At 66.4% G+C, this 56,096-nt stretch carries 55 protein-coding genes (2 of these 55 only partly in view); 29 read left to right on the top strand and 26 right to left on the bottom strand.

Annotation, left to right across the window (positions count from 1 at the left end; genetic code table 11):
* Positions 1-1,414, bottom strand: partial view of an alpha-N-acetylglucosaminidase gene (locus BDW41_RS04070; RefSeq protein ID WP_074546770.1) — the 5' portion only. The gene continues 785 nt to the left of window position 1, outside the view; the window shows 1,414 of its 2,199 coding nt (coding positions 1-1,414); it begins with the start codon at positions 1,412-1,414; the stop codon falls past the left edge of the window.
* Positions 1,415-1,541: 127 nt separating this feature from the next.
* On the opposite strand from BDW41_RS04070, the gene BDW41_RS04065 reads away from it, so the two are divergent.
* The 3 genes from BDW41_RS04065 to BDW41_RS04055 all read left to right on the top strand — a co-directional run bounded on the left by BDW41_RS04065 (position 1,542) and on the right by BDW41_RS04055 (position 3,278).
* Positions 1,542-2,351, top strand: a complete 810-nt coding sequence (locus tag BDW41_RS04065; RefSeq protein WP_074546769.1) for a class I SAM-dependent methyltransferase — start codon at positions 1,542-1,544, stop codon at positions 2,349-2,351.
* Positions 2,352-2,561: 210 nt separating this feature from the next.
* Positions 2,562-2,786 carry a hypothetical protein gene (locus BDW41_RS04060; protein ID WP_074546768.1) on the top strand — a complete coding sequence of 75 codons (225 nt, stop codon included), beginning with the start codon at positions 2,562-2,564 and terminating at the stop codon, positions 2,784-2,786.
* A gap of 75 nt (positions 2,787-2,861) precedes the next feature.
* Entirely contained in the window at positions 2,862-3,278 is a 417-nt protein-coding gene (locus tag BDW41_RS04055; protein WP_233496766.1) for a GFA family protein, read from the top strand.
* Positions 3,279-3,312: 34 nt separating this feature from the next.
* Here the strand turns inward: BDW41_RS04055 and BDW41_RS23320 are convergent, their stop codons facing one another.
* The gene (locus BDW41_RS23320) at positions 3,313-3,486 is read right to left on the bottom strand and encodes a hypothetical protein (RefSeq protein ID WP_158536974.1); all 174 of its coding nucleotides are present in this window, start codon (positions 3,484-3,486) and stop codon (positions 3,313-3,315) included.
* A gap of 215 nt (positions 3,487-3,701) precedes the next feature.
* Here BDW41_RS23320 and BDW41_RS04050 point away from each other — a divergent pair, with 215 nt between their 5' ends.
* The 16 genes from BDW41_RS04050 (at position 3,702) to BDW41_RS03980 (ending at position 21,195) form a co-directional block, all read left to right on the top strand.
* Complete coding sequence (locus tag BDW41_RS04050; RefSeq protein WP_343125748.1) at positions 3,702-4,025, top strand: 2-hydroxyacyl-CoA dehydratase; 324 nt, start codon at positions 3,702-3,704, stop codon at positions 4,023-4,025.
* A 400-nt stretch (positions 4,026-4,425) separates the two neighbouring features.
* Positions 4,426-5,340, top strand: coding sequence for a hypothetical protein (locus BDW41_RS04045; RefSeq protein ID WP_233496765.1), 915 nt, complete (start codon positions 4,426-4,428; stop codon positions 5,338-5,340).
* 82 nt (positions 5,341-5,422) lie between these two features.
* On the top strand, positions 5,423-5,815 hold the full coding sequence (locus tag BDW41_RS04040) for an STAS/SEC14 domain-containing protein (protein WP_074546764.1): 393 nt from the start codon (positions 5,423-5,425) through the stop codon (positions 5,813-5,815).
* A gap of 51 nt (positions 5,816-5,866) precedes the next feature.
* Entirely contained in the window at positions 5,867-5,995 is a 129-nt protein-coding gene (locus tag BDW41_RS23830; RefSeq protein ID WP_255412956.1) for a hypothetical protein, read from the top strand.
* A gap of 91 nt (positions 5,996-6,086) precedes the next feature.
* Entirely contained in the window at positions 6,087-7,760 is a 1,674-nt protein-coding gene (gene asnB, locus BDW41_RS04035; protein WP_074546763.1) for an asparagine synthase B, read from the top strand.
* Between the two features lie 152 nt (positions 7,761-7,912).
* Positions 7,913-9,038 (top strand): peptide chain release factor 2 gene (gene prfB / locus BDW41_RS04030; RefSeq protein ID WP_110301528.1). Its coding sequence is split into 2 segments (ribosomal slippage): positions 7,913-7,987 and positions 7,989-9,038, totalling 1,125 coding nucleotides; the frame shifts between segments, so codons are not numbered across the junction.
* A gap of 39 nt (positions 9,039-9,077) precedes the next feature.
* Entirely contained in the window at positions 9,078-9,407 is a 330-nt protein-coding gene (locus tag BDW41_RS04025; protein ID WP_074546761.1) for a hypothetical protein, read from the top strand.
* Between the two features lie 97 nt (positions 9,408-9,504).
* Entirely contained in the window at positions 9,505-11,025 is a 1,521-nt protein-coding gene (gene lysS / locus BDW41_RS04020; protein WP_074546760.1) for a lysine--tRNA ligase, read from the top strand.
* Positions 11,026-11,029: 4 nt separating this feature from the next.
* Positions 11,030-11,497, top strand: a complete 468-nt coding sequence (locus BDW41_RS04015) for a hypothetical protein (protein WP_110301527.1) — start codon at positions 11,030-11,032, stop codon at positions 11,495-11,497.
* Positions 11,498-11,589: 92 nt separating this feature from the next.
* Positions 11,590-11,895: a YciI family protein gene (locus tag BDW41_RS04010; RefSeq protein WP_074546759.1), complete on the top strand. Its 306-nt coding sequence runs from the start codon at positions 11,590-11,592 to the stop codon at positions 11,893-11,895.
* On the top strand, positions 11,892-12,155 hold the full coding sequence (locus BDW41_RS04005) for a BolA family protein (protein ID WP_074546758.1): 264 nt from the start codon (positions 11,892-11,894) through the stop codon (positions 12,153-12,155). Before BDW41_RS04010 ends, BDW41_RS04005 begins: the two co-directional genes overlap by 4 nt.
* 255 nt (positions 12,156-12,410) lie before the next feature.
* Positions 12,411-15,920: a chromosome segregation protein SMC gene (gene smc / locus BDW41_RS04000; RefSeq protein ID WP_074546757.1), complete on the top strand. Its 3,510-nt coding sequence runs from the start codon at positions 12,411-12,413 to the stop codon at positions 15,918-15,920.
* 9 nt (positions 15,921-15,929) lie between these two features.
* Positions 15,930-16,958 (top strand): cell division protein ZipA, encoded by a 1,029-nt coding sequence (gene zipA / locus BDW41_RS03995; RefSeq protein ID WP_074546756.1) that lies wholly within the window; start codon positions 15,930-15,932, stop codon positions 16,956-16,958.
* Between the two features lie 294 nt (positions 16,959-17,252).
* Entirely contained in the window at positions 17,253-18,821 is a 1,569-nt protein-coding gene (locus BDW41_RS03990) for a phospholipase D family protein (RefSeq protein ID WP_074546755.1), read from the top strand.
* 122 nt (positions 18,822-18,943) lie between these two features.
* A complete protein-coding gene (locus BDW41_RS03985; RefSeq protein WP_074546754.1) occupies positions 18,944-20,605 on the top strand; it encodes a hypothetical protein in 1,662 nt (553 codons plus the stop codon).
* Positions 20,606-20,877: 272 nt separating this feature from the next.
* Entirely contained in the window at positions 20,878-21,195 is a 318-nt protein-coding gene (locus BDW41_RS03980; RefSeq protein WP_233496764.1) for an antitoxin Xre/MbcA/ParS toxin-binding domain-containing protein, read from the top strand.
* 19 nt (positions 21,196-21,214) lie between these two features.
* Here the strand turns inward: BDW41_RS03980 and BDW41_RS03975 are convergent, their stop codons facing one another.
* From BDW41_RS03975 to BDW41_RS03960, 4 genes are all read right to left on the bottom strand, one after another.
* Positions 21,215-22,786 (bottom strand): PepSY-associated TM helix domain-containing protein, encoded by a 1,572-nt coding sequence (locus BDW41_RS03975; RefSeq protein WP_074546753.1) that lies wholly within the window; start codon positions 22,784-22,786, stop codon positions 21,215-21,217.
* A gap of 16 nt (positions 22,787-22,802) precedes the next feature.
* Positions 22,803-23,057: a hypothetical protein gene (locus tag BDW41_RS03970; protein ID WP_074546752.1), complete on the bottom strand. Its 255-nt coding sequence runs from the start codon at positions 23,055-23,057 to the stop codon at positions 22,803-22,805.
* Entirely contained in the window at positions 23,054-23,323 is a 270-nt protein-coding gene (locus BDW41_RS03965) for a hypothetical protein (protein WP_074546751.1), read from the bottom strand. Before BDW41_RS03965 ends, BDW41_RS03970 begins: the two co-directional genes overlap by 4 nt.
* A 112-nt stretch (positions 23,324-23,435) precedes the next feature.
* Positions 23,436-24,746, bottom strand: a complete 1,311-nt coding sequence (locus BDW41_RS03960) for a porin (protein ID WP_083337498.1) — start codon at positions 24,744-24,746, stop codon at positions 23,436-23,438.
* Between the two features lie 248 nt (positions 24,747-24,994).
* Between BDW41_RS03960 and fabV the strand changes: the two genes are divergently transcribed.
* Together fabV and BDW41_RS03950 are read left to right on the top strand one after the other, a co-directional pair.
* Entirely contained in the window at positions 24,995-26,200 is a 1,206-nt protein-coding gene (gene fabV, locus BDW41_RS03955) for an enoyl-ACP reductase FabV (protein ID WP_074546749.1), read from the top strand.
* Between the two features lie 91 nt (positions 26,201-26,291).
* Positions 26,292-27,704, top strand: coding sequence for a deoxyribodipyrimidine photo-lyase (locus tag BDW41_RS03950; RefSeq protein ID WP_074546748.1), 1,413 nt, complete (start codon positions 26,292-26,294; stop codon positions 27,702-27,704).
* A gap of 1 nt (position 27,705) precedes the next feature.
* On the opposite strand, the gene BDW41_RS03945 is transcribed toward BDW41_RS03950, so the two are convergent.
* Together BDW41_RS03945 and BDW41_RS03940 are read right to left on the bottom strand one after the other, a co-directional pair.
* Complete coding sequence (locus BDW41_RS03945; RefSeq protein ID WP_074546747.1) at positions 27,706-28,896, bottom strand: cation:proton antiporter; 1,191 nt, start codon at positions 28,894-28,896, stop codon at positions 27,706-27,708.
* A 62-nt stretch (positions 28,897-28,958) separates the two neighbouring features.
* Complete coding sequence (locus BDW41_RS03940) at positions 28,959-30,434, bottom strand: MFS transporter (RefSeq protein ID WP_074546972.1); 1,476 nt, start codon at positions 30,432-30,434, stop codon at positions 28,959-28,961.
* A gap of 240 nt (positions 30,435-30,674) precedes the next feature.
* Here BDW41_RS03940 and rnk point away from each other — a divergent pair, with 240 nt between their 5' ends.
* The 4 genes from rnk to BDW41_RS03920 all read left to right on the top strand — a co-directional run bounded on the left by rnk (position 30,675) and on the right by BDW41_RS03920 (position 34,922).
* Complete coding sequence (rnk, locus tag BDW41_RS03935; protein ID WP_074546746.1) at positions 30,675-31,085, top strand: nucleoside diphosphate kinase regulator; 411 nt, start codon at positions 30,675-30,677, stop codon at positions 31,083-31,085.
* A gap of 96 nt (positions 31,086-31,181) precedes the next feature.
* On the top strand, positions 31,182-33,572 hold the full coding sequence (gene ligA, locus BDW41_RS03930; RefSeq protein WP_074546745.1) for an NAD-dependent DNA ligase LigA: 2,391 nt from the start codon (positions 31,182-31,184) through the stop codon (positions 33,570-33,572).
* On the top strand, positions 33,569-34,525 hold the full coding sequence (gene epmA, locus BDW41_RS03925) for an EF-P lysine aminoacylase EpmA (protein WP_074546744.1): 957 nt from the start codon (positions 33,569-33,571) through the stop codon (positions 34,523-34,525). The genes ligA and epmA overlap by 4 nt, the downstream gene beginning before the upstream one ends.
* A 4-nt stretch (positions 34,526-34,529) precedes the next feature.
* Entirely contained in the window at positions 34,530-34,922 is a 393-nt protein-coding gene (locus tag BDW41_RS03920) for a VOC family protein (RefSeq protein WP_074546743.1), read from the top strand.
* Positions 34,923-35,001: 79 nt separating this feature from the next.
* On the opposite strand, the gene aqpZ is transcribed toward BDW41_RS03920, so the two are convergent.
* Positions 35,002-35,703, bottom strand: a complete 702-nt coding sequence (gene aqpZ, locus BDW41_RS03915; RefSeq protein ID WP_199535270.1) for an aquaporin Z — start codon at positions 35,701-35,703, stop codon at positions 35,002-35,004.
* A gap of 239 nt (positions 35,704-35,942) precedes the next feature.
* Here aqpZ and BDW41_RS03910 point away from each other — a divergent pair, with 239 nt between their 5' ends.
* A complete protein-coding gene (locus BDW41_RS03910) occupies positions 35,943-37,262 on the top strand; it encodes an MFS transporter (RefSeq protein ID WP_074546742.1) in 1,320 nt (439 codons plus the stop codon).
* A gap of 15 nt (positions 37,263-37,277) precedes the next feature.
* Here the strand turns inward: BDW41_RS03910 and hflD are convergent, their stop codons facing one another.
* The 3 genes from hflD to BDW41_RS03895 are packed head-to-tail and all read right to left on the bottom strand — an operon-like array spanning position 37,278 to position 39,554.
* On the bottom strand, positions 37,278-37,901 hold the full coding sequence (gene hflD / locus BDW41_RS03905; protein WP_074546741.1) for a high frequency lysogenization protein HflD: 624 nt from the start codon (positions 37,899-37,901) through the stop codon (positions 37,278-37,280).
* Positions 37,902-37,911: 10 nt separating this feature from the next.
* On the bottom strand, positions 37,912-39,054 hold the full coding sequence (mnmA, locus tag BDW41_RS03900; RefSeq protein ID WP_074546740.1) for a tRNA 2-thiouridine(34) synthase MnmA: 1,143 nt from the start codon (positions 39,052-39,054) through the stop codon (positions 37,912-37,914).
* Positions 39,051-39,554, bottom strand: a complete 504-nt coding sequence (locus BDW41_RS03895; protein ID WP_074546970.1) for an NUDIX hydrolase — start codon at positions 39,552-39,554, stop codon at positions 39,051-39,053. The genes mnmA and BDW41_RS03895 overlap by 4 nt, the downstream gene beginning before the upstream one ends.
* A gap of 132 nt (positions 39,555-39,686) precedes the next feature.
* Between BDW41_RS03895 and clpS the strand changes: the two genes are divergently transcribed.
* From clpS to BDW41_RS03880, 3 genes are all read left to right on the top strand, one after another.
* The gene (gene clpS, locus BDW41_RS03890) at positions 39,687-40,013 is read left to right on the top strand and encodes an ATP-dependent Clp protease adapter ClpS (protein ID WP_074546739.1); all 327 of its coding nucleotides are present in this window, start codon (positions 39,687-39,689) and stop codon (positions 40,011-40,013) included.
* A gap of 121 nt (positions 40,014-40,134) precedes the next feature.
* On the top strand, positions 40,135-42,402 hold the full coding sequence (clpA, locus tag BDW41_RS03885) for an ATP-dependent Clp protease ATP-binding subunit ClpA (protein ID WP_074546738.1): 2,268 nt from the start codon (positions 40,135-40,137) through the stop codon (positions 42,400-42,402).
* 226 nt (positions 42,403-42,628) lie between these two features.
* Entirely contained in the window at positions 42,629-43,252 is a 624-nt protein-coding gene (locus BDW41_RS03880; RefSeq protein ID WP_146217295.1) for a hypothetical protein, read from the top strand.
* Between the two features lie 315 nt (positions 43,253-43,567).
* Here the strand turns inward: BDW41_RS03880 and BDW41_RS03875 are convergent, their stop codons facing one another.
* The 14 genes from BDW41_RS03875 to BDW41_RS03810 all read right to left on the bottom strand — a co-directional run.
* On the bottom strand, positions 43,568-43,828 hold the full coding sequence (locus BDW41_RS03875; RefSeq protein ID WP_074546736.1) for a DUF2274 domain-containing protein: 261 nt from the start codon (positions 43,826-43,828) through the stop codon (positions 43,568-43,570).
* On the bottom strand, positions 43,825-45,108 hold the full coding sequence (locus BDW41_RS03870; RefSeq protein WP_074546735.1) for a TrbI/VirB10 family protein: 1,284 nt from the start codon (positions 45,106-45,108) through the stop codon (positions 43,825-43,827). The genes BDW41_RS03875 and BDW41_RS03870 overlap by 4 nt, the downstream gene beginning before the upstream one ends.
* A 2-nt stretch (positions 45,109-45,110) precedes the next feature.
* A complete protein-coding gene (gene trbG / locus BDW41_RS03865) occupies positions 45,111-46,097 on the bottom strand; it encodes a P-type conjugative transfer protein TrbG (RefSeq protein WP_074546734.1) in 987 nt (328 codons plus the stop codon).
* On the bottom strand, positions 46,094-46,798 hold the full coding sequence (gene trbF / locus BDW41_RS03860) for a conjugal transfer protein TrbF (protein ID WP_062737838.1): 705 nt from the start codon (positions 46,796-46,798) through the stop codon (positions 46,094-46,096). Before trbF ends, trbG begins: the two co-directional genes overlap by 4 nt.
* A 12-nt stretch (positions 46,799-46,810) precedes the next feature.
* Positions 46,811-48,169, bottom strand: coding sequence for a P-type conjugative transfer protein TrbL (trbL, locus tag BDW41_RS03855; protein ID WP_074546733.1), 1,359 nt, complete (start codon positions 48,167-48,169; stop codon positions 46,811-46,813).
* Positions 48,166-48,459 (bottom strand): hypothetical protein, encoded by a 294-nt coding sequence (locus BDW41_RS03850; RefSeq protein WP_074546732.1) that lies wholly within the window; start codon positions 48,457-48,459, stop codon positions 48,166-48,168. The genes trbL and BDW41_RS03850 overlap by 4 nt, the downstream gene beginning before the upstream one ends.
* Positions 48,460-48,470: 11 nt before the next feature.
* Positions 48,471-49,199: a P-type conjugative transfer protein TrbJ gene (trbJ, locus tag BDW41_RS03845; protein WP_074546731.1), complete on the bottom strand. Its 729-nt coding sequence runs from the start codon at positions 49,197-49,199 to the stop codon at positions 48,471-48,473.
* Positions 49,196-51,646, bottom strand: coding sequence for a conjugal transfer protein TrbE (gene trbE / locus BDW41_RS03840; protein ID WP_074546730.1), 2,451 nt, complete (start codon positions 51,644-51,646; stop codon positions 49,196-49,198). Before trbE ends, trbJ begins: the two co-directional genes overlap by 4 nt.
* A 12-nt stretch (positions 51,647-51,658) precedes the next feature.
* Positions 51,659-51,928 (bottom strand): VirB3 family type IV secretion system protein, encoded by a 270-nt coding sequence (locus BDW41_RS03835; RefSeq protein ID WP_074546729.1) that lies wholly within the window; start codon positions 51,926-51,928, stop codon positions 51,659-51,661.
* Positions 51,925-52,308 (bottom strand): TrbC/VirB2 family protein, encoded by a 384-nt coding sequence (locus BDW41_RS03830; RefSeq protein WP_074546728.1) that lies wholly within the window; start codon positions 52,306-52,308, stop codon positions 51,925-51,927. Before BDW41_RS03830 ends, BDW41_RS03835 begins: the two co-directional genes overlap by 4 nt.
* Entirely contained in the window at positions 52,305-53,330 is a 1,026-nt protein-coding gene (gene trbB / locus BDW41_RS03825; protein WP_074546727.1) for a P-type conjugative transfer ATPase TrbB, read from the bottom strand. The genes BDW41_RS03830 and trbB overlap by 4 nt, the downstream gene beginning before the upstream one ends.
* The gene (locus BDW41_RS03820; protein WP_074546726.1) at positions 53,327-53,791 is read right to left on the bottom strand and encodes a ribbon-helix-helix protein, CopG family; all 465 of its coding nucleotides are present in this window, start codon (positions 53,789-53,791) and stop codon (positions 53,327-53,329) included. Before BDW41_RS03820 ends, trbB begins: the two co-directional genes overlap by 4 nt.
* The gene (locus tag BDW41_RS03815) at positions 53,788-55,791 is read right to left on the bottom strand and encodes a conjugal transfer protein TraG (protein ID WP_074546725.1); all 2,004 of its coding nucleotides are present in this window, start codon (positions 55,789-55,791) and stop codon (positions 53,788-53,790) included. Before BDW41_RS03815 ends, BDW41_RS03820 begins: the two co-directional genes overlap by 4 nt.
* Before the next feature lie 221 nt (positions 55,792-56,012).
* Positions 56,013-56,096, bottom strand: the final stretch of a protein-coding gene (locus BDW41_RS03810) for an EexN family lipoprotein (protein ID WP_074546724.1). The gene runs 192 nt beyond the window's last position; 84 of the gene's 276 nt are visible here — the last part of the coding sequence; the start codon falls outside the window, past its right edge; it ends in the stop codon at positions 56,013-56,015.

The following is a 56,096-nucleotide window of genomic DNA, read 5'->3' as shown; positions in this document are numbered from 1 at the left end:
CGAGCGCGTGGGGATCGGCCGCGCCGTAGCGACGTCGCACGTAATCGGCGGTCCATGCGCTGGTCTCGACCGGCTCGCTACGCCAGGCCATTTCCGTGAACAGGTCGAAGGCGAAGGAATTGGTGTCCATGCCCTCGGTGAAGATGGCGGTGCCGGCCATGTTGGCGTTGGCGCGACCCATGCGCTGCAGGCGTTCGGTGATGTTGCGGGTGTTGGCGCCCAGCGTGGTGCGGCCGCCGAACTCCCAGATGCCGCCGAAGAGAAAGGGCGCATCCTGGAAATCCTTCTGGCGATCGTCGCGCGGCACGCGGTCGTGATCGATGTCGATGATCAGCAGGTGTCGCCGGTCAACACCGGACAGCAACTCCTGGCGCGGGTTGCCTTGCCAGGCCAGCATCATCCAGCGTGCATCGGGGTGCGCGTCGAGCAGTGCACGCTGCACGGCACGGGCGGCATCCGCCACCGGTACGTCGCCGGATTCGCCGCCTTCCTGGAATACCTCCATGTCGTAGATGCCGCTGTCGCCAAACAGTTCGCGCTGATGCTTGTAGAACGAGGCGGCCAGCCTGGCGAACATCGGATCGCGTGGATCCAGCCAACCTGGCCGGGTGAAACCCGCCCATTCGCCCTGGGGCACCACGTGCGCCTGCGGGAATTTCTTCGCGAAGTCGGCGGGCACGATGCCGTAGAAGCCAGGCATGACGGGCGTGATGCCCAGTTCGCGCAGGCGCGCGATGATTTGCTGCGCCGACGCCGCGCGCTTCTGCATCAGGCTCTGGCTGATGGGGCCATTGAAGCAGCAGAGGTTGCCCATGAGCTGCCAGTTCTGGTGGGCCGGGAGTGTGATCCAGCGGCGGATGTCCTCATCCGCATAGCCCGCGTCACGAAACGTCTGGTACAGCACGCTGTCCATCCCGCGTTCGATCAGGATGGCGTTGACGCCCGACAGTGCGAGCACATCGATCTCGCGTTCCCAGCGCGGCCAGTCCCAGTAGGGCGTGGTATAGCCGTCCACGTTTTCGTTCAGCGCATAGCGCTGCGCGTAGACCGCCTTGCCCTCGATGGGCTTGTCGGGCAAGGGGAAGGCAGCGGAGCCGATGCGGTCTTCATTGGGCGAGATCTGCACGTGCGCCACGTACTTCAGGTACCAGTTCACGCCGAACAGCAATGCGCTGGGCGTGCTTCCTTCCACCTTGATGTGGCCATTCGCGGCGTTGATGCGGAAGTGTTCGTCATCTCCATCGGCGGGCAGGGCGCTGAGCTCGAACTGCGCGGCCTGCCGCGGAAGAAGCCGCTGGAGTACCGCCTGTTCCGGCGCGGTATCGAAGCCTGGCCGATCCGATGCGGGGGCAGCGGCGTTCCAGCAAAGACATCCGGCGAGGACCATGCCGGTCCATAAGGCATGCAGGCGCATGGGCTATTCCGTGTGTGTGCGGACGGCCGCATCGTATACCGTCGCGAACGCCAGCGATGCAGCACACCAACAAGGTGCCTGCCATTCGGCGTAGGCTTGTGAGCCTCACCGTCAGGAGGGTCGAGCAATGCTTCGTCGTACCTGTAGACCGTTCGTGTGCTTCTTCGCCTTGCTCTCGTTCGCCGTGATGGCTAAAGCGGCGGATACCACGCCACCCTCTAGCGACGTGTCGTTGCAGCAGGCGGTCAATGGCAGCTGGCGTTCGGAGGCCAACCGGGCGCGCGACGTCTATCGGCATCCCGTGGAGACGCTGCAGTTTTTCGGCATCCGCCCGGACATGACCGTGATCGAACTGTCGCCGGGCGGCGGCTGGTACACCGAGATACTGGCGCCGTATCTTGCCGCGCACGGGCAGCTGATCGAAGCGGCGCCGCCGAAGGCCGAGAAGTTCCATGCCAAGCTCAAGGGCAATCCGGCGGTATTCGGCCATATCGCCAAGGTCATTCCGTTTGCGCCGCCCGACGAGGTGAAGCTCGGGCCCAGCCAGTCGGCGGACATGGTGCTGACGTTCCGCAATACGCACGACTGGTTGATCAACAGCCCCGACACGCTCGCCGCGGTGTTCAAGTCGGCCTACGACGTGCTCAAGCCCGGCGGCGTGCTGGGCATCGAGGAGCATCGCGCCAGGCCTTTCTCCGATGGGCAGGCCGTGGCCGCGGCGCTGCATCGCATTTCCGAGGACTACATGATCGCGCAGGCCACCAAGGCGGGCTTTCGCCTGGCCGATGTATCGCAGGTCAATGCCAACCCGAACGATCCGGAGGACATCAACGTGCATCGTTTGCCGCCCGACCTGTCGGGGCCGGAAAGCGAGCACGCCAAGATGAAGGCGGTGGGTGAGTCCGACCGGATGACGCTGAAGTTCGTCAAGCCGTAGTGCTCCTGCTCGATCCGCGTTGCGGCTGACAGCCGCGCCGAGTGCAAGGCCAGCGGGTGCTCAGGTTACCGGCGCCCGCTGGCACGATCCTTGATTCTCCCTATCGCAGAGAACAACAACATCCCCCGCATGGAGTCTCCACGCACCGGATGCCGCCATTCCCGGCGGTGATGGGGCGGCTGTGCCTGAATCGTGGTTGCTGCGATGGAAATGAATTTCACCCTAGTCGATGAATTCGGCCAGCCTATCGAGGTGTTCTGCGAGGTATTCGAGCGCGGAGAATCGGTGTATTGGCGCGCCTGGCTCTACGGATTCGCCACCTTGCTGGAAACCCTGGACGGCCACGCGCCCGACGATACGGTCATCGCGGGACAGATCCAGGCAGAGATCATGCTGCGCGGCATCCGCGCACATGCTGACCCTCAGGGGCACTAACTGACCCTTCGCCTCGGCCGCCGTGGAGGCTCGATCTGGCTATGATCGAGGCTTCGCATGGTCAGGAGAAGCAGGGTGGCGACTTCAGCGAGCCGCAAGGTGCTGGAAGGAAAGTGCTACTGCGGCGACGTGGGCTATCAGGTCGAGGATGCGTTTCTCTACGCGGCCTATTGCCATTGCTCGCAATGCAGGCGCACCACCGGCTCGGCCTTCAAGCCATTCGCCGGCATCGAGCGGTCGAAACTGCGCTTGCGGGAGGATGCGGGAAAGCTGCTCATCGTGGGTGAGGACAACGGGCACGACGCGCATTGCGCGCGCTGCGGCTCGCTGCTCTATTCGGTGGTGCGCGAAGGCGCGTATGTCCACGTCGCGCTGGGAACGCTGGTGGATGCGCCGTCCATCCGCCCGGACAAGCACATCTTCGTCGCCTCGAAGGCACCCTGGTTCGAGATCACGGACGGGCTTCCGCAGTACCCTGAATTTCCCGACTGACATGAAAAACCCCGCATCATGCGGGGTTTTCGTATCAGGCGGTCAGGCCGGCCAGCGACTGGAGGCGACTCTGGTAGGCCGTATCCGTTTCCCGATAGAGGCCGGACCACGGATCCAGCACATAGCCCTCGGCCGGGTCGGGTGAAACGCGCCGGGCGTGGGGGTGTTCCGCGCTGGCAATCGGCGCATCAAGGGTCGTCGGATCCATATGCACTCCTGGTGGTTGTCGCGTGGGAAGTTCAGCCTAGCGAGCCGATCGTTGGCCGGCGGTTAAGCTGCGCGGCCGTTTCCGCGAACGCATTTCTTATGAAATTCCTAGGAATCCAGCGGTTTTTGACGATCCGATGACCGTGCGATGGCAAAGCATGCTGCGGTAGCGCGGGCGCGTGCGGTATCCACGCGTTTTTCCGGTGATGCCGAGGCGTGCGAGAATGGTCGTCCCTCCGCGTCGCGACGCCTGTTTCGATGGCTATCAACAAAGATGCTTACCGGCAGTTTCAGGAAGAACTGGCCGCACTCGACAAGGAGAAGGAAAAGCGCCGCCAGGACGCCGGTAAAACGCCGATGGAGCGCGCGCGTAGCGAGTTCCTCGCATTGCGCGAGCGCTACCACCTGAGCGTTGCCGACGTCGTGGCGTTTTTTCCCGAAGAGGAAGGCATCACCTATCTGCAGGGCCTGATCGCGGCGTCGTCCGACAAGCCGCCGCGCAAGCGCCGCGTCAGCCGCAAGGCGGAGCAGGGCGACTGAGCGCACTTTGCCGACGGCGGCGGGAACGCTAGGGCCTGTTAGCACTATTTGCGTGGCCCGCGCTGAGATCTTTTTGCCCGCCAGACAAGGAAGAACGAGGGCACGCGGGGAGTGGCCATGGATGGCCACGGTGTTGAGGAGCGAGGAGTGTACGTCCGTACACGACTGAGTGATGACGCGGTATGGTGGGCAAAAAGACCCAGCCCGAAGGGTTGCTTGTCCGTGGCCACCCGGCGGCAGCGCGCGGCTTGACCTGGCAGCCAGCCAGGTCAGCGCCACGCACCACCACCAGCTGGCCACGGACAAGCAACGCGGGCTACGCAAATAGTGCTAACAGGCCCTAACATCCGCCATCCCCAGCGAAGATGGTGCCCGGATGTTGCGTCGCGCGTTCGTTGCCATGGTTGCCCTGATGTGCGTCGATGCGCGGGCGCAGGAGGCCGTGCCCACGGTGTTTGCGCCGGGCGTGATTTCAGGGCCATTGCACGACAGCGCGCCGGCCTTCACGCCGGATGGGCGCACCGTGTATTTCACGCGCAGCGATGGCCCCGATTCCCGCATCCTGGTCAGCCATCTCGACAACGGCCACTGGTCCGCGCCGGTCACCGCGCCATTCTCGGGACAATGGAGCGACATGGAGCCGGCCATGTCGCCGGACGGCCGCTTCCTCGTGTTCGTGTCCAATCGCCCTCGCAGCGTGGGCGGCAAGCCGCTGGATGGCTTCTTCATGGGGCGCAGTTTTCCCGGGCATGGCGGCAACCTGTGGAAGGTCGCCTGGGAGAACGGCAAGTGGGGCGAGCCCGTGCGACTGCCGGACGTGGTCAACCGCAGCGATTCGACCTTCGCGCCTGCGGTGGCGGGCGACGGCAGCCTGTATTTCATGCGGCCTGCCGCGGATCCCAGGCATTTCCAGCTGTTTCGGGCGGGCTGGCATCGCGGTGGCTATGAAGAACCGCAAGCGGTGCCTTTCAGCGACGGGCACGTCACCGACGTCGACCCGGCGGTGGCTCCGGACGAATCCTTCGTGGTGTTCGGCTCCAGCCGTTCGCCGGCGCGGCAGATCGATCTGTTCATCGTGTTCCGCGACCAGGGCGAGTGGGGCACGCCCATTCACCTGGGCAACGGCGTGAACAGCGCCGGCTCCGATGCCGAGGCGCGCCTGAGTCCCGACCACCAGACGCTGTATTTCGCCAGCGATCGCCTAGCGGGCATCGAGCCCGGCACGGTGCGGGCGGACTGGGACAACGGCAAGTACAACATCTGGCAGATTCCACTGACGCCGTGGCTGGAGGCGCACGCGAAAGCGCCGCACTGAACGGCGCCCCTTGCTGTCGCCATGACACCCCGATAACAGGCGTTTTGCGATACAGACGTCCAAAGCCAACGGGATGTTGACCATGATCGAACAGATCCCCGGATTGCCGGCCGGCGCACTGGGCTTTCGCGCGAGCGGGCAGGTCTCGGCCACCGATTATTCCAACGTGCTGGTGCCGGACATCGAGGCGGCCTTTGCGGTGAACCGCAAGCTGCGCCTGCTCTATCACATCGGCCCCGAGTTCACCGGTTTCGACGCGGGCGCCATGTGGGAAGACGCGCAACTGGGCTTTCGCCATTTCAGCGGCTGGGATCGCGTGGCGCTGGTGACCGACGTTAACTGGCTGCGCCTTACCGCGTCGGCGATGGGGTTTGCGGTGCCGGCGGAATTTCGGCTGTTCCACAACGCCCAGTACGACGAGGCGTTCGCCTGGATCAGCGAGCCGCGGCCGGCCGAGGACGATGGGAACAAATGAAACTTTTGGCGGCGCTTGTCAGCCGTCCAGACATGTGGTGAAGTCCACGCCATGTCCAGCATCCACGCCCAACTCGTCGCCATGACCGTCGCTTCCGCGTCGGCGGCTGCTTGCCTGCGCGCGCTGAACAATAACAACGCCAATAACAATACCCGCATCGACGGGTGGGCCGGCGTGTAAGCAAGGGAAACACATACACACGCAAAAAGGCCCGCTCCCAGCGGGCCTTTTTGTTTTTACGCCACGCGAAAAACCATCAGGAAACCCAGTCATGTGTTCGATCTTCGGCATGTTCGACCTGCAACCCGGCGATGATCTGGCGGGCTTGCGCCAGCAGGCGCTGGAACTGTCCCAACGGCAGCGCCATCGCGGCCCGGATTGGAGCGGCGTGTTCGTGGATGCGGGGGTGATCCTCGTGCACGAGCGCCTTGCCATCGTCGATCCGGCCAGTGGTGCGCAGCCGCTGCGTTCGCGCGACGGTGCGCTGGCGCTGGCGGTCAACGGCGAGATCTACAACCACCGCGAACTACGCGCCGCCAGTGGTTACGACTTCACCACGGGTTCCGATTGCGAGGTCATCAACGCCTTGCATCGCGAAGGCGCGACACCCGCCGAGTGGGTATCCCGGCTCAATGGCATTTTTGCGTTTGCGTTGTGGGACAGCGCCGAATCGCGTTACGTGATCGCGCGCGATCCCATCGGCGTGTGCCCGCTGTACTGGGGACACGATGGCGAGGGACGCCTGTGCGTCGCGTCCGAGATGAAATCGCTGGTCGGCCTATGCCATGACGTCGCGTCGTTCCCGCCGGGACATGTCTACGACAGCGCCGACGGCGAATTGCGCCGCTATTACCACAAGCCCTGGCGCGACTACGCGGTGACGCAAGGGCATGAGGTTGCTCCCGCGCAGCTGCGTGCCGCTTTCGAGCAGGCGGTGCACCGGCAACTGATGACCGACGTGCCGTATGGCGTGCTGCTGTCCGGCGGGCTGGATTCCTCGCTGGTGGCGGCGTGCGCCGCGCGTTTCGCGCGCCATCGCGTGGAGGACGACGACCGCGCGGAAGCCTGGTGGCCACGCCTGCATTCGTTCGCGATCGGCCTGGAGGGTTCGCCCGACCTGGCCGCCGCACAGGTGGCGGCGGATGCGCTCGGCACGGTGCACCACGGCTTCGTCTACACCTTCTGGGAAGGCCTGGACGCCTTGCCCGAAGTGATCCGCCATATCGAAACCTATGACGTGACCACCATCCGCGCGTCGACGCCGATGTACCTGCTCGCGCGGCGCATCAAGGCCATGGGCGTGAAGATGGTGCTGTCGGGCGAGGGCTCGGACGAGATCTTCGGCGGCTACCTGTACTTCCACAAGGCGCCTTCGGCGCAAGCCTTCCATGAGGAAACCGTGCGCAAGCTCGATGCGTTGCACAGCTACGACTGCCTGCGCGCCAACAAGTCGATGATGGCCTGGGGCGTGGAAGCGCGCGTGCCGTTCCTGGACCTGGACTTCCTCGACGTTGCGATGGGCATGGATGCGCGCCACAAGATGGCCGGTGGCGGGCGGATCGAAAAAGCCGTGCTGCGCGAGGCCTTCCAGGGCGCCTTGCCCGACGCGATCCTGTGGCGGCAGAAGGAGCAGTTCAGCGATGGCGTGGGCTACGGCTGGATCGATGGCCTCAAGGCGCATGCCGAGCAGGCGGTGAGCGACCGCGAATTCGCCGCAGCGGCGGCACGTTTTCCGCACAACACGCCGGCCACCAAGGAGGCGTACCTGTACCGGCGTATCTTCGAGCGCTTCTATCCGGGGCAGGCCTGTGCGGAAACGGTGCCGGGCGGCAAATCCATCGCCTGCTCGTCGCCTGCGGCGCTGGCGTGGGATCCGGCGTTCGCGGCGGCGGCCGACCCCTCGGGCCGGGCCGTGCGCGATGTGCACCAGCAGGCGTTGGCGTAGGGCGGCTTCGGGCGCGGCGGCAGCAGGCTGCCGCTCCGTTGGTTTCCGTTGGCCGATGATGCTCGAAGGTGCGGCGCAGGCCACGGTCGGCCGGTCCCGAGCCGCGTGGCCTCTGCTACCATAGACGACCGTTTTCCCATGATTTCCCATCCATGATCGAAACCAATCCGATCCTTGCGCAGATCGCGGACCTCAAGGGCCGCGTCGAGTCGCTTAGGGGGTATCTTTGACTACGCCACCAAGCGTGAGCGTCTGGAAGAAGTAAGCCGCGAACTGGAAAGCCCCACCGTGTGGGACGACCCGCCGCGCGCGCAGGAACTGGGCCGCGAACGCGCCCGCCTGGACACCATCGTCAGCGGCATCGACGCGCTGACTTCCGGCCTTGCCGACGCCGGCGAACTGCTGGAGATGGCCGCCGCCGACAACGACGAGGGCACGGTGCAATCCGTGGTCGACGACCTGAAGGGTCTGGAAGCCAAGGTGGGCAAGCTGGAATTCCAGCGCATGTTCTCCGGCAAGATGGACGCCAACAACGCCTTCGTGGATATCCAGGCCGGCGCCGGCGGCACCGAGGCGCAGGACTGGGCCGAAATCCTGCTGCGCATGTACCTGCGCTGGGCCGAGTCGCGCGGCTGGAAGACCGAGCTGCTGGAAGTTTCCGGCGGCGAAGTGGCCGGCATCAAGTCCGCCACCTTCCGCGTGGAAGGCGATTACGCCTACGGCTGGCTCAAGACCGAGATCGGCGTGCATCGCCTGGTGCGCAAGAGCCCGTTCGATTCGGACAACCGCCGCCACACCAGCTTCACCTCGGTGTTCGTGTCGCCGGAAGTGGATGACGACATCGACATCGACATCAACCCGGCCGACCTCAAGACCGACGTGTACCGTTCGTCGGGCGCCGGTGGCCAGCACGTGAACAAGACCGAATCGGCCGTGCGCATCACGCACATCCCGAGCGGCGTGGTGGTGGCCTGCCAGACCGAGCGCAGCCAACACGCCAACCGCGATCGCGCCATGAAGATGCTGGCCGCCAAGCTCTATGAGCTGGAGATCCAGAAGCGCAACGCCGAGAAGGACGCCCTGGAAGCCTCCAAGTCCGACATCGGCTGGGGCAGCCAGATCCGCAACTACGTGCTGGACCAGAGCCGCATCAAGGACCTGCGCACCGGCATCGAGCGCTCGGACACGCAGAAGGTGCTGGACGGCGACCTGGACGAATTCGTCGAGGCCAGCCTGAAATCCGGCCTGGACGCGGGCGCCAAGCGCGTGGATGCCTGATCGCGAGCCACTGGATATGCCGACGGAGGCGTTGCCCACATGAACAGCAGGAAGACGTTCCCGATTCTGGTCGTGTGGGCTGCCCTGGCGGCATGCCACGGCGTGGCCCATGCGCAGGACAACGGTTCTGCCAGCCAGGGCATCAAGCAAGATGCACGCACCGCCGGCCAGAAGGTGGGCGATGCCGGGCGCGATGTCGGGCATGCCACGCGGGATGCTGCCGTGTCCGTGGGGCACGGCGCACGCGATATGGGCGTGGCGGTGGGGCATGGCACGCGGGATGCCGCCGTGACCGTGGGCCACGGCGCGCGCGACGGATGGAATGCCACCAGGCACGCGGTAAAACACGCGTTCGGCAAGGACGATTGAGCGTCGAGGGCGCGCAAAGCCGCCGCCCCGACGATGCGATGACCAACAAGAGATGCGTCCGCCATACGGCGCGGGCGCCGGAAGCTACGGAAACCCCATGACTGAACCGACCGATATCCAGCCCATCGACGAGAACAAGCTGATCGCCGAGCGCCGCGAGAAACTCAAGGCGTTGCGCGGGCAGGGCGTGGCGTTTCCGAACGACTTCAAGATGGACGCCTTCGCGGGCGACCTGCAGGCCGAGTTCGCCGACGTGGAGAAGTGGACCGCCGAGGCCATCGAGGCCCTGAACCGCAAGGTGAAGGTGGCGGGCCGCGTTATCCTCAAGCGCGACCAGGGCAAGGTCGCCTTCGTGCAGATGCAGGACTTCAACGGCCGCATCCAGCTGTTCATCCACCAGGGCACGGTGGGCGAGGACACCTACAAGGCGTTCAAGGGCTGGGACATGGGCGACATCGTGGGCGCCGAAGGCACCCTGATGCGCACGCGCACCGGCGAGCTGTCGGTGAAGGTCGAGAAGCTGCGCCTGCTCACCAAGAGCCTGCGCCCGCTGCCGGACAAGCACCACGGCATGGCCGACGTGGAGCAGCGCTATCGCCAGCGCTATGTCGACCTGATCGTCACCGAGGAAGCGCGCCGCACCTTCGCGTTGCGCTCGAAGATCATCGGCTTCATCCGCAAGTGGCTCGAGGCTGAGCCGCGCCGCTTCATGGAAGTGGAAACGCCGATGATGCACGTGATCCCGGGCGGCGCCACCGCGCGTCCGTTCGTCACGCACCACAACGCGCTGGACATGGACCTCTACCTGCGCGTGGCGCCGGAGCTGTACCTCAAGCGCCTGGTGGTCGGCGGCTTCGACCGCGTGTACGAGATCAACCGCAACTTCCGCAACGAGGGCGTGTCCACGCGACACAACCCCGAGTTCACCATGCTCGAGCTGTACCAGGCCTACGCCACGTACACCGAGATCATGGACCTCACGGAGGAAGTGATCCGCGAGGCGGCGAAGAACGTCATCGGCACCACCAGGCTGGTGTGGGAAGGCAACGAGATCGACGTGGGCCCGGCGTTCCGTCGCTGGAGCATGGAAGACGCCGTGCTCGAGCTGAATCCGGAGATCAAGCGCGAGGAGCTGCGCGACCGCGAAGCCATGGCCGCGCACGCCAAGCGACTGGGCTGCCAGGTGAAGGCCGATTTCGGCTGGGGCCGCCTGTTGCTGGAGATCTTCGAGAAGACGGTGGAGCACACACTGATCCAGCCGACCTTCATCACCGACCATCCGGTGGAAGTCTCGCCGCTGGCGCGCGAAAGCGACACCAACCCGGGCATCACCGACCGCTTCGAATTGTTCATCAACGCCAAGGAGCTGGCCAACGGCTTCTCCGAGTTGAACGACCCGGAAGACCAGGCGGCCCGCTTCCAGAAGCAGGTGGAGGCCAAGGCCTCCGGCGACGACGAGGCCATGCATTTCGATGCAGACTACATCCGCGCGCTCGAAGTGGGCCTGCCGCCCACCGGCGGCCTGGGCATCGGCATCGACCGCTTGGTGATGCTGCTGACCGGTTCCGCGTCGATCCGCGACGTGCTGCTGTTCCCGTACATGCGCCCGGAGGCCTAAGCCGATGCAGAACCGTTCCCTGCGACAGAACACGATGCCCGGCCTGTTCGCCGCCGGGCTGGCCATTCTGGTGCTGGGGGCGTGTTCGCCGTCGTCCTCGCAGTCGCAGGACGAACATGCCGCGGGCGCGGCAGCGCCCGCGCCCGCCGCCACGGTGGCCGCGCCGGCGCCTGCCTCCACCGCGGGAACGGATGCGGATGCCGATGCCGACGACGCGGTGATCGAAAAGGTCAGCGCGGTGATCCGCAAGCACAAGCTCACCTCGCTGAGCGACGAGTGCCTCGATTACATGGTCGATGACTCCGACGGCGCCACCATCGACATCGACGTGCATGAGAAGCACGACGCCAAGTGCGGTGGCGACCCGAACACCTCGCCGCGCCTGTTCTCGTTCAAGCTCGATCGCGCCAGCGGCCAGCTGACCACCGACGCGCTGGACCTGGCGGACGGCGATTTCCAGCCCATCCAGTAAGCCACGCCGGCTGCCGTCCTTCGCGCCGGATCGCGTGATCGTGCGTCCACTCCGCTAAACTTGCCGGTTTCGACCTTCGCGGGAGCTTCGCCATGTGGTTTGCCATCGTCGGCACCGACGTCCCTGATTCGCTGGAAAAGCGCAAAGGTGCGCGTCCGGCCCATATCGAGCGCCTGCAGAAGCTGCTGGACGAAGGGCGCCTGTTCGTGGCCGGCGCGTTTCCGGCCATCGAGTCGGAAGACCCGGGCCCGGCGGGTTTCACCGGCAGCCTGATCCTGGCGCAGTTCCCATCGCAGGCCGAGGCGGAAGCCTGGGCCAAGGACGATCCGTACGTCGCCGCCGGCGTCTACGCCAGCGTCAGCGTCAAGCCGTTCCGCAAGGCGTTGCCGCCGGCATGAGCGCGGCCATGGTCGAACAGATCCGCGAGCGCCTGCAGCAGGCGCTCGATCCCGTGGTTCTCGAGGTGCTGGACGAGGGCCACAAGCACGCCGGGCATGCCAACGAGGGGAAGGGGCATTTCCACGTGCACATCGTCAGCGCGGCCTTCGCCGGCCAGCTATCGATCAAGCGGCACCGCCTGGTATATGCGGCCCTGCAGGGGCTGATGGACAACGGCATCCACGCGCTTTCCATCGACGCGAAGGCGCCGGGCGAATAAGCGTCCCGGCCGCCGCCTTAGGCGATCTGGCTGGTTATTTCCTGACCAGAGGATGGTGCCAGGGCCGGTGATTCGCTGCTCCTGCCGCGCCGGTCGGGAAACGCTTCCCGAGAAACGCTTCCATAACATTGGTTTACACGCCAGTGTTAAAGTGAAACATAGTCGCCGAACGCATTGCGGCAGGGGCCTGCGTTTGGCACAGTGACCCATCGCCCGGCGTTCCCGGGCTTCACCTATTTGGCTGCTGACGCCCGCATGCGCCTGACCACGATCAAACTCGCCGGTTTCAAGTCCTTCGTGGACCCGACCACGCTCCACCTGCCGACCAACATGACCGGCGTGGTGGGGCCCAATGGCTGCGGCAAGTCCAACATCATCGACGCCATCCGCTGGGTGATGGGCGAGAGCGCGGCCAGCCGCCTGCGCGGCGATTCGCTCACCGACGTGATCTTTTCTGGTTCCAACGCGCGCAAGCCGGTGGGGCAGGCGACGGTGGAGCTGATCTTCGACAACGCCGACGGCACCATCCAGGGCGAGTACGGCCAGTACGCCGAGATTTCGGTGAAGCGCCAGGTGACGCGCGACGGCCAGTCCGCGTATTTCCTCAATGGCGCGCGCTGCCGCCGCCGCGACATCACCGACCTGTTCCTGGGCACGGGCCTGGGGCCGCGCAGCTACTCGATCATCGAGCAGGGCATGATCAGCCAGATCGTCGAGGCCGCGCCCGACGAGCTGCGCACGCATCTGGAAGAAGCCGCCGGCATCTCCAAGTACAAGGAGCGCCGCAAGGAAACCGAGAGCCGCATCAAGTCCACCCGCGAAAACCTCGACCGCGTGCGCGACGTGCGCGACGAAGTGGACAAGCAGCTCGAGCACCTCAACCGCCAGGCCCGCGCCGCCGAGCGCTGGAAGGCGCTGAAGGAGGAGCAGACGCGCAAGGAAGCCGAGCTGCGCGCGCTCGAATACCGCGGTCTCAAGAGCCAGCACGACCAGGAAGGCTCGGGCCTCAACGCGGCCGAGGTGGAGATCGAGAAGCACATCGCCCAGCAGCGCCATCATGAGGCGCAGATGGAGACGGTGCGCGAGCGCCACACCGAAGCCACCGAGCATCTGAACAAGGTGCAGGCCGAGGTGTACAAGGTCGGCGCCGAGATCGCGCGCGTGGAGCAGCAGGTGCGCTTCAACCGCGAAACGGCGGAGCGCCTGCAGCGCGCGCAGGGCGAGACCGAGCGCGAACACGCCGAGCTCGCCGAGCACATCGCCAACGACCGCGCACAGGTGGAAACGCTGCGCATGGCACTGGCCGAGGGCGAACCCAAGCTCGAAGCCCTGCAGCAGATGCAGGACGACACCGCCGAATCGCTGCGCGACACCGAAGCCAAGCTCGCCGACTGGCAGCAACGCTGGGATGCGCACACGCGCACCGCCGGCGAATCCAGCCGCGCCGCGGAAGTGGAACGCACCAAGCTCAACTACCTCGACCGCCAGGCGATGGACCTGTCGCGTCGCCGCGAAACGCTGGAAGCCGAGCAGAAGGCGACCGACATCGCCGCGCTCGATGCCGCCGCCGAACAGCTGCACACCGAGCACGACACGCAGCGCGAGCGCGTGGAATCGCTGGGCAGCCTGCTCGATCAGCACAAGCTGGCGCACGAAAAGGTGCTGGACGAAGAGCGCCAGGTGCAGTCCGCGCTCAACGAGGCGCGCCAGCAGCTGCAGACCGCGCGCGGCCGCCAGGCCTCGCTGGAAGCCTTGCAGCACGCGGCCCTGGGCCAGGAAGAGAGCGCCGCTAGCGGCTGGCTTGCGCGTCTAGGCCTGGACAAGTCACGCCGTCTCGGCGAATCGCTGCAGGTGGAAGCGGGCTGGGAAACAGCCGTCGAAACCGCACTGGCCGGCTTCCTGGATGCCGTGCTGGTCGATGAATCGCATACGCTCGCCGCGGAATTCGGCGCGCTGGAAAACGCCGACGTGGCCCTGGTCAACGGGGCGGAAGGCGGCGCCAACACGGCAGGCACGCTGGCCGCGCACGTGCGCGGCCCGGCGGCGGCGCTGTCGATACTCAATCACGTGCTCACGGCCGATTCCATCGAGCACGCGCACCAGATCGTCGCCGGGCTTTCCGCGCTGGCGCCGTACCAGTCGGTGATGACGCGCAACGGCGAATGGCTGGGGCCGGGCTGGGCGCGCGTGCGCCGCGCGCAGGGCAACCAGGTGGGCGTGCTGGCGCGCGAGCGCGAGATGCGCACGCTGGCCGAGCAGATCCTCGCGCTGGAAGATCGCATCGAAGAAGCCACCCACACGCTGGACGACCTGCGTACGCGAAAGTTCGAGGCCGAGCGTGCGCGCGACGACGCGCAGCGCGAGCTGTACAACGCGCACCGCCGCCAGTCGGAACTGGCCGGCCAGGTGCAGAGCCATCGCGGCAAGATGGAAACCGCCCGCGCCCGCGCCGAAAAGGTGGCCGGCGAAATCAGCGACCTGATCACCCAGCTGGATGAACTGCAGACGCAGACGGGCGAAGCGCGTGCGCGCCTGGAAGAGTCCGTCGGCTACATGGGCGATCTGGAAGACCAGCGCCGCGAGCTGGAAAACGAACGCCGAGCCTTGCTCGAGGCACGTGAGGAAGCGCGCATGAACGCGCGCGAGGCCGCCGACCAGGCGCACGCGCTGGCGCTGTCGATGGAGTCCAAGCGCTCCTCGCTCACCTCGCTGGAGCAGTCGCTGGCGCGCATGGAAACGCAGCTGCGCCAGATCGAGGCGCGCCGCACCGAAATCGCCGAGCAGCTTGCCGCCGGTTCCGACCCCATCGCCGAACTGGAAGCCGAGCGCCAGACCTATCTCGACCAGCGCCTGCTGGTCGACAAGCAACTGGTGGAGGCGCGCCGCGCGCTGGAAGACTGCGACGGCGAGTTCCGACGCCTGGAGCAGGAACGCCAGCGCATCGAGCACTTGCTCAATGGGCTGCGCGAAAACCTTTCGCAGAAGCGCCTTGCCGCGCAGGCACTGCAGTTGCGCGCGGAGCAGCTTGCCGAAGCCATCGCCGCTTCCGGTCTCGAACTGGAACCGCTGCTGGCTGAACTGGCCGAGGATGCCGACGCCAGCCAGTGGCGCACGCAGCTGGCCGATATCGGCCAGAAGATCGTCCGCCTGGAGCCGGTGAACCTTGCCGCGATCCAGGAACATGCCGAGCAGAGCGAGCGCAAGACCTATCTCGACAACCAGCTCACCGACTTGGCCAATGCCATGGAAACGCTGGAGTCGGCGATCAAGAAGATCGACCGCGAAACGCGCCAGCGCTTCAAGGAAACCTTCGACCGCGTCAACGCCGGCGTGCAGGAACTGTTCCCGCGCCTGTTCGGCGGCGGCCATGCGTACCTGGAACTGACCGGCGACGACCTGCTCGACACCGGCGTGGCGATCATGGCGCGTCCGCCGGGCAAGCGCGTGTCCAACATCACGCTGCTCTCGGGCGGCGAGAAGGCGCTCACCGCGGTGTCGCTGGTGTTCGCCATCTTCGGCCTCAATCCCGCGCCGTTCTGCCTGCTGGACGAGGTGGACGCGCCGCTGGACGAGGCCAACGTGGGCCGCTTCTCCAATATGGTGAAGGAGATGAGCGAGAAGGTGCAGTTCATTTTCGTCAGCCACAACAAGGCCACCATGGAAGCGGCCTCTCAGCTGTGCGGCGTGACCATGCGCGAGCCGGGCGTATCGCGACTGGTGCAGGTGGATCTTGCCGAAGCAGCTAAACTTGCGGGCGCAGCTTGAGGACTTGATATGACCGCGCAACCCGTACTCGCTTTCGCCTGGAATGCCGCCGTTGGCGTTCCCATGCTCATCGTTGGCCTGATCGTCCTGGCGGCGATGTGGTTGTTCGGCCAGCCGAAGAAGGAGCAGGGCAAGCGACGCGTGGCGCCCAGCACGACGGGCGACCGCCGCGAGCCGACCTTCGGCGCGGATGGCGAGGTGCTCGATGAGCCGTCCTTCAACGCGCGCGACGATTTCCATGCCGACCCGTTCGACCAGCCGCACCAGGGCGAGCTGGACGTCGGCCTGCGCGAGGAGCTGGAGCGCCTCGGCGCCACGCTCGCCGGCGACAAGGGGCGCGTGGAACCGGCGCCGATCAGCAAGCCGCACGGCATTGCCGCCTCCATCGTCGACGCCCTGCGCGCGCCGCCGGAGCAGTTCGAGCAAAGCCTGGCGCAGGCCACGGGGGCGGATCACGTGTCGCGTGCGCCGGAACCCGAGCCGGTCGCCGCGCCCGCGCCGGCACCTGTCGCGGCACCGGCTCCCGCGCCCGCACCGGAAGCGCCGCGTGTGCCGCCGCGTTCCGAGGTCGGTCGCCGCCCGGAGCGCGTGCCGGTGGAACGCATCGTCACGTTGTTCGTGGTCGCTCGCGAAGGCAACGTCTTCAACGGTGCCGACCTGATCGTCGCCGCCGAGAAGGCGGGCCTGGAGTTCGGCGACATGGGTATCTATCACCGCCTGGTGGATGGCAAGCGCGAACTGGGGCCGGTGTTCAGCGTGGCCAACATGGTCAAGCCCGGCAATTTCGATGTGACCCGCGTGGATGCCATGCGCACCCCGGGCCTGAGCTTCTTCATGACGCTGCCTGCGCCCATCCCGGCGCTGGACGCGTGGGACGCCATGCTGCCCACGGCCCAGCGCCTCGCGGAACTGCTGGACGGCCAGGTGCTGGACGAGGAACGCAACGCCCTGGGCCGCCAGCGCGTGGCGCATATCCGCGACGAACTGCGCGGCTGGGACCGCGACCACGAAGGCAAGGAAATCACGTTCGGGCGGTGAGTTTCCGGCCGGTCGCTTGCAAAGCGCCTCGGTTTTACCCGCTCGTCATTCCGGCGCAGGCCGGAATCCAGTGGCGGGAACGACAGGTTTTCGCGACTGTAAAACAAGCCCGAGCGGTGTCCCGACAACCCAGCACTATCGCTACTGGATGACCAGCTTCGCTGTTGAAAGGCGCCTCCGGCCTGCGCCGGAATGACGAGCGGGTGAGGTTGCTGCTCGTCTGGTGGCCTCCGTAGCCCGGCCACTCTTGCGTCCGACTCGCACCTCCGACAGAGTCGATTCCAAGGAGGGAACATGGCCTGCACCTTGCGTCGCCTTGCCTGTCTCTGGTTGCTGGCGTTGGCCGGCTGCACCCATTCGGATCTGCGCCCCGATTATCCACGCGTACCCAGCACCGTCCTGCCGGCCAAACCGGATGCGCCGCTGGTGGCCTACGCCTCGCGCATCAGCGCGGGCCACGGCGGCGACAGCGGCCTGCGCCTGATCAGCGATTCCAACGACGCCCTGCTGGCGCGCATCGCGCTCGCCGACCGCGCGGTGCATTCGCTGGACCTGCAGTACTACATGTTCCATAGCGACGCGACCGGCGGCCTGCTGGCGCAGCGTCTACTGGCGGCGGCGGATCGCGGCGTGCGCGTGCGCCTGCTGCTGGACGACCTGCACGTGGCCGGCGACGACAAGGTGCTGCGCATCCTGGATGGACATCCAAATATCCAGATCCGCCTGTTCAATCCCTTCCTGGAGCGGAACTCGTCGTGGTGGGGCATGGGCAAGCAGTTCGCCGGCGACTTCTCGCGGCTCAATCGCCGCATGCACAACAAGGCCTTCATTGCGGACGAGGCCATGGCCATCGTCGGCGGAAGGAATATCGGCGACGAGTATTTCGATGCCAACGACACGATCAATTTCCGCGATCTGGACGTGCTCGCCGTCGGCCCGGTCGTCGCGGACGTGGGGCAGATGTTCGACCGTTACTGGAACAGCGACCAGGCGTACCCGATCGGCGCCTTCCATCGCCGCACGCCCGGCCCGGAGGAACTGGCCGACCTGCGCAAGACCATGGCGGCCCATGCGCGGCAGTTCAACCAGAGCAGTTATGCGCAGAGCCTGGTGGCGCGCGTGGGCGACCTGGCGCACGAGGTGCCGGGAACCGATTGGGCCTGGGGTCCCGCGACCTACCTTGCCGACGACCCGGACAAGGGCAACCCGGCGGCGGACAGCAAGGACCTGCACATGGCGCCGCAGCTGCGCGGATGGCTGGACGGTGCGCAGCATCGGCTCACCCTGATCTCGCCGTACTTCATTCCCGGCACCAAGGGCGTGGCCTATCTGCAGGGCGTGCGCGAGCGCGGCGTGGCGGTGGAGGTGCTGACCAACTCGCTGGCGTCCACCGATGCCGGTGACGTGTATCAGGCCTATGCGTCCTACCGGGTGCCCATGCTCAAGGCGGGCATTGAGCTGTACGAGCTCAAGCCCGATGCGCGGCGCGGCCGGCACAGCAGCCATTTCTTCGGCTCCTCCACGGGCAGCAACAGCCTGCATGCCAAGGCCATGGTGGTGGACGAGCAGCATGCGTTCGTCGGTTCGATGAATCTCGATCCGCGTTCCGCGCATCTGAACACCGAGGACGGCGTGATCGTCGATTCCCCGGCACTCGCCCGCGCGTTGCTGGCCATCTTTGCCGACGCCACCAAACCCATCCACAGCTATCGGGTCTTGCTGGACGACAAGGGGCGGGTGGTGTGGGAAGGCAAGGAGCCGAAGCAGCCGGTGGTCCGCTACGACCATGCGCCGGACACCAGCTGGTGGCGGCGTTTCAAGGTGAACATGGGCGGCCTGCTGCCCATCGAAAGCCTGCTCTGACGAAGCGCCGCGGCAGGTGCACGGCGCGTGCGAATGGCGTAGCGTGTGGCGCGTTTCATCGGCGGCGGACCGACGTAGCCGGCTCCGCGGGGTCAGTCATCTGGACGACAGCGAGCGCCTGCATGCGTGGTTTGCGTGACACCGTCAAAGCGCATGCGCACCGTCGATGGCGGCTGGGATGGCTGGCCTGCATGGCCTTGCTGGCGGCCTGCACCAGCGCGCTCAAGCCGGGCGCCCCGCCGAAAGAAGATCCCTTGATGGTCGCCCGCCACCTGTGGCTGGGCACGGCCGGCGCGCAGCGCAAGGACGTGGCCGCGCGCGACTGGATCCGCTGCGCCGTGGCAGCCTATCGCGCCTCGGACACCGACGACGCGGCGCGCCAGGCCGAAGCCCAATCCATCGCCGATGGCTGCACCCATGAACTGCTGGGCTATCTGCTGGACCAGGAACCCGGCGCCTGGCGTCCCCATACCATTCGCGTGCTGGATGTGCCGGTGCGCGTGGTGTTTCGTGATCTGCCGCAGAGCCTGGACGACGGCCCCGTGGCCCTGGCGCGTGCGGACGAAGTGACGGTTCCCACCGTCATGGGCCAACGCTACACCTCGCCGGGTTACGGCGTTCCGCTGGTGGGCTGGCAGGCGCCGTGCCACGACCGTCCCATCTGCAGGCTGGATCCGCCCGACGGCATCACGCGCGCGCTCACGGCGTGGGTGGAGCCGGGCGACGACGGCATGGCGCAGCTGGTGGTTACCGGCACGCGCAAGCATCCGGCCATCACCGTCGGCCAGCGCAGCGTGCCGCTGGCGACGGATTTCTCGGCGGCCTACGCCGCGTTGTTCGATCGTTCGCACATCAATCGCGCGGCGGTGTGGAGCCTGATCGGCGGCCGCGAGCTGGCGCAGCGCCAGGGGCTCTATCTGCTGGAGGACTACGACCCGGCCAAGACACCGGTGATCATGGTGCACGGCCTCGGGCGCAGCCCGATGATCTGGGCCAAGCTGACCAACCTTATCGACGGTTCGCCCGAACTGCGCAGCCGGTATCAGATCTGGCACATCGTCTATCCGACCAATACGCCCGTGCTGCTCGATCGCCTGTACGTGCAGCGCATGATGGACCAGGCGTGGCACATCCTCGATCCCGATGGCACCGCGCCGGCGCACCGGGACATGGTGTTGATTGGCCACAGCATGGGCGGCGTGATCTCGCGCCTGCTGGTGTCCAACAGCAACGACGTGGTGTGGAACGCGGTGTTCGATATTCCACCCGAGCAATTGCACGGCGCGCGGGAGGATATCGCCACGCTGGAATCGGTCGTGCGCTTCCAGGCCTATCCCGGAGTGACGCGGGCGTTCTTCCTGGCCGCGCCGCACCTGGGCAGTCCTTACGTCGACAGCTTCGTCGGGTGGATCGCGCAGCGCGTCATCCATGCGCATACGCCGGAGCTCGATGCCTTGCTGCGCGTGGTGGCGGAGAACCGCGCCCACGAAAACCCGGCCCTGGCGCAGGACTACGAACGCTACGGGCTGAGCAGCATCAGCACGCTGCGCGCCACGCAGCCGGTGAGCCGGGCGGCCCAATCGCTGATGCCCGTGCCGGGCGTGCGCTACTACACGTTCGCCGGCCACCTGCCGGGCACGCATCCGCCGGGCGACGGCTTCGTGCCGCTGGCGAGCGCGACCATTCCCGGGGCCGTATCCACGACCGTGGTCAAGGACGGCCACCAGCTCTACCTCAACGACGAGGTGCTGCAGAAGATCGCCGACATCCTCCGTCAGCCCTGAACGTGGAATACGAAAGATTACGGTGACCGGCTACGGCCTTCCGGCCACACTCCAAAAGTCGTAGATGCATGGGCGCTCGAATTCACGCGAATTCAGCATTTGCTTGAGCATGATCGGGCCGCAAGGCGACCGTTCGCGGGGGTGGGTGGTTGCCGTGCATCGAGCACTGCGAGGCTCAGGGAAGAGCGATAGGAGCCCAGGCGTTGCTTCAGCGCAAACGGAGTGGCGACTGGGCGACGTGAGCCGTCGGCGTGGGGAGAGGGAGTGAACGCATGCGCAAGGTTACGATCAGGTTTCAGGATGTCGCCACCGAGCTGGCCCAGATCAACGCGTTGCGCGACGACGTGATGGAGCGCGCGTTCGTGGTGCTCGAGCAGCGACACGCCACGCTGGCGTCGATGCTGGTGCAGAGCCTGGGCGAACGTCAGCGCGCGGTGCGCTGGATGTGCCGGCACCAAAATGCCTTCGGCGGACGCACCGCCTATGAGTTGCTGGCCGATGGCGAGGAGGATGCCGTCTGGGACGAGATTTCATTGCTGGGCGACGCCCCCGTGTCGGCCCGGATGAACTCGGCGCGCATGGCTTACTGAGCCCGCGCGGCCCGTGCCTTTACGGCTGGGCGTGCGCCGCATCCCGCAGCGCCCACACGCTGTTGGCGTCGCCGCTGCGTGCGCGCCGGTCGGCGGCGCGCGCAAACAGCGCGAACACGACGCCCAGCGCCAGGCCGGTCAGGTCCACACCCAGCACTCGCCATGCAAGCGGCGACCACGCCTGCGCCATGGACGATGCGTTGGTCGCCAGATCCACCATGGCCATCGCCATGGTCAGCGCGGACGTTGCCCAGAGCAGTTCGATGGTGGCCCTGGCGACAGGACGCAGGCAGGCATAGGCGCACGCGGCGAGAAAGAGCCCGTAGCAGGCGGCGCGTTGCGGCACACCCGCATCGATGCCCAGGCGCACGGCGATCCATGTCGCCACGAAGGCGCCGGTGATGGCCAGGCAGGTGCCAATGCACACGCCCACAGTGGCCCGCGCCATCACCTGTGTCTTGAACGGCTGGTCGAGATGCCGTCGCTTGCGGCGCGATTCGATCCACAGGAGGTTGCCGGAATAGAACAGGAAGGCGCCGGCCAGGCCAAGGATGAAATACAGCCACTGCACCGTGCGGCCGCCGAAGCTGCCGAAATGCAGGCCGAACAGCGAGGCGTAGCTGATGCCGTTGAGGCTGTAGCGGTCGCCGACGTACGTGGCGAGCACGGTGCCATCGTGCGCGGACATGGCCACCGTGCCGTAGGAGCCCAGCGTGTGCTGCGACAGGCCGCGTACCTCGGCCACGGCGTTGCGGTCGCCGTAGTGCACGAAGTGCATGTAGTCGGGCTCGAAGGTGGTCACGCCGTTCTTCAGGGCTTCGGTGCGCGCGCGTTCGATCAGGGCATCGGTGGAAAGCATGGTGGCCGGCGTGCCGCTGGCGGTGACCGTTGGCGTGGTTTGCGTCGCCCTGGCAAAGGCCTCGAACAGCTTGCCGTCGAAGGCGACCGTGTTGAGCGCGGCGAGCGTCAGCGTGAACAGGCAGAACAGCGCGCCGGTGACCGCGAAGATCACATGGAAGGGCAGGCTGATGACGCCGATGGCGTTGTGCGCATCCTGCCAGAGCCGCTTGATGTTGCGGCCCACGCGCATGGCGAAGAGATCCTTCACCAGCTGCGGCAGATGGATCAGGAGGCCCGACAGCAAGGCCAGCCCGTACAGCACGCTGACGATGCCCATCAGATACAGCCCGACCACCGGCAAGCCGAGCGAGTCGTGCAGCGCGTAGACGAAATCGGCGAGCTCGTTCTCGCCGGCGTCCGCGCGTGGCGCCTCCACCTCGCTGGCGGTGGCGAAGCGGCTGCCATCCTTGGCCTGCCAGTAGGCGTAGGCGGCGTGGGAGCTGTCGCGCGGCAACACGATGCCGAAGTCGTCGCGTGCATCCGGATGATGCGCGAGCAGCCGCTCGATCAGCGTGTCCATCGGAACGTCGGCATCGGCGACGGCGCGCCACGGCGGGTTTTGCCATGCCGCGATGTCGTCGTGGAATACCGTCAGCGCGCCCGCATAGAACGCGACGAACAGCGCGAAGCCGGCGAGCAGGCCGGTCCAGGTGTGCACGGTCTGGAACGTACGGAGAGTGGTCGCTTTCATCGGGAACGTCCCTGTATCAGCCGTGCAGGCGCAGCAGCCACAGCACGGCGAACACCGTGACATTGGCCCCGCCCAGCACCAGCCAGGCGCGAAGCCCGTTGCGGAACAGGTAGGCGCCGGCCATGAGCGCCGTCCACAACGGGAAGAACAGGATCAGCGCCGGAATCAGGAAGGCCTCGCCATGGCCCGGCAGCAGGTGCAGCAGCAGGGCGAGCACCAGGGCCGCGAGCGGAAAACCGAGCAGGGTTCCCGCGAGGCAGCGCGCGATCATTCCCCCGTTTCCGCGGCGGCGGTGCGCCACCATGCCGCGTACGGCAGGGCCACCCAGGTGAGCATGAGCATGGTCAGTGCCGCCGAGATGCCCGGCCCCATGCCGGCGTCGTACCACCAGATGGCCGTGCCGCCGATCACCAGCAGCCAGCCCGCACGTCGGGCCACCGCCGGCAGGGCGGACGCGCGTAGCCGCTGCTGCGCACTGGCGAGGTAAATCAGCACGCCGCCCGAGAGGGTCGACAGCAGGGCAAGCAGGGTGATCACTTCGGAACCTTCAGGCCGGATCGCGGTTTCATAATATTGAGAATTATTCGCATTTGATGGTCGAGCGTCAACCGCGTTCCCGACCGGCTCGCGGTCTGCGCAAATGCTGGTCTCAGAACTGGTACTGAAGGCGGCCGACAATGGCCGAAGGATGCTTGCCGCTGTTGGGATCGCCGGGCTTGTTCAGGTCGATGGTATGCACGAGGTTGGCGGAGAGGCGGACGGACTTGTCCAGATACCAGTTCACGCCGATGGTGAGGTTGGTTTCCTTGCCGCCGAGGACATCGCGGTCGTTGAGGTCGGTCATGCTCAGCCGCGCGCCCACTTCCAGCGCACCGCCGCCGTGCCCGTTCCACGAGGCATGCGGCACCACCGCGCCGAAGGTGGCGTTGCTTTCGCGGTACTCGCGGCTTTCGCCGGTGATCATCCAGCTCGCATAGCCGTACCAGCCGCGAAATCGCAGCGGCGGCAGGCCGTCGTTGCGTTGCAGGTGCGCTTCCATGTATTCGGCCTGCCACGAGAAAGGACCATTCACGTGGGCGGCTTCCAGCCCATAGCGCTGCACCTTGTTCGAGTCGGGGATGGTGTGCGTGTTGAGGAAGTCGTCGCCGGATGAAAGCGCCACTTCCGGCGCGGACTTGAAGCTTTGGTCATTGCTGGGCCCGGCGCGGCGCGTGGAGTAATCGAGCGCAAGGTGGTAGAGCCCTGCGTCCGTTTTCAGCAGGTAGGCAACGCGGCCGGTCAGGGCCACGCCGCGCTGCGTGCGGTCTTCGTCGCGCGTGCCGGCGGTGAAGAAGCCGTAGCTCCAGATCCATGGCCCGTGAAAATCGCTGGAGGTGATGCCCACGCTTCGGCTGGGGGCGAGCGCATTGGTGGTGGCGCGCTCCAGGAAGGTGGTGGTGCGGAAACTGCCGTACTGCTCCAGCCCGAACGGCTCCTGCTGGTTGCCGATGGTGACCACGCCGAAGGTGGAGGTCTGTTTGCGGAAATAGACGTCCTTGAACTCGAGGCTCCCATCGACGATCTGCGCATCGGCGTAGAACAGCCAGCCCAATCCCACGTCGTGCAGCAGGCTGAGGTCGGCTCGGCGGATGGAGAACTGCGTGCTGCCCAGGCTCCGGTCGGTGTAGTTGGCGGCGTCCGCCATCACGTAGCCGTGGATCTGGTTGTGGATCAACGGCGTGTCGATGCCGCCGGCGAAGGGACGCAGCAGGGACAGCTTGCGCAAGGTGTCCACCGCAGCATTGCTGCTGCCCGCCGCGGTGGCGGGTGGCGTAGAGACTGCCGCGGCGTCGGCCGTTGCGGTGGATGCGGAAGCCCGCGATGGTTGATGGACGCAACCGGTGGCGGCCGCGCAGGCAAGGGCGAGGGCTGGCCAGACCACGGCACGATCAGCCAGCGACTTGCGCCTGATATCAGCCATGGTGCCCGACGACCTCCCGCCACATCCTGCCGTTGATGCCGCGCGCCGGGGCTCCGAGCGCGGCTGAACACGTCCATAGTGCCGGGATCGTAAAGCTTTGGTCTGTAGGATCGAACCGCAAAATTACTGGCCTATGGGAGCCCGGCTTGGCCGACGGAACGGTCGGGCTGGCCACTCCCTACGGAAGCGCATGGCAAGGCCCGCGGGTTACTATGGCGGTTTGCAATGCCCTTCCCAGGAGTCCTCGAGTGATCATCAACCCCAAGGTGCGTGGTTTTATCTGCGTGACGGCCCATCCGGTCGGGTGCGAGCGCAACGTGCTCGAACAGATCAACATCACCAAGGCGCAGGGCGACCTGGGCGAGGGCCCCAAGCGCGTGCTGGTGATCGGCGCCTCCACTGGCTACGGCCTGGCTTCGCGCATCACGGCGGCCTTCGGCTACGGCGCGGCCACCCTGGGCGTGTTCTTCGAGAAGCCCAGCAGCGACAGCAAGACGGGCACGGCGGGCTGGTACAACTCCGCCGCCTTCGACAAGTTCGCCAAGGAAGCGGGCCTGTACAGCCGATCCATCAATGGCGATGCGTTCGCCAACGAAACCCGCGAGCGCGCCATTGAGATGATCAAGAACGAGATGGGCGGCAAGATCGACCTGGTGGTCTACTCGCTCGCCTCGCCGGTGCGCAAGCTGCCGGACACGGGCGAGGTGGTGCGCTCGTCGCTCAAGACCATCGGCGAAACCTTCACCGCCAACTCGATCGACACCAACCGCGACACCGTGGTGCAGGCCTCGGTGGAGCCGGCGACCGAACAGGAGATCAAGGACACCGTCACCGTGATGGGCGGTGAGGACTGGAAGCTCTGGATCGACGCGCTGAGCAAGGCCGGCGTGCTGGCCGACCATGCCAAGACGGTGGCCTATAGCTACATCGGCACCGAGATCACCTGGCCGATGTACTGGCACGGCACGCTGGGCCAGGCCAAGCAGCACCTGGACAACACCGCCAAGCAGCTGGTCGCCGAGCACAAGGCCGAGCATCTGGACGCCTACGTGGGCGTGATGAAGTCGGTGGTGACGCAGGCCAGCGCGGCCATTCCGGTGCTGCCGCTGTACATCGCCATCTCCTTCCGCGTGATGAAGGAAAAGGGCATCCACGAAGGCACCATCGAACAGATCAACCGCCTGTTCCGCGACCGCATGTACCGCAAGGATCACCAGGCGCCGGAAACCGACAGCGAAGGCCGCCTGCGCCTGGACGACTGGGAGCTGCGCGAGGACGTGCAGCAGGAGTGCAAGGCGCTGTGGCCGACGGTCACCACCGAGACGCTCAACGAGCTCACCGACTACGCCGGCTACAAGAGCGACTTCCTGCAACTGTTCGGCTTCGGCCGCAGCGACGTGAACTACGAGGAAGACGTCAACCCGGATCGCCGCTTCGACGTCGTCGAGCTCTGATCGATATGGCCGGATGCCGCCCGCTCGGCGGCATCCGGCACGATTCCGCGGCAAGGCATACAAGGCGGCGCGCTCCCGCTAAGCTGCCGCGATGAGCACCGCCATCGTCTGGTTCCGCCGCGACCTTCGCCTGGCGGATCACCCCGCACTCAGCGCCGCCTGCCAGGCCTTCGAGCGCATCATCCCGCTGTACATCCACGCGCCCGACGAAGAGGCCGCATGGCCCGCGGGCGCCGCCAGCCGCTGGTGGCTGCATCACTCCCTTGCCAGCCTCGATGCGCAGTTGCGCGGGCAGGGCGCTGCCTTGCATCTGGCGCAGGGCGAGAGCCTGCACGTGCTTCGCCGGCTGATCGAGCGCACCGGCGCCTCCGCCGTGTACTGGAACCGGTGCTACGAGCCGGCCGCCATCGCGCGCGACAGCACGATCAAGGCCGCCCTGCGCGAGCTTGGCATCGAGGTGCGTAGCTTCAACGCCTCGCTGTGGTGCGAGCCCTGGCAGATAGAGACGAAGCAGGGCGAGCCCTACCGGGTGTTTACGCCGTACTGGAAGAACCTGCGGCCGCGTCTCGATGCTGCACAACCCTTGCCGCCGGTCCTGTCATTGCGTGCGGCGGATATCGACGAAGGCCTGCCGCTCGACGCACTCGGGCTGTTTCCCTTGATTTCCTGGGATGACGGACTGAAAGCCACATGGCAGCCGGGCGAGGCGGGGGCGCAGGAATTGCTGGACATCTTCCTGGACGACGCTTTGGCCGACTATGCGAACGCGCGTGATCTGCCCGCCCGGCATGGCACGTCGAGGCTGTCGCCCTACCTGCATTTTGGGGAGATATCGCCGCGGCAGATTCATCACCGGCTGGCGGAGCGGGTCGCGGCCACCGATGCGCGGCGGCGACCGGACATCGAACCGTATCTGCGCGAACTGGGCTGGCGCGAGTTCGCGCACCATCTGCTCTACCACTTTCCCGGCACGCCCACGGAAAACTTCAACACGCAGTTCGACCGCTTCGCCTGGGTCGACGATGCCGCCGCGCGAGAGCGCTGGCAGCAGGGACGCACCGGCATTCCGCTGGTGGACGCCGGCATGCGCGAGCTGTGGCACACCGGCTGGATGCACAACCGCGTGCGCATGATCGTCGCCAGCTTCCTCACCAAGAATCTCCGGCAACACTGGCACCATGGCGCGCGCTGGTTCTGGGACACGCTGGTCGACGCCGATCTCGCCAACAACACGCTCGGCTGGCAGTGGGTGGCGGGCAGCGGTGCGGATGCCGCGCCGTATTTCCGCGTGTTCAATCCGGTGACGCAGGCGCAGAAGTTCGATCCGGAGGGGCACTACTTGCGCCGCTGGCTGCCCGAACTGTCCTCGGCGCCGCTGCCGCTCCTGCACGAGCCATGGAAGGACGCCGCGCTGTTGAAACGCAGCGGCTATCCGGCGCCGATGGTCGATCTTGGCGAAACGCGCCAACAGGCGCTGGACGCCTATCGCGGCATGAGGGGTTAAGTCATTCCGCCTTGCCGGCTGCCGCGCCGTTGCGGCGTAGCATCCATGCGAGCACGGGCGGCGTCACCATCGCGGTCAGCAGGGACATGGCGACGATGATGGCGTAGATGCGGTCGCTGAAGACGCCGGCGGTCAGGCCGAGGCTGGCGATCACCACGCCGACCTCGCCGCGCGGCACCATGCCGAAGCCCACCATGGTCGCGCCGCGCGCGCCCAGCGACAGCGAACCTAGAAAGCCGCCGATCAGCTTGGAGGCGATGGCGATCAGGGTGACCACCAGCAGCATCAGGCCCGCGTCGGCATTCATGAGTTCGCGTAGGTCGATCTTGCTGCCGGTGATGACGAAGAAGAACGGCGTGAGCAGGGCGAGCAGGGGCTGGGTCTGTTTTTCCAGCGTGTGCTGCTGGCGCGTTTCCGAGGCGATCATGCCGGCGAGGAAGGCGCCGATGATGGCGGCCAGGCCGAACAGCGTGGACACATACGCCAGGCCCAGGCACAGCGCCAGCACGATGGCGAGCGCCGAATGCGGGCTCTGCGGCCGGTCCAGCCAGCTGGAATTCCAGCGCATTACGCGCGCGCCGCCGATGCCGATGATCGCGATGAAGCCGATGGCGCCGGCAAGCACCGCGATCAGATGCACCAGGTCGATGCCCTGGCCGCCTTGCACCGACACGACCACGCCGAGCAGGAGCATGGCGAGGATGTCATCGATGACGGCGGCGCCCAGGATCACCTTGCTTTCGATGCGTTGCAGTGCGCCCAGCTCCTGCAGCACGCGCGCCGTGATACCGGCGGAGGTGGCGACGAAGGCGGCGGCGATGAACAGCGACCGGCTCCATTCGAAGCCGTTCGCATGCGCCCACACGCCGCCCATGCCGAACGGCACCAGCACGCCCAGCACGCCAACGAGGAAGGCCACCTTGCCGACTTTCTTGAGGTCCTCCAGGCGTGTTTCCAGGCCCACCGAGAACAGCAGCAGCACCACGCCGATTTCCGAGAGCACATCCAGCGGCGTGCCCGAGGCGATCTGCTCCGGGGTGATCCAGCCGAGCAGGGACGGGCCCACCACGCAACCGGCGGCGATCTCGCCCACCACGCCCGGAAGCTTCAGGCGTTGCGCGATCTCGCTGCCGATCTGCGCAGCAAGGAAGACGATGAAGAGCGTGAGCAGAATGTCGCTGGCGTGATGCATGAACAGGAGCGGCCCCGTGATCCAGTCCGGTGCATGCTACATGTTTAGCGCACAGCGCGTGCCTAGTCGGAGGAATGCCCCGCGCGCGTGGGGCTCTCGTTCTTCAGGCGGCTGAACACCCAGCTGGCCGTGGCCGTCACGATGGCCAGCAGCAGCACGGTCCAGCGGAACGCGGGGATGTAGTCGTCATGGGCGCGGCCCTGCAGTAGCGCTTCCATCAGCAGCGAGGCCAGCGCAATGCCGAAACTCATGGACAGGTACTGCGCGGTCGACGCCATCGACGAGGCCTGCGAGGCGAACTTCACATCCAGGTCGTTGTAGATCAGGGTGTTCATGGCGGTGTACTGCATGCCCATGAAGCCGCCGTAGACATACACCATGGACGCGGTCAGCCACATGGGCGAGCCCTTGCCGAGCAGCGCGAACGATGCCAGCAGCACCGCGACCATCAGCGTATTGGCGAACAGCAGGCGGCGATAGCCGAAGCGCTGCAGCAAGCGGTTGATGCCCCACTTGGCGGTGATCGAACCCAGCGCCTGCGGCACCATCATCAGGCCCGCCATGAGCGGCGACCAGCCGCAGCCCACCTGCAGGAACAGCACCAGCAGCAGGAACATGCCCGATACGCCCAGGCGGGTGAACAGGTTGCCGGCGAGCGACACCCACACGCTGCGCACGCGCAGCAGGTTGAGATCCGCCACGGGATGATCGGTGCGCCGGCTGTGCCACACATAGACGGTGCCGAACACGATGGCGAGCACGCCGTAGACGGCGATGCGCACCCACTGTCCGCCACCGCCGCTGGCGACTTCCGAGGCCGTCAGCAACATCGCGGAGGCCGCGGCGAACAACAGGAAACCCATCAGATCGAACGGATGGACATCGTCCAGCCGGTAATCGGGCATGTCGCGGCGGTTCATCCACATGCCCACCACGCCCACCGGCACATTGATCAGGAAGATCAGTCGCCACGAGGTGTACTGCGCCAGCGCGCCGCCGAGCAGCGGTCCCAGCACGGAACCGAGCAGGCCCACGGTGGCGACCGTGCTCATCGCGCGGACGAACTCGCGCTTGTCGATACTGCGCACGAGCACGTAGCGCCCCACCGGCATCAGCGCCGCGCCGCCCAGGCCCTGCAGCACGCGCGCCGCCACCAGCTGCGGCAGCGTCTGCGCGATGCCGCACAGGAGCGAGCCGATGGTGAAGGTGGCGATGGCCGCCGCGAAGATGCGCCGCGTGCCGAAGCGATCGCACAGCCACGGGCTGGCGGGAATGAAGATGGCCAGGGTCAGCACGTAACTGGTGAGCGCGGTGCGCATGCCCAGCGGCGTGACGTTCAGCGCGTCGGCCATGGCCGGCACTGCCGTGTTGACGATGGTCGAGTCCAGCGCCTGCATGAAGAACGCGGCCGCCACCAGCCAGATGAGTCCGCGATAGCGCTCCCGCGACGATTCCGCGGGCGGTACGGGATTCGGTGGCTCTTCGCCGGGCGGCGCGACGGGGAGCGGGGTCTCGGTGGCGGCTAGGTTCTCGGGCATCTCTATGAATGATAACTGCTGCGGCAGCTTGCTTTTGTGGATGGGTGCGTCCAAAGTCGGCTGCGTTTCATCTTTGATGGTCGCCCGTGCGAAAGGCGTCAACCGCATGGCAACGGCAGCGGCAGGGATGAAAGGCAAACAGCGAAGGAATGAGCGCGCCGGGGCGGCACCGTCCCGGCGCGTCGTCTTTTGCGAACACACGCGGTCGAAGCATCACCCGTCCGAACGACAGGAGTCCCCATGAGCAGCAAGCCCCCCATCGTCATTTCCTCGCTGGACCTGGAGCGCATCGAAGCGCTGCTGGAGCGCATGCCGCCCACGCAGGCCGCGCAGTATCAGGCGCTGCGCGGCGAGTTGGACCGGGCGGACGTGCTGGAACCGGCGGCCATTCCTGCGGATGTGGTGACCATGAACTCCGTCGTCACGTTCAAGGACGACGACTCCGGCGACGAGCTGACGATCAGCCTGGTCTATCCCTCCGGAGCCGGCGTGCCGGGCACGGTGTCGATCCTGGCGCCCGTGGGCAGCGCGCTGCTGGGCCTCAAGGTGGGACAGCACATCGAATGGCCAACGCCGGACGGACGCCGCCGCCAGCTGCGCGTGCTGGAGATCGAGTACCAGCCCGAAGCCTCCGGCGACCTGCATCGTTGAGGATGGCGCCGTAGCGTCCACGCGTTCTTCACGCGCGGACGCCATGGGCCGAAATCGGCCGGGACTCGGTAAACTTCCGCTCATGAGGATACCCGCATGAGTCAGAGCCCGGCCCAAGACTGGCGCGCCAAGGCCGCCGAACTGCGCGACATCATCGAGCGCGCGAATTACCGCTACCACGTACTGGACGATCCGGAGATCACGGACGCCGAGTACGACCGCGCCATGCGCGAGCTGGAAGCGCTGGAACAGGCTCATCCGGAGCTGGCGACGGCCGATTCGCCGACGCGTCGCGTGGGCGCGCGGGCGCACGGTGGTTTCGCCGAAGTGCGGCACGCCATTCCCATGCTCTCGCTCAACAATGCGTTCGAGCAGGCGGGTGACGATGATCGCGAGCGCTTCCGCGAGGTCGCCGAGTTCGAGCGCCGCATCGAGCAGACGCTGGATCGCCGCGCGCCGGTGTTCTCGGTGGAACCCAAGCTCGACGGGCTGGCCATCAGTCTGCGCTATGAAGATGGCGTGTTCATGCAGGGAGCCACGCGCGGCGATGGCGAAACCGGCGAGGACGTCACCTCCAACCTGCGCACCGTGCGTGCCATTCCCTTGCGCCTGCGCGGCGAAGGCTGGCCGCGCGTGCTCGAAGTGCGTGGCGAAGTGATTATGCTGCACAAGGATTTCGAAGCCTTCAACGCGCATGCCCGCGCACATGGCGAGAAGCCGCTCGCCAACCCGCGCAACGGCGCGGCCGGCTCGCTGCGCCAGCTCGATCCCGCCATCACGGCGCGGCGCAAGCTGAGCTTCTTCGCCTACGCCGTGGGCGACGTGCAAGGCGGCGAGCTGCCGCCCTCGCATTCGAAGACGCTGGCGAAACTGCGCGACTGGGGTTTTCCGGTGTCGCCGGAAGTGGATACCGCCAAGGGCTTCGAGGGGCTGATCGCCTATTACCGCCGCATCGGCGCCAAGCGCGACAAGCTTCCGTACGACATCGACGGCGTGGTCTACAAGCTGGACGATTACGAAGGGCAGCGCGCGATGGGTTTCGTGTCGCGCGCGCCACGCTGGGCCATCGCACACAAGTTTCCCGCGCAGGAACAGACCACCACGGTCGAGGCTATCGAGATCCAGATCGGACGCACGGGCGCGGCCACCCCGGTGGCGCGCCTGAAGCCTGTGCAGGTGGCTGGCGTCACCGTCACCAACGCGACGCTGCACAACGCCGACCAGGTGGCGCGCCTGGATGTTCGCGTGGGCGACACGGTGATCGTGCGCCGCGCGGGCGACGTGATTCCCGAAGTGGTGCGCGTGATGCCGGACCTGCGCCCGCCGCATACGCATCCCTGGCATATGCCCACGCATTGTCCCGTGTGCGGCTCGGCCTTGCTGCGCGAAGAAGGCGAGGCCGCCTGGCGCTGCTCTGGCGGCCTGGTCTGTCCGGCGCAGCGCAAGGAGGCATTGATCCATTTCGCGGCCAGGCGTGCCATGGATATCGAAGGCATCGGCGAGCGTTTCGTCGATGCGCTGGTGGATTTCGGTTACGTGCATACGCCGGCCGACCTCTACAAGCTCACGCTCGACGACTTCCTGGAAATGAAGCGCCGCGCGGACGAACGCGACGGAACCACGCCCGAGACGGTGAAGCAGGGCAAGGTGGCGACCAAATGGGCCGAGAACCTGATCGAAGCCATCGAGGCGAGCAAGCACACCACCTTGCCGCGCTTCCTGTTTGGCCTGGGCATCATGCACATCGGCGAAAGCACGGCGAAGACGCTCGCCGCGTGGCTGGGCAGCCTGGCGATGATTCGCCGCATGCCGGCGGCCGTATTGCGCGTGCTGCCGGACATCGGTGACGAAGTGGCGCGCTCCATCGCTGGTTTCTTCGCGCAGCAGGGCAACCAGAAGGTGGTGGATGCGCTGCTCGCGTCCGGCATCGTGTTCTCCGATGAAACCCATCCTTCGGCCAAGCTGCGCCAGCGCCTCGACCTTGCGGTGCTGCTGGACATGGCCGGCGTCAGCAAGCTGGGCCCCAAGAGCACGAAACTGCTCGCCGAGCATTTCCCCTCGCTGGACAAGCTGATGGCCGCCGGCCCTGCGCATTGGGTAACGGCGGGCCTGCCGTCGGCGGCGTCGGCCAACCTGGAGGCCTTCCTGCACGACAAGGCCAACCTCCGGCAGCTGCAAGCGGCGGATGCGGCGATGTGGGAATTGCTCGAGGCGATTCCCAAGTCGAGCAAAACCGTCGCCGCGCCGCTGGAAGGGCAGACCGTGGTGCTCACCGGCACGCTGGGCTCGCTCAGTCGCGACGAGGCCAAGGAGCGATTGGAAGCCCTGGGCGCCAAGGTGGCCGGTTCGGTTTCCAAGAAGACCAGCTTCGTGGTGGCTGGCGAAGCGGCGGGCTCCAAGCTCGACAAGGCGCAGGAGCTGGGCGTGGAGGTGTGGGACGAGGCGCGCCTGCTCGAAGTGCTCGCCGCGCACGAGGGCGGCGCATGAGCCTGCACCTGGCCGGGCGCCTGCACCTGCGCGCACGACTCTATGCGTTGATCCGCGCGTTCTTCGCCGAGCGCAACGTGCTGGAAGTGGAAACGCCGATCCTTTCCGCGGCGGGCAACACCGATCCGAACATCGAGAGTTTCAATACCAACTTCAGCGGCCACGTGGACGCCGGCGCGCGCGTGCGCTGGCTACGCACGTCGCCGGAGTACCCGTTGAAGCGCCTCTTGGCCGAGGGCGTGGGCGACTGCTACGAACTCGGCCGGGTGTTCCGCAATGGCGAGGCGGGTGGCCGCCACAATCCCGAATTCACCATGCTGGAGTGGTACCGCGTGGGCTGGGATCACCGCCGGCTGATGGAGGAAACCATCGCCCTGGTGGAGGCGGCGCTGGCCATGATGGGCATGCGTGCGGAAGTGTGGATCGAAGGCTATCGCCAGCTGTTCATCGATGAGCTCGGCATCGATCCGGCGCACGCGCCGGTGGAGCAGTTGCGCGCGCCGCTGGAAGAATTCAACATCCATCCGGATGGACTGACGCGCGACGACTGGCTGGATCTGCTGATCACGCATCGCCTGCAGCCGTCGTTTCCTACCCACCGCATCACCGTGATCCACGACTATCCCGCGTCGCAATGCGCACTGGCGAAGGTACGACCGGGCGATCCGCCGCTGGCCGAGCGCTTCGAGCTGTACCTGGGGCGTTACGAACTGGCCAACGGTTATCACGAACTCAACGACGCTGCCGAACAGCGGCGCCGTTTCGAACGCGACAACGAGGTGCGCCGCTCGCGCGGCCAGCCTACCGTGCCGATGGACGAACGCCTGCTGGACACGCTGGACGCGATGCCCGATTGCGCGGGCGTGGCGCTGGGCATCGAGCGCCTGCTGATGTGCCTGGTCGGCACGGACACCATCGCCGACGTGCTCACCTACCCATTCTCGGAGGCCTGAGCGGATGACTGCCTTGTTGCCCGCCATCCATCACGTGGCGCTGATCTGCTCGGACTACGCGCGCTCGAAAGCCTTCTACAGCGAGACGCTGGGTTTGCGCATCATCCGCGAGGTGTACCGGGCGGAGCGCGATTCATGGAAGCTCGACCTGGAAGTTTCCCCTGGCGTAAGCCTGGAGCTGTTCTCGTTTCCCGCGCCGCCGCCGCGCCCGTCGCGGCCCGAGGCGCAGGGCCTGCGTCACCTGGCGTTTGCCGTGCCCGATGTGGATGCGGTGATCGCCACGCTGCACGAGCGGGGCGTGGCCTGCGAACCGGTGCGCGTGGACGAATTCACGGGGCGGCGTTTTACCTTCTTCGCCGATCCGGACGGCCTGCCGATCGAGTTGTACGAGGCCTGAGGTTTCGTCACGCGCTGGAAAAACAAAACCCGGCGGCTCTCGCGAGCGCCGGGTTTTGCATGGGTGCAGCGAACGTCGCTCAGCTTTCGCGCGAGTCGAGCAGGTGGCGGTAGATCAACCCGCCCACCACGCCGCCAATCAGCGGAACCACCCAGAACATCCACAGCTGACCCATCGCCCAGCTGCCCTGGAACACCGCGACGGCCGTGCTGCGCGCGGGATTCACCGAGGTATTGGTGATGGGAATGCTGATCAGGTGGATAAGCGTCAGGGTGAGGCCGATGGCCAGCGGGGCGAAGCCCGTCGGCGCCAGCTTGTGGGTGGTGCCGTTGATCACGATCAGGAAGAACGCGGTGAGCACGAACTCGGCCACGATGCACGCGAGCAGCGAGTAGCCGCCGGGGGAATGCTCGCCGTAGCCGTTGGACGCGAAACCGGCGCTGGCGTCGAAGCCCAGCTTGCCGCTGGCGATGAGGTAAAGCACGGCGCCCGCCGCAAGACCGCCGATGACCTGGGCGATCCAGTAAGGCACGACGTCCTTGGCCGGGAAGCGCCCGCTGGCCCACATGCCCGCGGTCACGGCGGGGTTGAAGTGCGCACCGGAAATATGGCCCACGGCGTAAGCCATGGTGACCACGGTAAGGCCGAAGGCGAGGGCGACGCCGGCAAAGCCGATGCCCAGTTCAGGGAAGGCCGCGGCGAAGATCGCGCTGCCGCAACCACCAAACACCAACCAGAACGTACCGAAGAACTCTGCTCCCAAACGCTTGCCCATGCTCATAGGGACTCTCCTTGCCAGAATTTTTCAGGGGTTGGCCTGGGCGGCGTCCCTGCGTGAATCCACAACGATCCCGAGGTGAAACAGGCGCTTAGTGCTTGGCCCAGGTGGCCCTAGGCTAGCAAACTGTCCTTCCCGGTAGTGTGGGCGGGGCATGCTAACGACTACGGCAGGTGCATTGAATCGGAATTGTCTGGCTATATGCTGCCCCGTCGCCCCTGTCCGCAACCGTAGGATTACTGATGACGCAAGCCATTTCGTCCGCAGCCGCTCTCGCCCCGGAGCGCCGACTGGGCGCGCGCGATATCCAGACGCTGTTGCTCGCATCGCTCGGCGGCGCGCTGGAGTTCTATGACTTCGTGGTGTTCGTGTTCTTCGCGCTGCCGCTGAGCCATCTGTTCTTTCCGCAGGACACGGCGCCCTGGCTGGCCCAGCTGCAGGTCTACGGCATCTTCGCCGCCGGCTACCTGGCCCGTCCGCTCGGCGGCATCGTGATGGCGCATTTCGGCGACCGGCAGGGACGCAAGCGCATGTTCACGCTGAGCGTGTTCCTGATGGCGCTGCCGACCCTGGCCATCGGCCTGTTGCCCGTGTATGCCAGCATCGGACTGCTGGCGCCCTTGCTGCTGCTGGTCATGCGCGTGGTGCAGGGCGTGGCCATCGGTGGCGAAGTGCCGGGAGCCTGGGTGTTCGTGGCCGAGCACGCGCCTCGCGGCCGCGTGGGTTTCGCCTGCGCCTGCCTGACCTCCGGCCTTACGGTGGGCATCCTGATCGGCTCGCTCACGGCAGCGTGGATCAATCACCACCTGGCGCCGGCCGAGGTACTGGCCTGGGGCTGGCGACTGCCGTTCCTGCTGGGTGGCGTGTTCGGCTTCATCGCCGTGTGGCTGCGCCGCTGGCTGAGCGAAACGCCGGTATTCGCCCAGCTGCGCGAGCGCAAGGCGCTCAGCCGCGAGCTGCCCCTGCGCAGCGTCATGGCGAGCCATGGTGGCAGCGTGGCGCTCTCGATGGCGGTGACGTGGATGCTCACCGCGGCGATCCTGGTGCTGATCCTGATGCTGCCGAGCCTGGTGCAGAAGTCGTTCGGCATCGCGCCGGACGTGGCCTTTCTCGGCAACAGCATCGCGGCTTTCTGTCTGGGCGTGGGGTGCATCGCCTTCGGCTGGCTGGTGGACCGCATCGGCGCGGCCTGGGCGCTGCTGCTGGGTTCGGTGGCGCTGGTGATGGCGACCTACGGGCTGTTCGGCGATCTGGCGGCCGGCGGCGCGCACTTCCTGCCGCTTTATGCGCTCACGGGGTTCCTGGTCGGCACGGTAGCGGTGGTGCCGACCATCATGGTGGCGGCGTTTCCGGCGCCCATCCGGTATTCCGGCATTTCCTTCGCCTACAACGTCGCCTACGCCGTGTTCGGCGCGAGCACGGCCACCCTGATCGGTTACCTGGCGGAGCGTGCCGGGCGCATGGCGCCGGCCCACTACGTGTGCATCACAGCGGTGGTCAGCGTTCTGGTGGCGCTATGGCTGCTGGCGAAGGGCCGGGGCAGGGGCGAACTGGCGGACTGAGCGGAGGCCCGGCGGTCAGGTGTTGTTGATGGTCGAGCCGGTCAGCAGGCCGCGCGCCAGCATGCTGCACTGGCGGCGGTAGAGCAGCATCTGCCACTGGCGCCCGCCCAGCTGCCGCCACAGCACGGCGGCGCGCACGGCGGCCAAAAGGTTGGTGCGCACCTTTTCCACCACGGCCGGCTGCTGGAGCTGCTGCGGGCTCCCGGTGACCATCACGCGGGGCTTCAGCGTGGAAAGCGTGCTGGCGTAAAGCTCGGCCAGCCGCTTGACCACCTGCGGGGAATCCGGGCCGAAATGCTCGACCTGCCGCTGCGCCGCCACGATGCCTTGCTGCAAGCGGTCCAGCAGATCGCTGCGGCGCGACAGGCTGCGCTCCAGGCGCATCACCGTGAAGGCCATGCGCGTCACCGCGACGTCGCGGTTGTTCTCGTCCAGCAGGGTGATCAGCTGGCGCAGGCCAAGGCGGACGGCGGACACGTCGCCGAAGACGCCCACCACCGACGGTGCATCGATGCGGAACACGCTGGCCATGCTCGCCGCCATGGCGATGTCGTCGCAGCGGCCATCGTTGGCCAGTTGCTGGGCGAGCGTGGCGGCCTGGAAAAGTCCGGCCAGGGCCAGCACGCGTTCTTCGTTCATGGCAAAAGCGTCAAACACCGGAAAGAGACTCGTCGGTTGAGGCGGTGAGGGCAGCGGCATCATTCCAGCCGCCGAAGGGGGCGTCGGTGCGGTTGATCACGGCGCCGCCGAGACAGGCCTCGCCGTCGTAGAAAACCACCGACTGGCCCGGGGTGACGGCGCGCTGGGGTTCGTCGAACACGACTTCCAGACCGTCCTCCTGTACGAACACCTCGCAGGCCTGGTCGGCCTGGCGATAGCGGGTCTTGGCCGTGCAGCGGAAGCGCAGCGCGGGAGGCTGGCCGGCCACCCAGCTGGGCGGCTCGGCATGCAGGCGGCGCGAATACAGCCAGTGATTCTCGCCGCCTTGCGCCACGTAAAGCACATTGGTGGGGACATCCTTGCCGACCACGTACCAGGCCTCTCCGCTGGCGCCGTGGCGGCCGCCGATGCCCAGGCCATTGCGCTGCCCAAGCGTGTAATACATCACGCCCTGGTGCTCGCCCACGGTCTTGCCGTCGGGCGTGCGCATGGGCCCCGGCTGGGCCGGGATGTACTGCGCCAGGAAGCTGCGGAAATCCCGCTCGCCGATAAAGCAGATGCCGGTGGAATCCTTCTTGGCGTGCGTGGGCAGGGCGGCGTCCTGGGCCATCTGGCGCACCAGCGGCTTTTCGATCTCGCCGACCGGGAACAGCGTGGCCGCGAGTTGCTGCTGTCCGAGGGCGTGCAGGAAATAGGTCTGGTCCTTGGACGCATCGACCGCCCGCAGCAGGCGATAGCGGCCTTCGTGGAAATCGACACGAGCGTAATGGCCGGTGGCGATCTTGTCGGCGCCGAGCGCGCGCGCCTCGTCCAGGAAGGTCTTGAACTTGATCTCGCGGTTGCACAGCACGTCCGGATTCGGCGTGCGGCCCGCGCGGTATTCCGCGAGGAAATGCTCGAACACGCCGTCCCAGTAAGCGCCGGCGAAATTGCGCGCGTGGAAGGGGATGCCCAGCCGTCCGCACACCGCCACGGCGTCCTTGCGGTCGACGTCGGCGGTGCAGGGGCCGTCGCGGTCGTCCTCTTCCCAGTTCTGCATGAACAGGCCTTCCACCTCGTAGCCGGCCTGCTGCAGGAGCAGGGCCGCGACCGAGGAGTCCACGCCGCCGGAAATGCCCAGCATCACTTTCACGGGTAAGGATCCCCGGCGAGCAGGCTGTGCAGTAGGCCCAGCGGATAGTGCTGGCCGGCCAGCCAGGCGTCGATGCTCATGAGCACCAGCGGGCTGCGCAATTGGTCACCTAGTGCCACTATTTCGTCGCGGGTGAGCCACAGCGCGCGGCGAATGCCGTCATCCAGCCGACGCGAGGGATCGTGGCCGATCGCACGCGCCGCGAAACTGAAGCGCACCACACCGTCGCCATGCTCGGTGCTGCGCCACTGGTGTACGCCGATCAGGTGCTCCAGCGCCACCGTCCAGCCCGTTTCCTCCAGCGTCTCGCGCACGGCGGCGGTCGCCAGGCTCTCGTTGTCGTCCAGATGACCGGCCGGCTGGTTATAGGCCACGCGGCCGTTCACCTCCTCTTCGACCATGAGGAAGCGGTCGCCATCGGCCACCACGCAGGCCACGGTGACACGAGGGCACCAGACTTGCAGGGGAACTTGTGGGTTAACGGAGGCGGGATCGGCCATCGGGGACATATGGCGGCGACTGCGGCACTGGAAAAGCCGCCATTGTGCCATTACCTGAAGGCGATCTGCCTTTGACGATGCCCGCAGGGCCTGGGCGGTATACTTTGCCCCAAGGAAATCTCACGTAGAAACATGGCTCACGAACCCGAACACGAACAAGGCAGCGGTCATGGCCTGGCGCTGGAAACCTCCCGTCCGGAGGTGGCCCGGCCGCCGCTCTTCCAGGTGGTTCTGCTGAACGACGACTTCACGCCGATGGATTTCGTGGTGGAGGTGCTGCGGAGCTTCTTCAGCCTGGACCAGGAACGGGCCGTGCAGGTGATGCTGCACGTCCACACGCGAGGGAAGGGCGTCTGCGGGGTGTTCACCCGGGAAGTCGCTGAAACCAAGGTGACCCAGGTGAACGAATATTCACGTGCCCATCAGCACCCTTTGTTGTGCACTATGGAAAAGCTCTGAGAGTGGGTTTCGCGGCTGTTTCCCTGCCACTCGTGGCATGGATATTGAAGAGGCATCGGGTACCCCCCATCTCGTAGCCATCGCGGCAATGCCGCCCTGCCACACAGCGGAGTAGGTCCGGATGTTCAGCAAGGATCTCGAAGTCACCATCGGCCAGTGCTACAAGCAGGCCCGCGAGCAGCGTCATGAGTTCATGACAGTGGAGCACCTGCTGCTCGCGCTCACCGAAAACCAGTCAGCCCTTGGCGCCTTGCGCGCCTGCGGCGTCGACCTGCCGCGCCTGACGCGCGAGCTGGAAAAGATCATTGCCGAAACCGTACCGGTACTGCCGCACGGTGACGAGCGCGATACCCAGCCCACGCTCGGCTTCCAGCGCGTATTGCAGCGCGCGGTCTACCACGTGCAGTCCTCGGGCCGCAAAGAAGTCACCGGCGCCAACGTGCTGGTGGCGATCTTCGGCGAGAAGGATTCCCACGCCGTGTATTTCCTGCACCAGCAGGAGATCACCCGCCTGGACGTGGTCAACTACATCTCGCACGGCATCGCCAAGATCGGCGACGAGCCGTCCCAGAGCATGCCCGGCTCCGAGCGCGAGTCGGAAGACGCCGAGCCCAAGGGCAACCCGCTCAGCGAATACGCCAGCAATCTCAACGAGCTGGCGCTGGAAGGCAAGATCGATCCGCTGATCGGCCGCCAGGACGAAATCGAGCGCACCATCCAGGTGCTGTGCCGCCGCCGCAAGAACAACCCGCTCTACGTGGGCGAGGCCGGCGTGGGCAAGACGGCGCTGGCCGAGGGCCTGGCCAAGCGCATCGTGGACGGCGACGTGCCGGAGGTGCTGGAAAACGCCACCATCTGGTCGCTCGACCTGGGCGCGCTGGTGGCCGGCACCAAGTACCGCGGCGATTTCGAGAAGCGCCTGAAGGCGGTGATCGGCCAGCTGAAGAAGCAGCCGGGCGCGATCCTCTTCATCGATGAGATCCACACGATCATCGGTGCGGGTTCCGCCTCGGGCGGCACCATGGACGCGAGCAACCTGATCAAGCCCATGCTGGCCTCGGGCGAGCTGCGCTGCATCGGTTCCACCACGTTCCAGGAATTCCGCGGCATCTTCGAGAAGGATCGCGCGCTGGCCCGTCGCTTCCAGAAGATCGACGTGGTCGAGCCCACCGTGGCCGACAGCGTGGAGATCCTCAAGGGCCTGCGTTCGCGCTTCGAGGAACACCACAACGTCACCTACACCAGCGAGGCCCTGAAGGCTGCGGTGGACCTGTCGGTGAAGCACATTCCCGACCGCCTGCTGCCGGACAAGGCCATCGACGTGATCGACGAGGCCGGCGCCCGCCAGCGTCTGCTGCCCGTGGACCAGCGCACCGGCAAGGTCGACGTGCCGGAGGTTGAGTACATCGTCGCCAAGATGGCGCGCATTCCCGCCAAGCAGGTGTCGGCGTCGGATCGCGACGTGCTGAAGAACCTGGAACGCAACCTCAAGATGGTGGTGTTCGGGCAGGATCCCGCCATCGAGGCGCTGGCCGCCTCCATCAAGATGGCGCGTTCGGGCCTGGCCGATCCGTCCAAGCCGATCGGTTGCTTCCTGCTCGCCGGCCCCACCGGCGTGGGCAAGACGGAAGTGACCAAGCAGCTGGCGATGCAGCTGGGCATCGAGATGATCCGTTTCGACATGTCCGAATACATGGAAGCGCATTCGGTGTCGCGCCTGGTCGGTGCACCTCCGGGCTATGTCGGCTTCGACCAGGGCGGCCTGCTCACGGAGGCGGTGACCAAGCATCCGCATGCCGTGCTGCTGCTGGATGAGATCGAAAAGGCGCATCCGGACGTGTTCAACATCCTGCTCCAGGTGATGGACCGCGGCGTGCTGACGGACACCAATGGTCGCGAAGCCAACTTCAAGAACGTGGTGGTGGTGATGACCACCAACGCGGGCGCGCAGCAGGCGTCGCGTCGTGGCATCGGCTTCGTCAAGCAGAACCACTCGATGGATGCGATGGAAGTGATCCGCCGCAGCTTCACACCGGAGTTCCGCAACCGCCTGGACGCGATCATCCAGTTCAATGCGCTGGACTTCGACCACATCCTGCGTGTGGTCGACAAGTTCCTGATCGAACTGGAGGCCCAGCTCACCGAGAAGCACGTGAGCCTGGACGTCGATGCCGATGCCCGTCGCTGGCTGGCCGAGCATGGCTTCGATCCGCAGATGGGCGCACGCCCGATGGCCCGCGTGATCCAGGAAAAGGTGAAGCGCCCGCTGGCCGACGAGTTGCTGTTCGGCAAGCTGGCGGACGGCGGCAAGGTGCGCCTGAGCGTGGCCGATGGCGAGCTGGTGGTGACCACCGAAGCGGCCGAGGCACTGCCTGCCACCGTGAGCTGATCGCCTCGGTTCAAGGCTTGATGGTGAAGACAAGGGCGCCGAAAGGCGCCCTTGTCGCGTTTGCGCTCGCACGGCAAGCAGCAACGGCAAAACGCACATTCAGACCGTCCTGAGAGTCGCTGGGACTTGTCTTATGTCTTGGGTGCAGGGGCAAACCTAACCTTTGGAATACCGGCGCGGCGATGCGTTGCCGCGAGCCGTCCTCTTCATTCCTTGGGTGTTTTGTATGAACTCTGCCTGCTCAAAGGGCTATCGGGCCTGGACCACCCGTGGCGTTACCCTGCTCAGTCTCATCGCTTCGACGATGTCGTTTGCTTCGGTCGTCTACGTGGGTCCCCAGACCGCACGGGAAAGCCTGGGCATCGATGGGATCGGGTACGTGACGCCAGGGCCGCAAGGCCGTGACGCCGCGCTTGCGCCATCGGATCGCATGAATCCCGCCATCAGCCTGGCGAGCATCGGCGGCATGGCGGTCGGTCTGCCGGTGGATGAGGCGGCCAATGCTTCCCGGATGGCGCCGCTTGTCGCGTCGCTGGGGGATCAGGCATCGGATGCGATGAATGTCGTGCATCGCGATGTCGAACCGATGCTTCGCCATTGCTCGCGTATTGTCCTCAGCCGCGGCATGTCGGACGCGGACGACGTCCTGCATCCGGTGAGCCGGTTTCTTGCCCCGGTGCTGGACGTGGATGGCGTGCTCCATGCCTTGTCGCTCGACGCCTCGATGGACGCGAGCGCGGACCATGAAGGCAGCGCGCCGTGCACGCTTCCCGGCCAGGGCGAGAAGCCGCGGTTCGCGAGCGCAGACGGGCTTCCCAGGATCCTGCCGTCTTCCGCGCAACGGCTGTAAGCGAAGTGCTTGAATGGGCCAGGTGCGCAGGCAACAAAAAAAGGCCGATGTCAAGCACTCCAAAAACGGCGGCGCATCGGCTGAAGTCTAAGTATGACAAGGGTTTGGGCGGTTGCGCCAACTCCTCGGCCAATCCGGCTCTTGGAGGCTAGGAGCCACATAGGAGCAACGCGGCTGCGAGTCTGAGCCTACCCGAGCGAGCCTCTGACAAGGCTTGTTCGAATGGTACGACAAGGCTATCGCAAACCATAGCCTAAAACGCGAAAGCGCAGGTCGGTGGCCTGCGCTTTCGTGGCTGTGGCAGCTGTGGCCCGCCTACGTGGGGGGCGTATCCCGCCGGGGCGCTGTCGGCGCTTTCGCAGTCGAGCCCTTCCTGAATCCTCGATCCCGTGCGATGAATGCTTCCAGCATGTGCGGGATCAGCGCCAGCGCATCGACTGGCTCACCGTAGGTCTGCGCGTGCACCGCTGCGTAGCGATCGAGGTCGGCCTTGAGCGTGGCCGGGCACGCGAAGGTCAGCTTGACGCTCTCGGTCCTGGGCAGCGGCCCGAGCCGCAGCTTGCGCGGCGCGCTCATCGTGAAGCCCCTCGGTTGAAGAACAGCGGCTGATACGGCCGTAGCACCAAGTCGCGGTTGACGATGATGCGCACCGGCAGGCCCGGCCGCTCGGTCAGCGTCGGCTGAATGTTGAGGTTGCGCCGGGTCATTTCTTGCCCGACCTGGTTCACGCTGTCCTGCAAGCTGTCGCGCCCGGCGATGATGACGCGATTACCATTCTGGCGGTTCTCCGGCGCAGCCAGCTCGGCGCCGACACCCAGCAGCGTCGTCATCGCCGCACCAGCGAACAAGCGGCTCCAATGGTAGTCCACGTCGTCCTCCAGCCCGGCATAGCCGGCCGGGTCGGCGCCGGCAAGGTTGTCCAGCGTCAGCGAGGACGTGTCGGGCAGGATGATGCGGTTCCAGACGACTTGAACCCGGCTCTGTCCATAGGCGACTTGGCTGTTGTATTTGCCGAAGATGCGTGAACCCTGCGGGATCAGCAGGTAGCGGCCGGTTGCGGTGTCGTATACCGGCTCCGTCACGGTACCGATGACGTCGCCCGGCAAGTCGGACTTGATGCCCGTGACCAGCGCCGCCGCGATCACCGTCCCGGCCATCACCTGATACGGCGAGGTCGGCATTTGCAGGTTGCCGGAATTACGGGTTTCCGTAGCTCCAGCTTTCTGGAACGCCTCTTTTTGGTCCTGCCGGTTCTGCACGGCGGTCGGATCGGCGGGCTGGGCCGCCGTGGAGGCCGGCCCGGCGGCTTGCGGGTCGAAGCCCGCGAGGCCAGACGGCGGTGTAGCCGAAGCGGTCTGCGCGGGCACAGCCGCGGTGTGCTGATTACTGGAGCGAAAGAACACCGACGAACCCGCCGCCGCCTCGGCCTCCTTGCGCAGCGCATCGCGTTCGGCCGCCGCCGCATCCTGGCCGGGCGGCGTGTAGCTGGCCACCACCGGCGGCTGCGACTTCACGATGGCCGGCCCCAAGTCTCCCGGCAGCGGCGGCCCCAGTTCCGGCACCTTCGTCGGCAGCTTGGAATAGTCGGCGGGAAGCTGGTTAAGTTCTTCGGACTTCGAGACGCGATCGACGTTGTAAAGCTCGGTCGCATCGTTGCCGCTGCGCGGGTGTTTCGGTTGCAGTGACCAAAGCGTGGCGCCCAACACGGCGACGCCAAGGCCGCCGGTCAGGAGCGCCAGCGTGCGCCGGTTCAGGCGCGTCACCGGGCGCGGCTGCGCGCGCAGCGCCACGTTCTCCGGCGCGACCTTCGGCGCCGCGTCGGGAATGGGTACGTCCGGGGTGTCGTCCTGGCTCATGGTCAGTTCCCCCGCGTGCCATCCGTGCGCTCGATGCGCACCACGTCGCCCTTGTCGCCGCCCAAGCGCAGTTCGGCCGCGCCGAACAGCCGATCCACGATGTAGTACGGCGAGCGGAAGCGGTAGTTGACGAGTTGGCCGTCACCCTGCGCGCCGATGACGAACAGCGGCGGCAGCTCGCCTTGGGCGATGCCCGGCGGGAACTGGATGTAGACCTTCTCGCCGTCGTCGAAGGCGCGCAGCGGCTTCCACGGCGGATTGTTGCCGCTGATCGCGTAGCGGAAGCGGATCTTCTCCAGTGACAGTCCGGTATCGACCGGCGCGGCGGCTTGTGCGGCCCGATCCTGACGCTGCAACGCGAGCATCTGGTCTTTCGGGTACTCCCACGACACCGACGCCATCCACGCCTTGTCCGTCGAGGTCAGCTCGATCAGGTAGGTGCGCCGGCTGGTGGTGATGACCAGGTTCGTCTTGAGGCTCGAACGGATGGGCTTCACCAGCACGCTCACGCGCAGCGCGTCCCCGGCGCCGCTGGACGTATCGCCGACGATCCAGCGCACGGTGTCGCCGGCGGCAACCGTCACCAGCTCCTCGCCGGGCTGGAGCGAAATCACGGTCACGCGCCCCGGCGCGGCATAGACCTGATACAGCGCGCCATCGGTGAAGGGCCAGACCTGGATCGCGTTGACGTAGCCCTCGCGCGTGGGCGCGATGCGCGCCTCGGCGTTGGCGCGCGAGACGCGCACAGTTTCATCGGCGGGTTCGGGTGCGGGCTTGACGTCGTCCGCCTCCGGCAGCGGCTTCATCTGCGCCGGCATCGGTAGCACCTTCGGCACCTCCACCACTGCGACCGGCTTGGGCGGCTCGGGTTGCGACTGCGCCTGCACCGGCTCGTCGAGCGAGATGCGCGGCGGCTTGCCCTGCGTGGCGCAGCCCGCCAGGGCCGCCAAGGTCAGCACGGAAGCGTAAAAGCGGAAAGACGGGTTCATGGCTTGGCTCCTTCGGACGCATCCAGCTCGCGGCTCCACGACAGGCCGTTGACGTAGATACCCAGTGGGTTCTTGCGCAGCCGCTGCTCGGTGCGCGGGGTTTGCAAGACGATGGACACCACGGCGTTCCAGCGCTCGGTGCCTGCCGGCGCGCCGTTGACGAACCGCTGCTCCGTCCAGCGCACGTTGAACGACGCGTCGCTGGCGCGCGTGACGCTCGTGATCTGCACCGTCACCGACTCCTTGCCGACGCGGGCGAAGGGATCGTTCTTGCTGGCGTAGTCGTTGAGCACGACTGCGCCCTTGTCGGTGGTGTAGTCGTAGGCGTCGAGCCAGTTCTGCCGCACCACGATCGGGTCGATGGAAAGCGAACGAACCAACGTGATGAAGTGCGCGAGGTGGTAGGCGATCTGCGCATCGGCCGGCCGGTACGGCGTGGCGGCTTCGCCGACAGCGCGTACCTGGCCGGTCTTGTCCACCTCCACCACGTAGGGCGTGACGATGGACTGCGCCGAACGCCAGACTAGGCCGCCCGCCATCAGCAGCGCGAGCACGAGGCAGCCGAAGGCCATCAGCCGCCAGTTCTTCGCCTGCACGCGCGCCGAGCCGATGCGCTCGTCCCACGCCTGCGCGGCGGCTTGGTACGGGGTGGCAGGCTGCGGCGTGTCGGCGTAGCGCACCTGCGGTCGCTTGAATCGCATGGCTCGTTCTCCTTAAGAATCGGAATCGCCCAGGCGTGGGCCTTGCGCCGAGCCGCCGCCGTCACCGCCGCGCAGCGTATGCGCAGCGGTGGTGGCGGCATGCGCGATCTGCTGGCGGCGATGCAGACGCTTGGCCCAGGCGGGTTGCTTTTGATCGGCGGAGGACGGGCCAGCTTCGGATGCGCCGGTTTGGGCAGACGCACCAGCGGCCGTGCCATCCCCACCACGGAATGCACCGGCAACCCGCTCGCCAAACGCGCGTGCGCCGGCGGCGACTTTCTGCCCAGCGGCCTGTGCGCCAGCTCTGGCGACATTGCCCATCCCCGCGGCAGCACCCTTGAAGCCACCGCCCGCCGCCGCGGAGCCAGCTTGGAACGCCGACCGCGCGCTAGTGGCGGTCGAAGCAGCGGCACGCGCTCCGCTGCCGATGGCGCCAGCGGCTGCGGGCGCCATACGAGCGCCGGCGGCGACGGCGCCACCGACGCCGGTGGCGGCAGCACCGATCGCGACGGCGGTTCCCGCCGCGCCCAATGCCGCGCCAGCCATCGCACCGGCCCCGAGCTGAGGCCCGCCGGAAATCAGTCCGGTGGCGATGCCTGGCCCAAAGATGCCGAGCGCGAGCATGGCGAGTGAGGCCAGCATCACGACCAGCGCATGGTCGATGGAAGGCTCGTCGGGCGTTACCGGGAACTCGGCGAACAATCCCGTTCCGATGCCGACGATGACGGCCAGCACCAGTACCTTGACGCCAGACGACACCACGTTGCCGAGTACCTTTTCGGCGAGGAACGCGGTCTTGTTCCAGAGTGCGAACGGCACCAACACGAAGCCGGCGAGCGTGGTCAGCTTGAACTCGATCAGCGTGATGAAAAGTTGCACCGCCAGCACGAAGAAGCAGACGATGACGGTCAGCCAGGCGAGGAACATCACGACGATGGGCGTGATGTTGATGAACACCTCGGGAAAGCCGGCCATCTCGCTGATCTGTTCGAGGATCGGCATACCGGCGTCGATGCCGGTCTTGGCGAGATGTCCCGGTTGCAGGAACGTCTCCATACTCACGGCCGAGCCGGTGGCCGTCAGTCCGAGGCCCGCGAACGAGCGGAACACGATGCCGGCCAGCAGGTTGAAGTTGCCGATGATGTAGGCGAAGGCGCCGACATAGAGCACTTTGCGGATGAGCTTCGCCATCACGTCTTCGCCTTGGCCGGTCGCGTGGCCGAGCGCCCAATACAGCCCAGCGAGCGTCATGTCGATCGCCACCAGCGTCGCAGTCAGGAACGCGACTTCGCCGCGCAGCAGGCCGAAGCCAGAGTCGATGTAAGTCGAGAAGACGTTGAGGAAGTGGTCAATGATCGAAACATCGTTCATGGCCGTTCCTCCGTCGGCACATCGGGGCCGTCGAAGCTGGCCGGGATAGAAGGCAGGTCCGCCAGCGTTTGGTATTCGTCGGGTCCGGACTGCCCTGAGAGGAACCGGCGTAGGTCCGCTTGGTTCACACGCGCGCAGAACGCGCCGTCGTGTTCGCCGCTGCGGCACTGCGTGCGCAGCGCATGCAGCTGTACCGGATCGGCGGCCAGTGCATCGACCGAAAGCGCCAGCGGCCGATCGCAGCCGGCCAGCAGGCACGCGAAGGCGAACAGGACGGACGCGCGTTTCATGGCCGTGCCGATCAGTTGCCGTAGAAGTTCACTGGCTGCGGCGTGTACGCCGTGCCGGTGCCGAGAAAGCGTTGCGTCACCTCGCGGCCACGTTCGACGGCGGCGGCCTGGCGCGCGAGTTCCAGCGACACGGCGCGTCCTTGCGTGAGTTGGAGCTGCTGACCCTGGATGGACTGCTTCGCCTGCAAGGCGAGAAGCTGGTTAGTTGCTTGCATCGCCTGCAGAGCGCCGGTGGCCGACTGACTCCGACCGACAAGATCGGTCAGCACGCTCTCGTCCTCGGTCACGTTCTGCGAGACCTGTGCTTGCATCCGCATCGCGGTCTGCAAGCCTTCGAGCGTGTTCTGCCATCGCTGATGCGCGTCCTGATACATCTGATTGCCGCTCACGGTCGCGGCGTACTGCTCGGGGTACAGGCGCGCGAACTGCTGATCCATGTTCTGCACCTGGAACGCGAGCCCTTGCGCCTGCGCAATGAGCTGCTGAGTGGTCGCCAGGTTCGTGCGCAACTGGCTGACCACGTTGAACGGCAGGCTCTCCAAATTGCGCGCCTGATTGATCAGCGACTGCGCCTGGTTCTGGAGTTGCCGGACTTGGTTGTTGATCTGCTCCAGCGTGCGAACGGCCGTCAGCGTGTTCTGCACGAGATTGGTCGGATCGACGACGACCCATTGCGCGTGCGCAGCGGGCATAACGCCGATGAACGCAGCAACAGCAAGGGCGAGAAGGCGAATCTTCATAGCGAAATCTCCTGTGGTTGTGAAGCAAGGAAGGACGCGGCGGATGGCGCGGACGGCAGCAGGTCGGCCGCCCAATCGAGGCCGCGGTGGCGCAGCCAGGCGCCGGCGAAGCCCGGTGCTCCAGCGTCGTTCAGCACGCGGTCAATGGCGCGCTGGTCTTGGGGCGTCGAGGCGCCGGCGAACGCGAGCGCGACCGGCCCCAGGTCGAGGTCGAACAGGCGATTGCCTGCGCGGGATTGGTAGTAGTAGTCGCGCTTGGGCTCCGCGGTGGCGACGATCTCGATCTGTCGGCTGTTGAGGCCGAAGCCTTCGTAGATCGCGCGAATCTGCGGCTCGGTCGCCTGCGGGTTCGGCAGGAAGATGCGGCCGGCGCAACTCTCGATGATCGCCGGCGCGATGCTCGAATCCTTGATGTCGGCGAGCGACTGCGTGGCGAAGATGACGCTGACGTTCTTCTTGCGCAGCGTCTTGAGCCACTGGCGGATGCGCGCCGCGAACACCGGGTCATCGAGGAACAGCCAGGATTCGTCGAGGATCAACAGCGTCGGCGCACCGTCGAAACGCGCCTCGAAGCGCGCGAACAGATAACCCAGCACGGCCAGCACCGCGGCCTTGCTGTGCATCAGTTCTTCCATCTCGAAGCACTGCACGTCGGCCATGCCGAGCCGGTCGTGGTCGGCGTCGAGCAGCTTGCCGTGCGCGCCACCGAGCACATACGGCGCAAGCGCCTGGCGCAGCGCGTTCGATTGCAGCAGTACCGACAGGCCCGTGAGCGTGCGTTGTTCGAGCGGCGCACCGGCGAGACTGCCGAGCGCCGACCAGATGGCCGCCTTCTCGTCGGGGCCGACCGCGACGCCTTCGTGCGTCAGGCGGCCTTCGACCCATTCGGCGGCCCAGGTGCGATAGCCCTCCTGGTCGATGCGCGCGAGCGGCTGGAACGCGATCGCGCCATCCGCACCGAGGTCGTAATACTCGCCGCCCAGGCCCAGCGCCGTGGCCCGCATCGAGCGACCCATGTCGAAGGCGAAGATGCGCGAGCCGGGATAACGCCGGAACTGCATCGCCAGCGTGGCGAGCAGGACGGACTTACCCATGCCGGTCGGGCCAGCGATCAGCGTGTGGCCCACGTCGCCGATGTGGGTCACGAGCCGGAACGGCGTCGCGCCTTCGGTTCGGGTGACGATCAGTGGCGGACCGTCGAGGTGGTCGTTCTTCTCCGGCCCGGCCCACACTGCCGACACCGGCATCAGATGTGCCAAGTTCAGTGTCGAAACGATGGGCTGGCGCACGTTGGCATAGGCGCTGCCAGGGATCGACGACAGCCACGCCTCCACCGAATTGAGGGTCTCGGGAATGGTGACGAAGCCCCGGCCCTGGATGACGCGCTCCACCATGCGCAGCTTCTCGTCGGCCGTGTCGGCATCGTCATCGAGCACCGTCACGGTGGCGGTGACAAAGCCGAAGGCAACTTGATCGCTGCCCAGCTCCTGCATCGCGGCGTCCGCGTCGGCCGCCTTGTTGCTCGCGTCGGTATCGACCAGCGGGCTTTCCTGCTGGAAGATCGTTTCGCGCAGCAAGGCGAGGACGTTCTTGCGCTTGGCGAACCACTGGCGCCGCAGCCGGCCGAGTTCTTTTTCGGCCTCGGCCTTGTCCATGCAGAGGAAGCGCGTGCTCCAGCGGTACGCGAAGCCGAGCCGGTTGAGGTCGTCCAGAATCCCCGGCCAGGTCGAGGTCGGAAAGCCGCGCACGGTCACGACTCGCAGGTACGCATCGCCCAACATCGGCGCAAGGCCGCCGATCAGCGGCATGTCGGCCAGCAGCGCATCGAGGTGGAACGGCACCGCCGGTACGCCGATGCGGTAGCGCCGTGTCGAGACGGTTGCGTGCAGGTAGGTCAGCGTTTCGGCGTCATCGAGCCAGTCGATCTCCGGCATAACGCCATCGAGCAAATCGAAGATGCGTCCGGTTTCCGCAATAAACGCGGTCAGGCGTTCGCGCCAGTCAACGCCGGCGGTCGGCGTGTTCTCGTACAGCAGCTTGGCCGCGCGGGCGCGAGATTCCTCCGGCGGCAAGTATTGCAGCGTGAGGTGATAGCGGCTCTCGAAGTGATTGCCGGCTTCCTCGAAGGTCGCACGGCGTTCTTCGTCCACCAGCCACGACAGCGGCTCGGGAAAATCCGAGTGCGGATAGTCCGCCGCCGGCCGTCGTTCGGCTTCGACGAACAGCGCCCAGCCGGCGCCGAGCCTACGCAGCGCGTTGTTCAGGCGTGCGGTGGTGGCGATCAGCTCGCCTTGGGTTGCGCTATCGAGGTCGGGGCCGCGGAATCGGGCCGTGCGTTGGAAACTGCCGTCCTTGTTGAGCACGACGCCGGGCGCAACGAGGCCCGCCCACGGCAGCCAGTCGGCGAGCAGGGCCGGACGCTGGCGATATTCGGCGAGGTTGAGCATCGCGTTCTCCCGTCACACGTCCAGCAGCGGCTTGTGCTTGAGGTGTTTGGCGAACACCTGCATGAACTGCGGATCGACGCGCGCTCCCCACACGGCCAGCGAATGGCCGACGATCCAGAGCACGACGCCGGGAATCCAGAGCTGCAGGCCCAAGCCCACGGCAGCGGCGAGCGTGCCGTTGGCGATCGCCACGGTGCGCGGCGCGCCGCCCAGCAGGATCGGCTCGGTCAACGAGCGATGCAGCGGCACCTCGAAGCCCGGCAAGTCGCTGGCCGCGCTCATACGACGGCGCCGCCGGAGAAGCTGAAGAACGACAGGAAGAAGCTCGACGCCGCGAACGCGATGGACAGGCCGAACACGATCTGGATGAGCTTGCGGAAGCCGCCCGACGTGTCGCCGAAGGCCAGTGCGAGGCCGGTGGCGATGATGATGATGACCGCGACGATGCGCGCGACCGGCCCTTGGATGGATTCGAGGATGGATTGCAGCGGCCCTTCCCAGGGCATCGAGGAACCGGCAGCCTGCGCTGTGCCGGCCGTCATCAGCATGACGGCTGCCGACAACAGGCCGTGGTGCGCCGGCCCGATCAGGCGGCGCAGGCGTGTGGGGATGGAAACCGGATTTACGGAAAAGCGGAAATCAGGGGCATGTGTCTGCGTCATGACAGTTCTCCAGGGTGGTTAGGGGACGAGGAAGACAGCGGCAGTTCGGGAGGCGACGGCTCCAGCGCATCCGCCAGGCGATAGCCGCCGCGGTCGAAGCCGACGACGCGGGCGATGCTCTCGATGCGACGCCGCTGGCCGCGGCCAGCGATGTGGATGACGACGTTGACGGCCTCGGCGACGAGCGCACGCGGCGGGTTCACGGCCACTTCGAGAATCAGTTGCTCCAGGCGCAGCAGTGCGCCGAGCGCGGAACCGGCGTGGATCGTGGCGATGCCGCCGGGATGGCCGGTGCCCCACACCTTGATGAGATCCAGCGCCTCGCCGCCGCGCACTTCGCCGACGATCACGCGGTCGGGGCGCAGGCGCATCGTGGCGCGCACCAGCTCGGTCATCGACACGACGCCGGCGCGCGTGCGCAGCGGTACGTGGTCGCGCGCCGCGCATTGCAGCTCCACCGTGTCTTCGAGTACCAGCACGCGGTCGCCGGTGGCTGCAATCTCCGCGAGCAAGGCATTGGCGAGCGTGGTCTTGCCGGTACTGGTGCCGCCGGCGATGAGGATGTTCTGCCGATCGCGTACAGCGACGCGCAGGAACGCGGCCTGTTCGACGGTCATCATCCCGTCGGTGATGTAGCGATCCAGCGGAATCACGCCGACCGCACGCTTGCGCAGCGCGAAGGCCGGACCCGGCGCGGCCGGCGGCAGGATGCCCTCGAAGCGCTCGCCGGTTTCCGGCAGCTCGGCCGTCAACAGTGGCTGGCCGCGATGCACTTCTGCGCCGACGTGCGCCGCGACCAGGCGGATGATGCGTTCGCCGTCTTCCTCGGACAGCTCCGCGCCCATCGGTGCGCGGCCCGACGATAGGCGATCCACCCATAGTGTGCGGTCGGGGTTGAGCATGATTTCCACCACGTCCGGGTCTTCGAGCGCGGCGGCGATCAGCGGTCCCATCGCCGTGCGCAACATGCGGATGCGCCGGTCGAGCGACGTGGTGGCGAAGGACTGCGGTTGCGCGCTCATGAGGAACGCTCCTGCGCTTCGGCCAATGCCGCCGCGTCATCCAGTCGTGCGGTGTCGGGGTTCAGTTCCTCCACCACGTCGCGCACCAAGCTGCGTCCGCGCATCAGGTGGCGGCCGAGCTGTTCGACGAACTGCTGGAAGCGAGCTTTGCCCTGCGCGCGGGCGGCCTCCTGGTGGGCTTCGGGAACCGGCGTGCTCACCGTCAGGAAGTAGCGGACGAACAGCGCCAGCGTTTCGATCTCGATGTTTTGGTCGCGCTCCAGCTTCTCGAACTGGCGGGTCAGCCGGTCGAGCCGCTTGGCGATGGCGGCCTCGCGCTGGTCGCCCGCGTCGGGCGAGAGCCAGGACGCGAGTGCCGCCGCGACGATGGAGGACTTGGACACGCCCTTCTTCGCGGCCAACTCATCGAGCCGCTTGGCGTGCTCGTGCGGAATGAACAGGTTGAGTCGGTACTGGCTCATAGCTCGATCCCGTCGTGTTGGTCGAGGGACGCCAGCCGGGCTGTGCGCTGCATGGCCGGATCGAGTTGGCGGGGAAGCGGCAACGGAAGATCGTCGTCATCGAGCAGCGCCAGATCGTTGTCCGCCGGCTGTTCTTCGGGGCTGTAGGCGGCGGCTTCGGACAGCTCCGGCTGCCGGCGCGGGCCGCCGTCATCGGAAGTGCCGATGTCGTCGTCCAGCAGGCTCGCAGCGGCGGGCGCAGCAGGAACAGCGGGGACCGCCAGTGCGCTCCAGTCGTCGGGCCGTATGGGCGGTGCGTCGGCATAGCTCCCGGCAGCGAGCGTGGGCGGACGCAACACGCGGCGCCTGAAATTCGCGTCGGCGTAGTAGCGCAGCTTCTTGGCCCTGATCGGCGCGACGCTGGAAACCATCACCACGGCGTCGTCCGGTGGTAGCTGCATCACTTCACCGGGCGTCAAGAGGGGGCGTGCCGTTTCCTGGCGAGACACCATCAGGTGTCCGAGCCACGGCGCGAGCCGGTGGCCGGCGTAGTTGCGCTGCGCGCGCAGTTCGGTTGCGGTGCCGAGCGTTTCGGAGATGCGCTTGGCGGTACGTTCGTCGTTGGTGGCGAACGTCACGCGCACATGGCAGTTGTCGAGGATGGAATGGTTCTGGCCGTAGGCTTTGTCGATCTGGTTGAGCGACTGCGCGATGAGGAAGCTGCGGATGCCGTAGCCGGCCATGAACGCCAGCGCCGTCTCGAAGAAGTCAAGCCGGCCCAGCGCTGGGAACTCGTCGAGCATCAGCAGCAGCTTGTGACGGCGCGTGATGCCGTCGCTGCCGTCGAGCGATTCGGTGAGGCGTCGGCCGATCTGGTTGAGGATCAGGCGCACCAGCGGCTTCGTGCGGCTGATGTCCGAAGGCGGCACGACCAGGTACAGCGAGACGGGGTGTTCGGATGCGATGAGGTCGGCGATGCGCCAGTCGCAGCGCGAGGTGACTTCGGCCACCGTGGGGTCGCGGTACAGGCCGAGGAACGACATGGCCGTGGACAGCACGCCTGACCGCTCGTTGTCTGACTTGTTCAACACCTCGCGCGCCGCGGACGCGACGACGGGATGCGGCACGTCGCCGAGATGCCGCGTCGTCATCATCCGGTGCAGCGTCAGCTCGAACGGGCACGCGGGATCGGAGAGGAAATTGGCGACACCGCGCAGCGTCTTGTCTTCGCCCGCATACAGCACGTGCAAGATGGCGCCGACCAGCAGCGCGTGCGAAGTCTTCTCCCAATGATTGCGGCGTTCGAGCGCGCCTTCGGGATCGACCAGGATGTCCGCGATGTTCTGTACGTCGCGCACTTCATGCGCGCCACGCCGGACCTCCAGCAGCGGGTTGTACGCGGCCGACTTCGGATCGGTCGGGTTGAACAGCAGGCAGTGCGAGAAGCGCGAACGCCAGCCGGCCGTGATCTGCCAGTTCTCGCCCTTGATGTCGTGGATGACGGCGGACGCCGGCCAGCTCAACAGCGTGGGCACCACCAGGCCGACGCCTTTGCCGGAGCGCGTCGGCGCGAAGGTCAGGACGTGTTCCGGGCCTTCGTGCCGCAGGTATTGGCCGCGATGCAGGCCGAGGAACACGCCGACGGGCTTGTCGAGACCGGCCTTGCGAATGTCGGCAGCTTCGGCCCAGCGTGCCGAGCCGTAGGTCGTGACCAGCTTCGACTGCCGCGAGCGCCATACCGACATGGCGATGGCGACCAGCACCGCGACCAGGCCACTGCCGCCCGCAATGGCGCCGCCCTTGTCGAAGATGCGCGGGGCATAGCCGTCGTAGAGGAACCACCACTCGAACAGCCGCCAAGGGTGGTACACCGGCGTGTGAAGGAAGTCGAACCAGGGCGAGCCAAGGCGTACTTGGTAGCCAAGGGCGGCTGCTGTCCATTGTGTGGCGGCCCACACGCCGGCAAACACGATGCCGAATACCACGGCAATCTGTCCGAACAGCACGCCTTGACCTTGCATCTCGGCCTCCGATTTCTCCTGTGCAACACGCGGCACAAGGGCGTGCCGCACACGCGAGGATCGGAGTCAGGTCGAGGGCCGGTCAAAGACCGTTATCGGAAGAAATATCGAGGAAAAAGCAAGATTTCGCGCAGGGGCGGACCAACGAGAAACGCCGCAAGCGAGGGCGCATTGCGGCGTATGGAGTTAGGAAATGGAAGTTTCGTGCGAATCGGCAACAATCAGAACTTCGGCGCTTCCTTGGGCGGGTTATAGGGGGTCTTGCCGTCGCCGAAGAAGCGCCGATTCGTCGCCTGGGCTACGCG

This window comes from Dyella sp. AtDHG13 (genome assembly GCF_003201105.1).
GTDB classification, from domain to species: domain Bacteria; phylum Pseudomonadota; class Gammaproteobacteria; order Xanthomonadales; family Rhodanobacteraceae; genus Dyella; species Dyella jiangningensis_B.
The sequence above is the reverse complement of the archived record's forward strand: the minus strand, read 5'-3'. Positions and strand labels throughout refer to the sequence as shown.

What these genes read in the sequence shown, in the direction of transcription:
- BDW41_RS04065 (WP_074546769.1), top strand. Translation starts at nt 1,542, where the DNA reads ATGCTTCGTCGTACCTGTAGACCGTTCGTGTGCTTCTTCGCCTTGCTC.
- BDW41_RS04060 (WP_074546768.1), top strand. Translation starts at nt 2,562, where the DNA reads ATGAATTTCACCCTAGTCGATGAATTCGGCCAGCCTATCGAGGTGTTC.
- BDW41_RS23320 (WP_158536974.1), bottom strand. Translation starts at nt 3,486, where the DNA reads ATGGATCCGACGACCCTTGATGCGCCGATTGCCAGCGCGGAACACCCC.
- BDW41_RS04045 (WP_233496765.1), top strand. Translation starts at nt 4,426, where the DNA reads ATGGTTGCCCTGATGTGCGTCGATGCGCGGGCGCAGGAGGCCGTGCCC.
- BDW41_RS04040 (WP_074546764.1), top strand. Translation starts at nt 5,423, where the DNA reads ATGATCGAACAGATCCCCGGATTGCCGGCCGGCGCACTGGGCTTTCGC.
- BDW41_RS23830 (WP_255412956.1), top strand. Translation starts at nt 5,867, where the DNA reads ATGTCCAGCATCCACGCCCAACTCGTCGCCATGACCGTCGCTTCCGCG.
- asnB (WP_074546763.1), top strand. Translation starts at nt 6,087, where the DNA reads ATGTGTTCGATCTTCGGCATGTTCGACCTGCAACCCGGCGATGATCTG.
- BDW41_RS04025 (WP_074546761.1), top strand. Translation starts at nt 9,078, where the DNA reads ATGAACAGCAGGAAGACGTTCCCGATTCTGGTCGTGTGGGCTGCCCTG.
- lysS (WP_074546760.1), top strand. Translation starts at nt 9,505, where the DNA reads ATGACTGAACCGACCGATATCCAGCCCATCGACGAGAACAAGCTGATC.
- BDW41_RS04015 (WP_110301527.1), top strand. Translation starts at nt 11,030, where the DNA reads ATGCAGAACCGTTCCCTGCGACAGAACACGATGCCCGGCCTGTTCGCC.
- BDW41_RS04010 (WP_074546759.1), top strand. Translation starts at nt 11,590, where the DNA reads ATGTGGTTTGCCATCGTCGGCACCGACGTCCCTGATTCGCTGGAAAAG.
- BDW41_RS04005 (WP_074546758.1), top strand. Translation starts at nt 11,892, where the DNA reads ATGAGCGCGGCCATGGTCGAACAGATCCGCGAGCGCCTGCAGCAGGCG.
- smc (WP_074546757.1), top strand. Translation starts at nt 12,411, where the DNA reads ATGCGCCTGACCACGATCAAACTCGCCGGTTTCAAGTCCTTCGTGGAC.
- zipA (WP_074546756.1), top strand. Translation starts at nt 15,930, where the DNA reads ATGACCGCGCAACCCGTACTCGCTTTCGCCTGGAATGCCGCCGTTGGC.
- BDW41_RS03990 (WP_074546755.1), top strand. Translation starts at nt 17,253, where the DNA reads ATGGCCTGCACCTTGCGTCGCCTTGCCTGTCTCTGGTTGCTGGCGTTG.
- BDW41_RS03985 (WP_074546754.1), top strand. Translation starts at nt 18,944, where the DNA reads ATGCGTGGTTTGCGTGACACCGTCAAAGCGCATGCGCACCGTCGATGG.
- BDW41_RS03980 (WP_233496764.1), top strand. Translation starts at nt 20,878, where the DNA reads ATGCGCAAGGTTACGATCAGGTTTCAGGATGTCGCCACCGAGCTGGCC.
- BDW41_RS03975 (WP_074546753.1), bottom strand. Translation starts at nt 22,786, where the DNA reads ATGAAAGCGACCACTCTCCGTACGTTCCAGACCGTGCACACCTGGACC.
- BDW41_RS03970 (WP_074546752.1), bottom strand. Translation starts at nt 23,057, where the DNA reads ATGATCGCGCGCTGCCTCGCGGGAACCCTGCTCGGTTTTCCGCTCGCG.
- BDW41_RS03960 (WP_083337498.1), bottom strand. Translation starts at nt 24,746, where the DNA reads ATGGCTGATATCAGGCGCAAGTCGCTGGCTGATCGTGCCGTGGTCTGG.
- BDW41_RS03950 (WP_074546748.1), top strand. Translation starts at nt 26,292, where the DNA reads ATGAGCACCGCCATCGTCTGGTTCCGCCGCGACCTTCGCCTGGCGGAT.
- BDW41_RS03945 (WP_074546747.1), bottom strand. Translation starts at nt 28,896, where the DNA reads ATGCATCACGCCAGCGACATTCTGCTCACGCTCTTCATCGTCTTCCTT.
- BDW41_RS03940 (WP_074546972.1), bottom strand. Translation starts at nt 30,434, where the DNA reads ATGCCCGAGAACCTAGCCGCCACCGAGACCCCGCTCCCCGTCGCGCCG.
- rnk (WP_074546746.1), top strand. Translation starts at nt 30,675, where the DNA reads ATGAGCAGCAAGCCCCCCATCGTCATTTCCTCGCTGGACCTGGAGCGC.
- ligA (WP_074546745.1), top strand. Translation starts at nt 31,182, where the DNA reads ATGAGTCAGAGCCCGGCCCAAGACTGGCGCGCCAAGGCCGCCGAACTG.
- epmA (WP_074546744.1), top strand. Translation starts at nt 33,569, where the DNA reads ATGAGCCTGCACCTGGCCGGGCGCCTGCACCTGCGCGCACGACTCTAT.
- BDW41_RS03920 (WP_074546743.1), top strand. Translation starts at nt 34,530, where the DNA reads ATGACTGCCTTGTTGCCCGCCATCCATCACGTGGCGCTGATCTGCTCG.
- aqpZ (WP_199535270.1), bottom strand. Translation starts at nt 35,703, where the DNA reads ATGAGCATGGGCAAGCGTTTGGGAGCAGAGTTCTTCGGTACGTTCTGG.
- BDW41_RS03910 (WP_074546742.1), top strand. Translation starts at nt 35,943, where the DNA reads ATGACGCAAGCCATTTCGTCCGCAGCCGCTCTCGCCCCGGAGCGCCGA.
- hflD (WP_074546741.1), bottom strand. Translation starts at nt 37,901, where the DNA reads ATGAACGAAGAACGCGTGCTGGCCCTGGCCGGACTTTTCCAGGCCGCC.
- BDW41_RS03895 (WP_074546970.1), bottom strand. Translation starts at nt 39,554, where the DNA reads ATGGCCGATCCCGCCTCCGTTAACCCACAAGTTCCCCTGCAAGTCTGG.
- clpS (WP_074546739.1), top strand. Translation starts at nt 39,687, where the DNA reads ATGGCTCACGAACCCGAACACGAACAAGGCAGCGGTCATGGCCTGGCG.
- clpA (WP_074546738.1), top strand. Translation starts at nt 40,135, where the DNA reads ATGTTCAGCAAGGATCTCGAAGTCACCATCGGCCAGTGCTACAAGCAG.
- BDW41_RS03880 (WP_146217295.1), top strand. Translation starts at nt 42,629, where the DNA reads ATGAACTCTGCCTGCTCAAAGGGCTATCGGGCCTGGACCACCCGTGGC.
- BDW41_RS03875 (WP_074546736.1), bottom strand. Translation starts at nt 43,828, where the DNA reads ATGAGCGCGCCGCGCAAGCTGCGGCTCGGGCCGCTGCCCAGGACCGAG.
- BDW41_RS03870 (WP_074546735.1), bottom strand. Translation starts at nt 45,108, where the DNA reads ATGAGCCAGGACGACACCCCGGACGTACCCATTCCCGACGCGGCGCCG.
- trbG (WP_074546734.1), bottom strand. Translation starts at nt 46,097, where the DNA reads ATGAACCCGTCTTTCCGCTTTTACGCTTCCGTGCTGACCTTGGCGGCC.
- trbF (WP_062737838.1), bottom strand. Translation starts at nt 46,798, where the DNA reads ATGCGATTCAAGCGACCGCAGGTGCGCTACGCCGACACGCCGCAGCCT.
- trbL (WP_074546733.1), bottom strand. Translation starts at nt 48,169, where the DNA reads ATGAACGATGTTTCGATCATTGACCACTTCCTCAACGTCTTCTCGACT.
- BDW41_RS03850 (WP_074546732.1), bottom strand. Translation starts at nt 48,459, where the DNA reads ATGAAACGCGCGTCCGTCCTGTTCGCCTTCGCGTGCCTGCTGGCCGGC.
- trbJ (WP_074546731.1), bottom strand. Translation starts at nt 49,199, where the DNA reads ATGAAGATTCGCCTTCTCGCCCTTGCTGTTGCTGCGTTCATCGGCGTT.
- trbE (WP_074546730.1), bottom strand. Translation starts at nt 51,646, where the DNA reads ATGCTCAACCTCGCCGAATATCGCCAGCGTCCGGCCCTGCTCGCCGAC.
- BDW41_RS03835 (WP_074546729.1), bottom strand. Translation starts at nt 51,928, where the DNA reads ATGAGCGCGGCCAGCGACTTGCCGGGCTTCGAGGTGCCGCTGCATCGC.
- BDW41_RS03830 (WP_074546728.1), bottom strand. Translation starts at nt 52,308, where the DNA reads ATGACGCAGACACATGCCCCTGATTTCCGCTTTTCCGTAAATCCGGTT.
- trbB (WP_074546727.1), bottom strand. Translation starts at nt 53,330, where the DNA reads ATGAGCGCGCAACCGCAGTCCTTCGCCACCACGTCGCTCGACCGGCGC.
- BDW41_RS03820 (WP_074546726.1), bottom strand. Translation starts at nt 53,791, where the DNA reads ATGAGCCAGTACCGACTCAACCTGTTCATTCCGCACGAGCACGCCAAG.
- BDW41_RS03815 (WP_074546725.1), bottom strand. Translation starts at nt 55,791, where the DNA reads ATGCAAGGTCAAGGCGTGCTGTTCGGACAGATTGCCGTGGTATTCGGC.